Source organism: Paenibacillus agilis, assembly GCF_007786455.1.
In the GTDB taxonomy this organism is placed as follows: domain Bacteria; phylum Bacillota; class Bacilli; order Paenibacillales; family Paenibacillaceae; genus Paenibacillus_B; species Paenibacillus_B agilis.
Genome location: NZ_VNJK01000004.1, coordinates 1 through 56,659 on the forward strand (window position 1 = coordinate 1; position 56,659 = coordinate 56,659).

The following is a 56,659-nucleotide window of genomic DNA, read 5'->3' on the forward strand; positions in this document are numbered from 1 at the left end:
GATGAGATTTCCCAATTAGTAAGACCCCTTGAAGACGACGAGGTTGATAGGTTCGGGGTGGAAGCACAGTAATGTGTGGAGCTGACGAATACTAATAGGTCGAGGGCTTATCCTAATGAATATACAAGAAGCGTTTTAATCACTTTGCGATCAGTTTTCAAGGTATAACCTTGTAACATATAATATTCCCTGATAGCTCAGTTGGTAGAGCACTCGACTGTTAATCGAGTTGTCACAGGTTCGAGTCCTGTTCGGGGAGCCATTATGGAGAGATGTCCGAGTTGGTCGAAGGAGCACGATTGGAAATCGTGTAGGCGCCAAAAGCGTCTCGGGGGTTCGAATCCCCCTCTCTCCGCCAGAATGTGGCCCGTTGGTCAAGGGGTTAAGACACCTCCCTTTCACGGAGGTAACAGGGGTTCGAATCCCCTACGGGTCACCACCTTCATTATAATAAACTGGTAAAAATTGAGGGTTGAAAACGAAAGTGGATCTTGATATGATATAAGAGTCGCTGGGAAATGAACCAGTAAACAACATGGACGCTTAGCTCAGCTGGGAGAGCATCTGCCTTACAAGCAGAGGGTCGGCGGTTCGATCCCGTCAGCGTCCACCATAAATATCGCGGGGTGGAGCAGTCCGGTAGCTCGTCGGGCTCATAACCCGAAGGTCGTAGGTTCAAATCCTGCCCCCGCAACCAAATAATTTTACATTTATCGTGGAGCTGTGGTGTAGAGGCCTAACATGCCTGCCTGTCACGCAGGAGACCGCGGGTTCGAATCCCGTCAGCTCCGCCATTTTAACTAACGACGAGTGGTTGAAATGTACGATAAAAATTAGGTTCGGTAGCTCAGTCGGTAGAGCAGAGGACTGAAAATCCTCGTGTCGGCGGTTCGATTCCGTCCCGAACCACCATTAAAGTTTAATACGCCGGTGTAGCTCAGTTGGTAGAGCGGCTGACTTGTAATCAGTAGGTCGTGGGTTCGACTCCTATCGCCGGCACCATTATGGAGGCTTAGTGAAGTGGCTAAACACGGCAGACTGTAAATCTGCTCTCTACGAGTTCGGTGGTTCGAATCCATCAGCCTCCACCATTATAGGGGCATAGTTTAAAGGTAGAACAGCGGTCTCCAAAACCGTTAGTGTGGGTTCAATTCCTGCTGCCCCTGCCAGAGTATTTTTAAGAAAAATGAATATTTTAGAAATTTGGCGATCGTGGCGAAGTGGTTAACGCACCGGTTTGTGGATCCGGCATTCGGGGGTTCAATTCCCCTCGGTCGCCCCAAATTATCTAATGGGGATTAGCCAAGCGGTAAGGCAACGGACTTTGACTCCGTCATGCATAGGTTCAAATCCTATATCCCCAGCCATTAAATGCGGAAATAGCTCAGTGGTAGAGTATCGCCTTGCCAAGGCGAGGGTCGCGGGTTCGAATCCCGTTTTCCGCTCCATAAGGCGCCATAGCCAAGTGGTAAGGCAGAGCTCTGCAAAAGCTCTACCCCCAGTTCGAGTCTGGGTGGCGCCTCCATTTTTACTTGTTATGTGCTTGAGCGCCCTTAGCTCAGCTGGATAGAGCGTTTGACTACGAATCAAAAGGTCAGGAGTTCGAATCTCTTAGGGCGCGCCAATTAAATTAAATATGCCGGTGTGGCGGAATGGCAGACGCGCGCGACTCAAAATCGTGAGGGAAACCGTGGAGGTTCGAGTCCTCTCACCGGCACCATACTTAACAAGTTCAACTCTTGAGGATAACTCAAGAGTTTTTTTGTATGTCTTCCTCTTCATATTCCCTTCCATATTTTGAAACTTATCTTATGTTGGTTCGTATTGTAAGGTGTATTGTTCATATTTATATTACTACCTAATCTGTACCGCTGCCTAAGTTCAAATAACGAAGGAGTGAGGCTATGGAAGTTCTATATTGGAGTTTGTTGATTCTAGGCATTATTTATGCCGCGATTACACTATTGTTTGGAGATGTATGGGATGCTGCAATCGGCGAAATTATACATATTCCATTTTTACAACCTGCTGTTCTACTCGGTGGGCTTACCTCGTTAGGCGCAACTGGTGTTTTACTCACACGTTATTCGAATTTATTACCATGGCTCATATTTGTGCTTTCTTTATGCGCTGCAGTTGTGGTCTCCACCATTATGTACTTCTTTTACATCAAATCGATGGAAAAGAGTGAGCATTCTATTGCTTTTTCCCTGAGTGACCTTATCGGAAGTATTGCAGAAGTTCATACTCCTATTCCAGCGCAAGGTTTTGGAGAAATCATTATTTATTCCAAGACAGGTGCAACCAATCAGATAGCGGCATCGTTCGATGGCATTGAAATCCCTTCTAATACGAAAGTAGTCATTATTGACGTTCGAGATCATACGACCTATGTTTCGCCTATGGAGGAGTTGCAGCGCTTGTAGAGTCATTTATGTACATTTTTAATATGAGCGCTCAAGGTCGTTTATCAATAATTGAAAAAAGGAGAGATTGTATGAGTGATGTGTTTCTCATTCCGCTTATCGTAGTAGGGGTGCTTGTCGTTATTGCTTTAGCCTTCTGGGCTAGATACAAAACAGTAGGCCCGGATGAAGCGATGATCGTAACGGGTTCGTATCTCGGTACTAAAAATGTAAGTAAGGACGAAACCGGACGAAGTATGAAAATTGTTCGTGGCGGTGGAGCATTCATTATCCCTATTTTTCAACAGGGACAATTTCTATCATTATTGTCTCATAAGCTGGACGTAACTACACCTGAAGTATATACAGAACAAGGAGTTCCTGTTCTAACAGATGCTGTGGCAATTATTAAGGTGGGAGGTTCTGTAGAAGATATAGCGACTGCGGCAGAGCAATTTTTAGGTAAGCCAACAGAAGCACTGAAGAGCGAGGCGCAAGAAGTGTTAGAGGGACATCTTAGAGCGATACTCGGTTCTATGACGGTAGAGGAAGTGTACCGTAACCGTGATCGGTTTGCTCAAGAAGTGCAAGCTGTAGCTGCTAGGGATTTGAAGAAGATGGGTCTACAAATTGTTTCCTTCACGATAAAAGATGTAAGGGATAAGCATGGCTACTTAGAGGCATTAGGAAAGCCGCGTATTGCAGCTGTAAAGCGTGATGCTGAAGTTGCTGAGGCTGAAGCTGTGAGGGACGCACGTATTCAAAAGGCGAATGCTGATGAGCAAGGGATGAAGGCAGAACTGCTGCGTGACACAAATGTTGCCGAGGCGTCCAAAGAGAAAGAGTTAAAGATTGCTGCTTTCAAACGAGAGCAGGATACCGTTAAAGCAGAGGCGGACCAGGCGTATTATATTCAAGAGGCTCGTTCCAAGCAAACGGTTGTAGAAGAACAGATGCAGGTTGAAATTGTGCGCAGAGAACGTGAAATCGATCTCGAAGCAAAAGAAATTTTGCGTAGGGAAAAGCAGTACGATGCGGAAGTGAAAAAGAAGGCGGATGCAGAACGTTATGCTGTCGTTCAGGCGGCGGAAGCTGAGAAGGCTCGCCAAGTGCTTGAGGCGGATGCATTGCAGTACAGAATTGAAGCGGAAGCTAAGGCACAAGCGGAACAGAAGCGCTTGGATGGCTTGGCGCATGCAGATGCAGAACGCGCACGCGGTACAGCTGAAGCGGAAGTTATTCGCTTACGGGGTCTCGCTGAAGCAGAGGCGAAGCAGAAATTAGCAGAAGCATTTGAGAAGTTCGGTGAAGCTGCTGTATTAGATATTGTGATGAAAATGCTACCGGAATTGGCAGGTCGAATCGCCGAGCCTATTCGTGCGATTGATAAGCTGACGGTAGTCGACACAGGCAAAGGAGAGGGGGCGGCACGCGTTAGTAACTATGTTACTGAGCTTATGGCTACAGCTCCACAAATGCTCAAAGATGTATCTGGGCTCGATCTTGAGAAAATAGTAAAGCGTCTAACAGATGGGCCTGCTGCTGAGAATGGACTATTCAAGCAGCACATACAGCAATCTAAGCTGCCTGACACAAATATCGTTGTTACTTCTGAGGACAGTTCTAATGTCTAAGGACTAAAGAATAAGGAATAAGCAGTACATGGATAAGTGGATAGACGGGCTAGGAAGTGAAATGTAAGGTTTATAGTAGTTGTAAGCGGCCCTGAAGGTAGCCTTGCCGACAGGGCTGTAACTAGGTTTGGGAGAAGAGCCTATCGTAGGTTGGTGAGGTTCCTCGACTTGAGTCTAGGTGCAAATACCGTCCTCAGCCTGTTTTGAATCGTTGGCAAACAGCCTAAAATAAAGACATAAGCAAACGACACAGAAAGGTGGTGACGAACAGCGTGGAGAGAAAAGGAAACACGATAGCCCTGCTTCTGATAGGTATCGGAGGAATTATCTTGCTAAGTAAGCTAGGATGGTTGCTTGGCGGATTGATGGAGTACTTAATTCCTATCGCATTGATCGCTCTTGGTTATTATGGTGTGAAAGCCGGCAATCGATTCTTCGGTGGGTTGTTTATTATTATCGGTGCCTTCTCCTTAATTGGCGAATTCGCTTGGCTCATCGGTTTAATTATCGCAATCGCGATGATTGGATTTGGTGTAAAGATGCTAAAAGATCGACGCAACTACCATTATTAACTCACACCATGACAGTAACCTTACAACTAGCACAAAGGAGGTACCCAGTGCATGAGTAATATATTTCAGCGAGTACGGGATATTACATTGGCGACGTTGAATGACCATCTAGAACGTTCTGAAGACCCGATTCGCGTTATTGATAGCTTTCTCTTGAAAACTCGGCATGAGATAGAGGAAGCAGAACGGTTATACCACCAATACTTAGTTCATGCGAATCAAATGAAGCGCCAACTCAATCAAGCAGAGGAGTTGCGTGAACGCCGTGAACAACAGGCTTTGATGGCATTGAAGGCTGGCGAAGAACTTGCTGCCAAGCTCGCTTTGCAAGAGAAGATGATGCATGAAGAGAAAGTCATTCACTATACGGAACTGTATGAAAAGAGCAAGCAGGCTATTTTGGAATTAGAAGCTCAACTGCAAGCACTTAAGAATGAATTCCAATCTGCATATGATAAGCGACAAATCTACATTGCTCGTATGCAAACCATTCATTTGCAACAGCGTATGAATGAGCGTATAGGACAATACGGTCATCAACAAGTGAACGGCATGTTCCGCCGCTTGGAAGATCGCGTAAATGATATGGAATGGGAAACAAACAGTATCCGTGATGTTCGCGGAACGAATGGCGGATACAACGGGGGCTTTGAGCGCGAGTCGAAGCTGGATCAGGAACTGCAGCGCTTGAAGCAGAAGTTGAACACCTCGAAGGAGTGAGTAAGGTATGCAAAAGAAATTTTATCGCTCTGCACGCGATTCTAAATTGTGCGGACTATGTGGAGGCTTGTCCGAGTATTTCGGATTTGATGCATCCTTTATACGAATCTTGTTCGTACTAGGTGTGGTTTTCTCCGGAGGAACGTTGTTACTAGCTTATTTCCTAGTAGCACTCGTTGTTCCAAAGGAGCCTAAAAATCCTTATGGACCATATGGAAATCAAGGTCCACATGGCTATTATGAGCCTAATAACTATAACAATAACAATCGTACCTATACGCCAGGTGGAGATTTCTCTAGTGGCTATGGTGCACAGCAACCAAACGGTTACCGCAATGGCAATGAATTTGCAGGACAATCTTATAATCAGTCCAACCAAAGTGGAATGAATCGTTCTTCCGTAGATTCTATGATGGAAGACATCGAAAAGAAAGCAATGAAACGTGAAATCGAACAATTGAAAGAGCGCTTAGCTCGTTACGAGAAAGGGGACAAGTAAAATGGGAGTATTTAAACGTATTAAAGACATGACTAAAGCATCGGTACATGAAGTGTTAGATAAGGTAGAAGATCCGGTAATGATGTTGAATCAATACCTGCGTGATATGGAATTGGAGATTCATCAAGCAGAGGTAACAGTTGCAAAGCAAATGGCAAATGAACGCCGTATTAAGCACCGCTATGATGAAGCACTTCGTATTTCTGCAGACCGTGAGACACAAGCTGGTCGCGCATTGCAGGCTGGTCAAGAAGAAGTAGCTCGCAAGCTGCTTGAAGAAAAATTGTACTACGATCAAAAAGTGAATGAGTTCGGTGACTTGCATGCACAGGCACAGTCTCAAGCACAAGAACTTATGCACCAATTGCACACAATGAAAGATGAGTTCTACAAGCTTCGCAATAAGCGTAATGAGCTTGCAGCACGTGCACAAATGGCAAAAGCTCGCAAGCAAATGAACTCCATCAGCTCCTTGCATACAATTGAAGCAGGTGGCGCATCTCGCGGCTTCCACCGTATGGAAGAGAAGATTATGCAATTGGAAGCAGAAGCAGAAGTAATGCGTGTTCCTTACGGTTCTTATCAAGGTGCTGGTTCTTATCAGCCGCCAGTTGACCCAGCTAAAGACTTAGCAGTAGAAGAGCAACTAGCTGCTCTTAAACAAAAGCTTGGTAAAAAGGAATAAACGTATTCGCTTCATTTAAAATATATGATATTGTAGTAATTAGACTGAATGGCGATGCAGCATGCATCGCCATTCGTGCCGTTACAGAAAAAGCCGACTATTGATGACAGGAGGTGCGGCATGAAAACAGACAATCGAATACTAGCTTATGTGCTCATCTTCGCGGGGATTATCATTCTTATTGGCAAGTTTCTTACCTTCGGAACGTTTTTAGCTCTCGTTATGATTATATTTGGAGTGCGCAAGGTAAGAACGATGGATGTGAAGATTGGCTATACGTTAATCGCTATCGGTGGAGCCATTTTGCTTCTTGAGCATCTGGCGCTGTTTATAGGCATTGTTCTTCTGTCATTAGGCGTATTTTACTTTAGAATGCGTGCTGTGCAGCGACATGAGCAAATGATGAAGCGGCATAGTTTTGCTAGCAGCTTAAAATGGGATCGTGTACCGTTTCATTTACAAAGCCAGAGCTTGTGGCATGTGATTGGGGAAAGTGATATCGACTTATCGTTAGCGATGTTGGATGAGCCTGAAACCCCCCTGTTTTTCCAAGGGGTTATGGGGGATGTAGACATTACGATTCCAGATCACATTGGCGTTGAGATCGAGGCAACCGTTCTATTTGGCCATATCGATGTAGAACATGACAAAGAAACGGGCTTCTTCAATAAATGGACATGGCGTTCCCCACACTATGAATTAACGGAACAGAAGGTTAAGTTGAACTTGTCTTACATCGTAGGAGACATTGATATTCGTATCCATTAAAATAATAGGGTAGGATAGAAGGGAGAGAAGGTCGCTATGCACCCTAAAAAATCAGGAAACATGGTCTTCCGCACGATCGGGGAGACACTTCTCTTTTCCGTTGCTTTATTTTTTATTATTGTTTATATGCTGCAGTCAGCAGGATATGTAAGACCATTTGAAACGTGGATGGAAGGCGTAATTGCGACATTATGGACGCTGTTCGCTGTGTGCGTAGTAACGATCCTGTTTGCTTTCTATCAAGGTTATAAGACAAAACGAAGAATTGAGTTGCTGCGCGAATCAATGGTGCTCTTAGAAAAGGGAAACTTATCCCGCCCTATACCTCAGTTAGGGACAGACGAGCTTGGGCAGTTGGCTGAGCAGTTGGGAAGAGTAAGTGAACGTTGGGAAGAGCAAGTTACTTCTTTACAGCGATTATCTACGAATAATGCTCAGCTTGCCGAACAAGCACGTATAACAGCTATTATTGAAGAGCGCCAACGATTGGCGCGGGAGCTGCATGATGCCGTTAGTCAGCAGTTATTCGCGATATCTATGACAGCGACAGCTGTAAAGCGTACACTTAACCGCGACTTTGATCGCGCTGAGCGTCAAGTTGAATTGATTGAAGAGATGGCTTCCGTAGCTCAATCAGAGATGAGAGCTTTGCTGCTGCATTTACGGCCAGTGCATTTGGAAGGTAAAGGACTTATCCAGGGTGTTCAGGAACTGGTCCGTGAGCTGCAAATGAAGGTTCCGATCGAAATTCAATGTGAAGTGGATGATGATATTCGTCTCCTAAAAGGTGTAGAGAACCATCTGTTCCGTATTATCCAAGAAGCAATGTCTAATACGCTTCGTCATTCTAAGGCAGAACGTATGGAGATTCGAATACAGAATCGTGAAGACCATGTGCGTTTAATGATTCGAGACAATGGTGTAGGTTTTGATTGGCAGGATTCGAAGCAAACCAGTTACGGTTTAAGGACCATGCAAGAAAGAGTCCATGAGGTCGGTGGGTCTATACAGTTCGTTACTGCACCGAGCAAAGGAACTAGAATTGAGATTCGTGTACCCGTTGTGACGGATAATTCGATTTGGAAGGAGGACATTGAAGAAGATGGCGATGGAGACGACGGATATGGAGAGATCAGAGAACATTCGGGTTCTATTGGTGGATGATCATGAAATGGTGCGTATAGGCTTAGCTGCTGTATTAAGCACGGAAGACGGGATTGAGGTCGTCGGTGAAGCGGGTAACGGTATGGATGGTATACGCTTAGCCCAAGAGTATAAGCCAGATGTCGTACTGATGGACTTAGTTATGGATGGTATGGATGGTATTGAGACGACGCGCAAGCTGCTGCAGTTATATCCTGACTGCAAAGTAATTGTGCTTACTAGTTATCTTGATGATGAGAAGATGTATCCCGTAATTGAAGCAGGGGCATTCAGCTATTTGTTGAAGACGTCGCGTGCAAACGAGGTTGCGGATGCGATTCGAGCAGCAGCACGTGGTCAATCTGTACTTGAATCGCAAGTGGCCTCCAAGATGATGAATCGTTTCCGCCAGCCTAAGCAAGCGCAAGCTGCTCATGAGCAGTTGACGGATCGTGAGATGGAAGTAATGCGATTGCTTTCCCAAGGCAAATCGAATCAAGATATTGCTGACGAGCTCTTTATAGGCGTAAAGACCGTTAAGTTCCATGTAACGAATATTTTAGCTAAGCTGGAAGTAGAAGATCGCACGCAAGCAGCGATATACGCATATAAGAATGGATTAGCTGAATAATGACATAATGAACAGCCCGACGACATAATGCCGTCGGGCTGTTCTATTGCTGCAGCTTCTTTTGACGGCTGAATGTACATATTGCAGATTCATTATAAAAATAGAAGAAACAGGAACGCAATGGCAGCTAAGTCAAATCCAAATGCTCCTCAATATGGAGGATAGGGATAAGGTGGAGGGAATCCTCCAGGTTCTAGTCCGGGGTAATTATTAGGATATGGATCACCATACGGGTTACCGTCATAGGGATTAACAACTTGATTATCAGAATTAGGATGAAAGTCAGCTTCTAATGCAGTTTTTCCTTTTGCTCTTTTCTTTTTATGTGAAAGGCTCATATTCTTTTTATGTGTATGATCGGATTTCGCTTTCGTTTGGGGGGCCGTCAGGATAGGGATATTGCTGTGAGATTGAGCATGATATGGGTTGTCGTTTAAGATCAATTTGCCTTCTTCACAAGAGCTAAGTCGTCCCATATAACGCCTGCCGTCTTTTGTAACGACGCAAACGGGCCGTCCACAAAACTTTTTTATTTCATTTTCTTCCACCTGAATCGGTAACATGTAAAGTTCCTCCTTTCAAATACAGTACAAAGGTAGTTTATTCGGGGATAGGTAAATGTGTATAGACGATTACCTAGATCTATATTTTCTATGTAATAAGGAGGAGCGAAGCTGAATGAGTAATCGAACAAGCTGGTCATTCGGAGTAAGTGGTGGAGTAATTGTAATGCTGGTCGCTATCATGGTTCTAATCGGTATAAAAGATAGTGTGCTGCTGAGCAATGATTCAGGCCATATAGAGTTGAACGAAGCTGGGGATGCTGCACAACTTTCTATTACAGAGCGGGTCAACAAGCTGTGGGAGCTTGCGCAATATAGCGGTGGGGCAGGCTTTGAAACGAAGATGATTATGCAGGGGAATTATCTGATTACTGCTGCGGATTGGAAGCAAGAAGCAATGAAATGGAAAGAGAGTATACGTGTTAGAACACCATTCGTTGCTAGAGAGGAGCGGGGAATGGAGGTACTGCGATCGACTTTTCAAGGGCCAAATTGGGAAAGGGAAATACTTGTATTTGCTGAACAAGACGGAAGGTTGTACTTTACCATTCACTTAACCGGAGTAGAGCTGAGCGGCAAGGATCATATTGTAGCAGAAGGGGAAAATATGCATAAGGCGCTTCAAGCCAATAATTTCTCTGTGCAATGGAATAGTGAAATACGCACAAAGGTAGTGGGAACGCTAGATGGTGTATGGGATCGGATGGCACAAAAGATGCAGCTGCTTGGGCGTGTTAAGCCACTAGATCATTATGAAGACAATGGTACTCGCAGTGTATCGTATGAGACGGATTATATGGGGGAAGGTATAAAGATGAAGTCTGGTGTCGCTAATTTGCAAATGGCTGTACATGAGCTGCGTGCCGAAGGGATAACGAGACTTACGGTAGGTACTCCATTAATTGCCGGTGAATATTAAAGTGAATTATTAAAGTCGATATACTAGGAAATATGGAATAGATGAATGTTATATGCTAAAATGGCATCACATTCGAATTTAACAGAAGGTTTACATACACGAGTGTTAAGGAATGGAGAGAGATGACAGAGATGAACAATCAAGAGACCATGCTGGCTGAAGGTGCTATATTTTATATTTTCGGCGCTACAGGTGATTTGGCCCGCCGGAAGCTGTTCCCTGCCATTTACAGCTTGTACCGTGAGGACAAGCTTGGTAAGAACTTTGCTGTTGTTGGTTTAGCTCGCCGTCCTCGTACGCAAGAGCAATTCCGTGAGGATGTACGTGCAGCAATTGATGAGTTTTGTCGCTATGATGTACAGCAGGATGAAGATTGGAATGAGTTTGCCAAGCATTTCGAATATAAACCACTCGACATTAACAATGTTGATGGATTCCGTGAATTGCAGCAGCACTCCCAACAGTTGGAGCATGAATTCCATATCCCTGGCAATCGTCTGTTCTACTTAGCATTGGCACCAGAGCTGTTTGGTGCAGTGTCATACAATTTGCGTGACGGTGGCTTGTTGGATACGAAAGGTTGGTCACGACTTGTGATTGAAAAGCCTTTTGGATATGATTTGGAATCTGCTAAACAATTGAATGAAGAGCTTCGTTCTGTGTTTAATGAAGATCAAATTTATCGTATTGATCACTATCTAGGCAAAGAGATGGTTCAAAATATTGAAGTGATTCGTTTCGCTAATGCGTTCTTTGAGCCTTTGTGGAACAACAAACATATTGCTAATGTGCAAATTTCGTTATCCGAAACGGTTGGTGTTGAAGAGCGTGGAGGCTATTACGATCAAGCGGGTGCATTGCGAGATATGGCTCAGAACCATATGCTGCAAATGCTCACAATGATTGCGATGGAACCGCCAAGCCGCTTGCATCCTGAAGATATTCGGGATGAAAAGGTGAAAGTTCTTCGTTCCTTGCGGACCTACGAGTCTGATGAAGAGGTAGTTGGCAATGTTGTCCGTGGACAATATTCTGCTGGATCATTGAAAGGCAAAGACTTGCCAGGTTATCGTGAAGAAGACAAAGTAAATCCAGAGTCGACAACGGAAACTTATTTGGGTGCTCGCGTCTATGTAGATAATTTCCGCTGGGCAGGAGTGCCGTTCTATATCCGTACAGGCAAGCGTTTGCCAGTAAAGACAACGGAAGTTGTTGTAGAATTTAAGAGCATTCCATCTAGAGTGTATTTGAGCTCCAAGCATAATCTGGAGCCGAATTTGCTCGTTATCCGCGTTAATCCAATGGAAGGCATCTATGTTCGAATCAACGGGAAGAAGCCTGGCTCAGAAGGTGGAGTTCAGCCGCTTGCGATGGACTTCTGTCAGAGCAGCATTGTTGGAATCAATACGCCAGAGGCATATGAGCGTCTGATCTTTGATGCAGCGCGCGGCGATTCTACGTACTTCACTCGATGGGATGAAGTATCGGAGGCATGGGCGTTCGTAGATCGCATTGCTCAAGCTTGGAAAAATACGAGCGAGGACCTTCATTTCTATCCTGCAGGCTCATGGGGACCAGAGCGTGCTAATGAATTGTTAGCTGAAGATGGCTTCCATTGGTGGCCAGTAAATGGGCAAGAAGAAGATACGGTTGTTTGGAAATAAGCAACCAGGGGAGGTTACTAACGATGTTTAAAATTTATGATATTTCCATGACGATAGATGAGAACGTACAAGTATACAAAAACAAAGAAGAGAAAAAGCCGATTATTCGTAACGTGCAAAATTTCTCGAATGCAAAAGCTTACGAGTCTCGCATTGATATTGATGTGCATTGCGGTACGCATGTCGATGCACCGCTTCACATGATTGAGAACGGTGAAACGATTGAAACGATCGGCTTGGACAAGCTGGTTGGTAATGCGCGTGTTGTTGATTTAACACACGTAGAAGGCGGTATTGGTCGTAAGGATTTGGAGCCGTTTGGGCTTCAGCGTGGCGACTGGGTATTGTTGAAAACTCGCAACTCCTTGTCCGAAGAGTTTGATTTCGAGTTCGTTTATCTTGCTGAAGATGGCGCGCAGTACTTGATTGAGCTAGGCGTAACAGGTGTTGGTACAGACGGTCTTGGTATCGAGCGTGCACAGCCTGAATATACGACACATCGTCCGTTGTTCAACAATAACGTAATTATTGTTGAAGGTTTGCGCCTTAAAGAGGTAGAGCAAGGCACATACTTCATGGTCATTGCACCATTGAAGCTGACAGGCATTGAAGCTGCTCCAGCACGAGCGCTCTTGATCGGTAAATAAGCCCATAGTTACTTTTCACCCCCTGCGGATGTTCGCAGGGGGTGTTTTTGCATATATACGCGAAAATGAAAGTTGCAGGTGATTCATCTAGAAGAAAGAAGAGCGGGAGGGGGGACCAGACCAGTTCTACCAGTTCGCTATACGGCAGCAGTTAAGGTGGAAAAGAGTAAAGAAAGTTATAGCTATTTGGATGTAGGCAGTGGAAGAGACACAGTGTGCAGTTTACGCTTTCTATTCGTACAGGTAAACATGTGAACAATATAGCATGCTATGTAAAAATTCACAAAACTTTAATTCCTATCGAATAACTAGGAAAAAATCCTTGTCATTTTTCAAAACCTTGATATACTTATTTTTAACGAGGGCTTAGTTAATTTTAACATATAGCTGAGCTGTAATTGAATGGAATTGATGAACGTATGCGTTCATTTTTTATCTGGAGAGGGGAAACGCAATGAAGAAGAAATTGTTATCGTTAACAGCGTTATTAACATTAGTAACTGTAATCGTTACTGCATGCGGTGGAAGTGCACCTGCGAGCAACTCTCCAACTGCAACTACTACTGGTCAAGCACAAGCTGGAGGCCAATTAATCGTAGCCGTGCAGGAAGATCCACGGGTATTGAATCCTGTGTATGCAGGTGACCGTGTAACATTGACGATTAATCAGTCATTGTTCTCGCATTTATATACGTACAACAATGGTGAGAAAAAGTTCGTGTTGGCTGAAAGCCTGACACCGTCTGCCGACAACTTAACGTATACGTTAAAGCTGCGCAAAGGATTGACTTGGCATGATGGTAAGCCAATAACTGCGGACGATGTAGTATTCACAATGGAAAGTGTACTCGATGAAAAACAGCACAGCTCTGACCGTGCGAACTTTATTTTCAATGGAACGCCACTGCAAGTAAAAAAGGTAGATGAACTGACAGTAGAGTTCAAGCTTCCGCAAGCATCTGCTGCATTTGAAGGCGTGTTGGCTGGATTCATTCCGATTCCGAAGCATGTTTTTGAGGGAGAAGCAGACCTAGAGAAGAGCAAGAAAAATGAAAAGCCAATCGGTTCTGGTCCTTTCAAATTTAAAGAATATCGTGCTGGTGAGTATGTAACGCTTGAGCGTTTCGATAACTATTTTGCAGGCAAGCCTAAGCTGGATACAGTGACGTATCGTATTGCAAAAGATCCAAATGCGGCTAATATGGCTTTGCAAAATGGTGAATTGCAAATGCGCAAAATTGATGCGGTTGATCACAACAAGTTAAACAGCACGAATCGTTTTAATATGGTTACGTACCCAGAAGGCCGTCTTAACTATTTGGCATTTAACTTGAATGTTGATGTCTTGAAGAAGAAAGAAGTTCGACAAGCTATCGCTTATGCATTGGATCGTAAAGAGCTGATTACAGCAACGTATTTATCCGAAGAGTTCGCGAAACCAGCAGCTTCTATTTTCACGCCAGACACGATGTACCATACATCTGAAGTAGAAACGTATGAGCACAATGTGGACCGTGCAAAAGAATTGCTAACGCAAGCTGGAGTGAGCAACTTGAAGCTTCGTCTAGCTTACGTAAATACGAACAAAGCTCATGAGACACAAGCGTTGTATGTACAGCAGAAGTTAGGGGAGATCGGTATTACCGTAGAATTGATGGCCTTGGATTCAGGAGCGTTTGGCAACATGTCCTTGGATATGAACAATACGGCATATGATTTATCCTTTGGTGGTTACATTATGGGGCATGAGCCAGATGGTTATAAGTCCTTGTACTTGAGTGATGCAGCTTATAACTATTCACATTACAAAAATCCAGAGTTCGATGCTTTGTGGAACCAAGCAGCTGTAGAGATGGATCCAGCGAAGCGCGGAGAACTTTACAAGCAAATTCAACAAACTGTAGCGAATGAAATGACGATTTATCCAATTGCTTATGACAATGCGATTATTGCAGTTGATAAGAAATTTGGCGGATTGCAAGAAGCTGGTCCGAAGCCAGTCGTTATGTTCGAAGACTTGTCCAAAGTATTTATTCAACAGTAGTAGTAATTCAAACGAATTGAGTTAATATCATTCTCAACAATTGAACTAACACAATGATGAGCGCTGGCAATTTTGCCGGCGCTCCCTTATGGAGGGAACTCCCTGTGCACAAATATATTTTACGGCGTATTTTACAGGCGATACCGCTCTTGATCGTCATTTCGATCGTATCTTTTGCACTCATTAAACTTGCTCCTGGTGATCCAGTAAGCTCGTTCGTTACTCCTGATATGAGTCCAGAAGATGTGGAGCGTATCCGTCAGAACATGGGGCTGGATCAGCCTATTTATGTGCAATATTGGCATTGGCTTGTAAACATGTTATCAGGTGATTGGGGCTACTCCTTAGTAAACCATCGTCCTGTGTTGACACTCATTATGGAGCGTCTCCCTGCGACTATTGGTTTGATGGGATCAGCTCTCTTTTTGTCATTACTCATCTCTGTACCATTAAGTATGTATGCGGCTGCTCGTAAAAATAAGGCTGCAGACAAGGTGCTAAGCCTGATTTCATACATCGGGATTTCGATTCCGAGCTTCTGGTTCGGTATTATGCTTATTTATTTATTCGCGGTTAAGCTGCAATGGCTGCCGAGCATGGGGATGCGGACAATCGGGGTGAATTCGTTCTTGGATGTTGTGAAGCATGGTATTTTACCATGCACGGTACTCGTATTTATGAACGTTTCTGTGTATATGCGGTACATTCGTTCACAGACGATTAGTCAGCTTGAGGAAGATTACGTACAAATTCAGTATGCGTATGGATCAACTACAGGTACGGTATTGGTACGACATGTGCTTAAAAATACGCTGCTGCCTGTCATCACCATTTTCGGAATGTCATTCCCAGAATTAATAGCGGGCGCGTTCATTACAGAATCGGTATTCTCGTGGCCAGGCATGGGTGCATTAGGAATTACATCCGTATTTGCACTCGATTACCCCGTCATTATGGGGATTACGATGATATCGTCAGTGATGCTTGTGATCGGGAATTTGCTGGCGGATATTTTGTATGGGATCGTCGATCCACGAATTAAAACGATGAAGTAATGAGGTGAGCAAAAATGAATGCACTGAAGTTGCGCCAAGTGGTTGCACAGTTTAAACATCAGAAATTGGCTATCGCAGCACTCGTTGTGCTGCTTGTGTTCACCTTGGCTTCGATATTTGCCTTTTTGTCCCCGTATGATCCGAACAAGCTGGTCGTAACGGAAAGGTTGCAATCGCCAAGCGCGACACATTGGTTCGGCACTGATGATCACGGACGAGATTATTTATCTCGTGCCTTGTATGGTGGTCGTGTTTCCCTTAGTGTTGGATTCCTCTCCATGATTATTGCGGTGGGGATTGGCACAACCGTAGGAACGATTAGTGGTTATTTTGGCGGCTGGGTAGATAATGTGCTGATGCGTATGGTCGATGTGTTGATGTCGATCCCGTCCTTTTTCTTAATGCTTATTTTGAATGCGTATTTGAAGCCGGGCATTACGACGATTATCGTCATTATCGGGATGCTCAGTTGGATGAATATTGCGCGTATTGTACGGGCTGAAACGCTGTCTGTGAAGGAGCGGGAATATGTCTTGTACGCGCGTGTGTCAGGTCAAAGTACATTTAACATCATTGTGAAGCATATTGTGCCGAGCATGATGCCAACGATTATTGTGGCGGCGACGATCTCGATTGCTTCTTCCATTATGATGGAATCATCACTCAGCTTCCTTGGGCTAGGGATTCAACCGCCGAATTCATCTTGGGGAAGTATGTTGAACAGTGCGCAAGGATATATCGGAGATGCGCCTTATATGGCGTTGTTCCCAGGTTTCTTGATATTGTTGACGGTACTGTCGTTCAACTTCCTAGGGGATGTATTGCGAACAGCGTTTGAACCAAAAGCAAACCGCAAATAGGTTAGACATAGCACAAGTTTTAGGATGACTTAAGGATTCAAGAGTTTTTTTGAAAATTATCTGAGTGGTTCGCAGAAGTGTTTGCAGCAGTTATTGTGAGTTGGATGAAAAGAAATGAAGTTTTTTATTATATAAAATTTTTGATGTTAGCTTTTGATAATAGAAGATGTATTTTATGGAAGAAGACGATATAAGACTACGGGGTGAGTCCTATGACTGAACCATTGTTAGCTGTTCAACAATTACAAACATCGTTTCATACGCAAGCTGGTGAAGTCCAGTCGGTTCGTGGAGTCAGCTTCACGGTGCGTGAAGGGGATATCGTCGGCATAGTCGGTGAATCCGGAAGCGGAAAGACGATTACTGCAAAATCCATTTTGCGATTGATTCCTTCGCCTGGTGTCATTAAGGGAGGAGTTGTACAATTCCGCGGGGAAGATATGCTGAAAATGTCTGAGCGGCGCCTGCGTGAAGTGCGAGGCAATCAAATTGCGATGATCTCACAAGATCCGATGACGGCGTTGAACCCAGTTGTTAAGATTGGAACGCAGCTGGTGGAAGTGCTTCGCCGCCATCGCAAACTTAGTCGAGCAGAAGCTCGCCAGAAGGCGATTGAATTGCTGCGGCAAGTGGGCATCACTTCACCTGAGAAGCGTATCGATCAATATCCGCATGAGTTCAGCGGCGGGATGAGGCAGCGTGTCATGATCGCGATGGCTCTGTCATGTGAACCGGATTTGCTAATTGCCGATGAGCCTACGACGGCATTGGATGTAACGATCCAAGCTCAAATTTTAAGCTTGATGAAGCGTTTGAGTGATACAACGAAAACTTCAATTTTGTTGATTACACACGATTTGGGTGTCGTAGCACAAGTATGTACGAGAATCATCGTCATGTACGGTGGCCTCATTATGGAGGAAGGCACGGTCGAAGATATTTTCGAGCGTCCACAGCATCCTTACACGAAAGGGCTGCTTCGTTCGATCCCGCGTGTACAGGAAGGTGAGCGGGAACGGCTAATGGCGATTGACGGTTCGCCGCCAGACTTGCTGCATCCACCTACTGGTTGTCCATTTATGGAACGCTGTGCAGTTGCCACGGAACGCTGCCACGAGCTTCCGCTATACGTAGAAGCGGGGCCATCCCATCGTGCCTTGTGCTGGTATGCTGGTCAGGAAGAAGCATCAGTTGGAGACCGTTTGGCAAATGGAAGTGGAACAAGTATAAAAATTGCGCTGGGTGTAACCGATGAGACGGCTGTGCACGAGGAGGTCGGTGGACATGAGCACGAATAATTCCAAAGATGTGTTAATTGAAGTAAAAGGGCTTAAAAAACATTATGCTGGTAAAAAAAGCTTGTTTGGTCGTTCACAGCAAGTCGTAAGAGCGGTCGATGATGTTAGCTTCACGATTCATCGTGGAGAGACGTTCGGTTTGGTAGGTGAGTCGGGCTGCGGCAAGTCGACAACTGGGCGCAGTATTGTTCGTTTACATGATGTGACGGACGGGGAGATTTGGTTCGACGGACATAATGTAGCGAGAATGAATGAGCGACAATTGAAGCCGTTCCGCAAGCGGATGCAGACGATTTTTCAGGACCCGTATTCTTCTTTGAATCCAGGTATGAATGTGGCACAGCTGATTAGCGAACCGATGGACATTCATCGGCAAGGGACGAAGGCTGAACAGCGCGACCGTGTACTCGCTCTTCTCGACAAGGTTGGCATGAAGGCAGAACATGCGAACCGATATCCGCATGAGTTCAGTGGCGGGCAGCGGCAGCGTATAAGTATTGCACGCGCCCTCTCGGTGCAGCCAGAGTTCGTGATGTGTGATGAGCCGATATCGGCATTGGATGTATCGGTGCAGGCGCAGGTTGTAAATATGCTGGAGGATCTCCAAGCGGAACTGGGCTTAACGTATTTGTTTATTGCCCATGATTTGTCGATGGTGCGCCATATTTCGAATCGGATTGGCGTTATGTACATGGGCAAGCTGGTAGAACTTGCACCAAGTGATGAGTTGTATAAGCGACCAGCGCATCCATATACACAAGCGCTGCTAGCGGCCATTCCGCATCCTGATCCGAAGCAGGAAATGCAGCCTCCTCCGATTTTGGAGGGCGAGCTTCCAAGTCCGCTGAGCATGGCGGTTGGCTGTTCGTTTGCATCGCGGTGTCCATATGCAACGGAACGATGCCGGAAAGAAACGCCGGTGTGGCGTGAAATTGCACCACAGCATTATGCGTCCTGCCATCTTCATGAGGCATAGCTAGTTATATAGGATGTTACCACTATAACGTGAGACAGGAAGGGAGACGTGTTATGAGTATGACCATTACGGCGGCAATTTCGCAAAGTACAGCCATTCTATTGGAACGTGCACGTCAAGCAGGCTTTACGACTGAAGAACTGCTCGACATTGTTGCAGCGAATGATGAGTCAAGGTTGGAAAGAGCGGCAACGGAACATTTTACGTATGAGGATTGGATTTCCTACGCAAAAGAGCATGGCGAGCCATTGGAACAAGCGATTCGTGAAGGATATCGTCTGACATTTAATACGGTCAATGGTCTCAAATGGTGGCTGCGTTACAAATACGATATCGTGGCAGAAGAGGATTATGAGGTCGGAGATGGACGCTTCAACGGATTGAAATTGAATGCTGCGCAAATCGCAGAGTTGAAGCAAGTCATTGCCCGCAACTGGGTCGTTATTGACGAAGTTGAGGGTGGACATGATAGTTCCGTGCAAGATCGTGTGATCGATGTTGCTGTTAGAGCGAAGCTAAACGAATCGTAATGTAACATAACATAAAGTAACGGTATAATTGTAAATCATAATAAAAAGCAGAGTGAGTGAGCTTAGAAAGATGAGCTTGTTCACTCTGCTTTTTTTATGTACCTAGAATTTTGCTAAGTATGTGGTATTCATTTCGTTCTAGATCTCCAATATATCAGCGGCGAGCTTCGCTGCGTCCCTACCTGCTCCACAGATAAGAGCGGAGCTTCTTGCTTGTTGCCAAGGCATGCCGATAACAAAAAGTTTGGGGATTGGGGTATGATGGCCACGGTAATTTATTTGCCCTTGCGGATTGCATAAATTAGGAGCCTTAATCCAATCATTATCCTGCTTAAACCCAGTTGCCCATACAATTGAAACCGGGGACATGGTAGAGCCATCAGCGAACACGACAGATGAGGAAGTTGAGTCCCATTCCATAGCTGTGCTCAGCAGCTGAATTTTCTCAGCGCGCAGCGCTTCTTTTAATTCATAGCCGAAAATGGGGTCACCTTGTCTTCGCAGTATACGAGCCCGCCAACTATCGGTAGGAGCATGTAAAAAACCTAGTGCGTCCATCCATTCGAATGTACTTCTACCAAGCATTCGAAGTGGTAGATGACGGATCGAGGAACGTACGGAAAAGCTTACTTGATGTGTGCGTGACAGTTCAACAGCGATCTGTGCACCTGAGTTTCCACCACCTATAACAAGCACGTTACCTGCTGACAGCTGTTCGGGTCCTAGATAGGAGCTGGAATGGAACTGCGCAATGGAAGAATCGATGCGCTGCGCCCATTCGGGAATTGCGGGTGCAGAAAATGCACCGTGTGCCAGTACAAGCTGTTTGCAGCAAAGTGGCTTATCGAATCCATGAATCGTGAGGTGGAATCTGCCCTTGCATGAATAATTGTTCTGTATTTGTGCTATTGGTTCGTTTAACTGTTCTTGTTGCGGTTGTTGGATCAGTCTGGTAGTTGTGTGATTCTGATTGACGAGTTGTACTGCGGTTACATTACAGTTTCCAACAATCGGAAGATTGTAATGAGCTGCATAACGCTCCATATAGTTTGCCATTTCATCTCTGTTGGGGAAGCCCTCTGGGTCACCAGGCAATGAGAGGTTAGGAAGTTGGCTGTATTTTCGCGGTGTAAATAATTGCAAGGAATCATAGCGGCTGCGCCAGCTGTCGCCAACTCGTGCGTGTCGATCCAAGATGAGAGTGGACATTGCTGGTGCCCATTCTTTTATTCGTGCGCCGAGAGCTAATCCCGCCTGTCCTGCACCGATAATGATAAGATCAAGTGATTCATGGCCAGATATGCAATTATAGATAACTTCCGGATTAAATAAGTAGGTATTTGTATTGCGGGACGAGTCTTTTCCCGGTTGTGCATTATTTTTAGATACGATAGACACATTAGTACCACTTGATTGTGAAGAGTACTTTGTTTGCGGCGGTAAATGGGCTATGTTTGAGTTCAGTGCGTTTCTCATATCGTACAGCCTCCATACGAAAGTTTTTATTATTATAACATTAGTAATATTATTTGAATATTAGAAAAGTAAGAAAAAAGAATTGGCCGCCCCGTTTATGATGCTTTCTATTTTGTGTTACAATAGGAGATACGTGATTTTGTGATGAGAGGGCTAAAATAATGAGCAAATCCTTAACGGAACAATTAAAGCAAGAAGTTGAGAAGCGTCGTACCTTCGCTATCATTTCTCACCCGGATGCGGGTAAAACAACACTGACAGAAAAGCTGCTTCTATTCGGAGGAGCGATTCGTCTTGCAGGTACAGTTAAGGCGAGAAAAGCAAGCAAGCACGCAACAAGTGACTGGATGGAAATCGAGAAGCAGCGTGGTATCTCTGTAACTTCCTCTGTCATGCAGTTTGACTATAATGGACATCGCATTAACATTTTGGATACACCAGGTCACCAAGACTTCAGTGAAGATACGTATCGTACATTGACTGCTGCGGATAGCGCGGTCATGTTAATTGACGTTGCTAAAGGTGTCGAGGCACAGACAATTAAGCTGTTCCAAGTATGTGCGAAGCGTGGAATTCCGATCTTTACTTTTATCAATAAACTAGATCGTGAAGGCCGCAGTCCGTTCGAACTCTTGGAAGAGCTGGAGCAAGTACTTGGCATTCGTTCTGTGCCGATGAACTGGCCAATTGGCATGGGTCGTGGTTTGTGTGGGGTCTATGACCGTATGAATAATCAGGTTGAGCTATTCCAAGGCGACGATCATTCCAACATTCAAGTACAGAAGGTCGAAGACTACCGTGATCCGCATATCCGCGAGATGGCTGGTGAGTTCTTGCACGATCAATTGTGCGAAGAGTTGGAACTGCTTGATGTAGCAGGCGACGAGTTTGACTATGAAAAAGTGAAGCGCGGCGAATTGACGCCTGTATTTTTCGGAAGTGCGATCAATAACTTTGGTCTGCAAACGTTCTTGGAGAACTTCCTTAAACTTGCACCATCACCAGCTCCGCGTCAATCGACTAGCGGTGAAATTGATCCGACGAACGAGAAGTTCTCAGGCTATGTGTTCAAAATCCAAGCGAACATGAACCCAGCCCACCGTGATCGCATCGCATTTCTACGTATTTGCTCAGGAAAATTCCAACGCGGTATGAGCGTAAGGCATGTTCGTGCTGGTAAAGATATTAAGCTGGCACAGCCGCAGCAGTTCTTGGCGCAAGATCGTGATATCGTGGATGAGGCATTCCCAGGCGATATTATCGGTTTGTTCGATCCGGGTATTTTCCGTATCGGAGACAGCTTGAGCCAAGGTTCTGAAATTGTATTTGATGAGCTGCCAACATTCTCGCCTGAGATCTTTGCTCGAGTAACAGTGAAAAATGCATTGAAGCACAAGCAATACCAAAAAGGCGTTGATCAGTTGACAGAAGAGGGTACGATTCAAGTGTTCCACAATGCAGGTGTGTTCGATGAGACGATCCTCGGTGTTGTTGGTCAACTTCAATTCGAGGTATTTGAGCATCGTATGAAAGCGGAGTACGGGGTAGATGTGCAGTTGCAGCGTCTAGGGTTCCAATTTGCTCGTTGGGTAGTTGGTTCACAAATCGATCCAACGAAGTTCCGTATCAACTCTCAGCTTGTTAAAGATAAGAAAGATAACTTTGTTGCCCTGTTCGAAAATGAGTACGCAATGCGTACAGCTATGGAAAAAATGCCAGATGTGAAGTTCCTTGAGACTGCACCGTAAGGCGTTTAAATGATAAAGCTAGGTTAGGTTTTATTATGGGAAGAGCTCTTCACCGTTAAGGTGGGGAGCTTTTTTGTGTTCTTTTATTTAATTGAGTTTATATATAGAAAAAAATACCTGATTTACATTAACGCTGCGTCAATGTTTACAATATAGCTAACACGTGTTAACGGAACATTTTGATGGGGTGACGTCACTATGAAAATACAAGATGTGTCGCGGCAGCTAGGAATGACTACTCGTTCCATTCGCTATTATGAGGAGCGCGGACTGCTGGGGGCTATTTCGAAGGAGGAAAACGGCTATCGCGTGTTTCGCGAGGAAGATGTGGAGCGGCTAAAGTTAATTGGCTGGCTGCGCGAACTTGGGATGTCCATTGAGGATATACGAAGCTGTTTAGATGAAGCGATGGTTGGAGACATGACAGCGATACGAGTTCATATGATGCGGAGACGCAAAGCATTTGTTGAGGAGATTGTGCAGTTGAAGCTGCTTATTCAACAGATGGATCAGTTGATTCATATTCCAGGAAATACGGAAGGGAACTTATTAGCGATGAAATTAGAACAAGCAGCAGAACAAGCGAAGCGTGTTGATAAAGTGCGCAATTCTTGGGAGGATAAATGGGATTTTGACAGCTTAGCGAAACAGTATGATACAAAAGTGAAGGATGTTGAGCATAAGCAATCACTTACATGTGAGCAGCAAGGGCATGAACAAGCAAATGCTCATAATCATGGAGAAGGAAATACACATGGACATGCTCAATCGCATGGCTGTGGTCATTCTCATGGTCACAGTCACGATCATTCAGAAGGACATTCCCATGGCCATAGCCATAGTCATTCCCAAGAAAATGCACATGGGCAGGGCCATTCCAATAAACACAGTCACTCACATGGACATTCCCATGGCCCTGTAGATTATAACGGAGCTTTGCAGCGTGCAAGCGAGCTTGCGAATATTAAACCTGGAGATCGCGGACTGGACTTAGGCATCGGTACGGGCAATTTAACGACCTATTGTTTAAGTAAGGGAGCTATCATGACAGGGGTTGATCAATCGGAGCAGATGATTGAAAGATGCCGGGAAAAATGGCCTTCTGTTCGACTGCTGCTGGGTAATATGATGGCCTTGCCTGTTGTAAATGAGACGTTTGACTTTGTTGTTTCGTCTTTTGCGCTTCATCATATGACAGATGAGCAGCAGCAAATCGCACTGCAAGAAATTGATCAAGTCGTTGTGCCTGGCAGCAGAGTCGTTCTTGCTGATCTGATGTTTGAAGATGAAGACCATCGTCAATCTTATTATGCAGATGTATTGCAATCAGGACGAAAGGATCAAATAGAGAAAATGAGCAAGGTAGATTATCCGGACTGTTCCAATCTGCTGGCTTGGCTGAGATCTAATGGGTACGAGGCGGAAGTGGAGCAGTTAGATACATTGACTTCTATCGTGTACGCAATAAAACAGAGAGCATAGAATAAATGACAAGGCACGGCTTGCAGATAGCAGGTCGTGTTTTTTATTTTGCGAGAGTATTATTTAGGGTTTACATATAACGTAAATCGGAACTTGTTATGCGTTTTATTTTACATATGAAAAATATTGAAATAAATGCTTTACGTTGACGCCGCGTCAACGTTTACAATAAATGTATTACGTGATAACGACAGAGTTGATGGGGTGACGTCACTATGAAAATACAAGATGTGTCGCGAATGTTAGGAATGAGCACACGCTCGATTCGCTATTATGAGGAACGCGGATTGTTGGCGCCTATTCAAAAAGAAGATAACGGTTATCGGATGTTTAGGGCGGAAGATATAGAAAGGTTAAGACTAATTAGCTGGCTGCGCGAGCTGGGGCTTTCTATAGAAGAGGTAAGAAGTTGTTTAGACAAGGCATTGGCAGGAGATTTGGCATCGATACGAGTACATATGATGCGGCGACGCAAAGCATTTGTAGAAGAAATCGTACAGCTAAAACTGTTAGTCCAGCAGATGGATCAATTAATTCATATTCCTGAGGATACGGAAGGAGCTATTTTATTTATGAAATTAGAACAAGCGGCAGAACAAGCAAAGCGTATCGATGAAATGCGCAATTCGTGGGAAGATCGATGGAATTTTGATAGTCAGGCTGATCAATACGATGAAAAAGTAAGTAATGTTGGAGATGATGCTTATCACGTTCATGCAGATTATAATAAAGCTTTGCAGCGGGCTTGTGACGAAGCCAGAATCAAGCCCGGGGATAAAGGACTCGACTTGGGCATTGGAACTGGAAACTTATCAGCACGCTGTATGGATAATGGAGCGATAATGACTGGTATTGACCAGTCTGAACAAATGCTCAATCGTTGTCGGGAGAAATGGCCGGCGTTTAGACTTTTGCTCGGCAATATGATGGCCTTACCTGTTGTGAATGAGACGTTTGATTTTGTTGTATCGACTTATGCGCTTCATCATTTGACAGATGAGCAGAAGCTGATCGCGCTGCAAGAGATCGACCAAGTACTTGTTCTGGGAGGCAGAGTAGCTATTGCTGACCTTATGTTTGAAGATGAAGCTCACCGTGAGTCCTATTATACGACGTTAAAGGAAGCGGGACGCGAGGAAGAGATTAAGTGGATTGAAGACGAATATTATGCGGATCGTTCTAGACTGCTCGATTGGTGGAATGCGAATGGCTATGAAACAGGAGCAGAGCAGTTAGGCGAGCTGGTACATATCGTTTATGCGACAAAAACATCGATATCAAATTAATAGCGACACGGCTTGCAGTTGGCGAGCCGTGTCTTTATGTTGTAGTTAAACATAAGTAACTGATAAGCAGCTCAATTACTGAATTTTTAGGTGCTGGAACAATTAGAGATCGCTATTAAATGTATTGTTCTAAACCTATGCAGGCGAGTCTTTGAGCTTCTGCTGGATCACTTGGATGAACTGTTGTTGCTGTTCAGGGCTGCTTTGTTTCCATATGACCTCGAACAGAACACCTAGCCCAGGCAGCGCTCTTTCATCTCCATCTACAGAGCCAAGAATCATATCTTTAATATCTGCATCTGATTGATTTGCTACTTTTTGCATAATAGCTTGTCGCAAGTTAATAAGTACGTTCATGATACAACCTCCTTCTGCATCTTGATCATCTATAGCTTAACCTTGTTGCCTCTAATGCATGTATGCGAGCGGCGTATCAAGGAAACCTATACGTGAGTGCGGTTTGGGACAAGCCTTGTAGGGCTGTGCTATAATAATGGCAGCATGTAACCGAAATGAACGGGAAGGTGAACCGATGGCAGTCAAGAAACAATACGCGATAATCGGCATGGGCCGCTTTGGGTCCAGTGTTGCTAATAGCTTGAGCAAGATGGGCTTTGAAGTATTGGCGATCGATTCGAGTGAGCAGAAAATACAAGAAGTTGCGAGCATGGTTACGCATGCTGTATCAGCTGATTCTACTGATGAAGAAGCGCTGAAGGCGCTTGGTATACGCAACTTTGACGTTGTCGTCGTTGCCATTGGACAGGATATTCAAGCGAGTATTTTGACTACACTTATACTGAAAGATCTTGGCGTACCTATGCTTGTAGCGAAGGCGCAGAACGAGCTTCATGGTAAAGTGTTGAACAAGATCGGTGCGGATAAGGTCATATTCCCTGAACGGGATATGGGAACGCGCGTGGCGCATAACTTAATTTCCCCGAACATTATGGATTATATCGAATTGTCTGACAATCACAGTATTGTAGACATGCGTGCTTCGACCAACATGATTGGCCAAAACTTAATCGAATTGGATATTCGTGCACGCTTCGGCTGCAACATCATGGCAATCAAAAATAATGGGCATATTAATATTTCACCATTAGCTGATTACCGTCTTCGTGAAGGAGATGTGATGGTTATCGTCGGTCAAAATGATCATCTTAATAAATTGGAGTTGGCATTGTCGGAATTATGAGTACATCATTTATAACGATAACATCGGTAAGTAACCCGCGCGTTAAACAGTGGGCACAGCTGCAAGATCGCAAGTATCGCAATCGTGAGGGGCGTTATATTGCAGAAGGTATTCATCTTGTACAGGAAGCATTGCGTTCTGGCGCTCCTGTAGAGAGCGTTGTGTTCGATCAAGAACGCGGACTGCCTGCGGAACTGACTTCCTATGTGAAGGAAACGGAAACAAGTAGTCAACCCATTGAGTGGATTGCAGTTACGGATGCAGTAATACGAAAGTGTACGGATGCGGAAACACCTCAATCTGTGTTTGCGGTTATGCGCAAGCCTGAATTGAACTGGAGACAACTATTTGAGGCAAAGCAGGCATTGGTTGTCGTTGTGGATGGTGTGCAAGATCCAGGTAACTTAGGTACGATTATTCGTTCTGCAGACGCGGTAGGGGCGACAGGTGTGCTTATCGGCCGCGGAACGGTTGATGTGTATAACAGCAAGACGGTGCGCTCGACGATGGGTTCCATGTTCCATCTTCCTGTTGTGGAAGGTGATCTGTTGGAGCTTCTGCCAGAAGCGAAGGAGCAGGGTGTCTGCGTTGTAAGCACAAGCTTGCAAGCGGAGCATTCTTGCTATTCGTTTGACTTCCGTCAGCCGACATGGTTCGTTGTCGGCAATGAGGGCAAAGGTGTTTCGCCACAGGTGCAGTCGCTGGTGGACGAGTCCGTTATTATCCCGATGCAAGGACAAGCGGAGTCGCTGAATGTCGCTATGGCGACGACCGTGCTGTTGTATGAGGCGATGCGTCAGCGGCATTATAGGTAGCGTGGTAGCGGGTTTGGAAATGTAATTATATTTACGAATGGCGTCAAAGCTCTTGATTCATGAGGGCTTTGACGCCATTTTTATTTTCGTATTTTTGTATACGAGTAACGTTAGACTACAATGGGCTTTATGTGTTTTATAGCTAATAATAATCAAATGAAGAGCTGTTATTTTTACGATATTGAAAATAGTAATGATTATTTGCTAACGTATGTTGACAACAAGCAACTACATTTGTAGTATCAAAATATAACTATAGCTGTAGTGTTATCGGTTTATTATTTTGATGTTGGAGGTTTTATGTATGACACAACAAATTCCCCTCATTACGGATGCTGAGCTAGAGGTAATGCGTGTACTGTGGGCGAAGCCGAATTGTCCTTCTATTGAGGTTGTGAATCAAATGGCGGATCTTATGGGTTGGAGTCCAAATACGACTAGAACGCTGTTAAGCCGACTGGTACAAAAGGAAGCAGCGGGCACAAAGCCGGAAGAGGGTTCGAAACGCAGCTATTTATTTTATCCGCTTATTAGCGAGCAAGAGTATTTGCGCTCTGAAACGAAATCATTTATGAAAAAGCTGTATGGTGGTTCATTGAAACCGATGTTAGCTAATTTCCTACAAGATAAGAAGTTAAATGCAAAGGAAATTGAGGATCTGAAGGCTTTATTTGATGAAACTGGCAGCGATGATCAACAAGGAAAGAGAGAGATCTAATGAGTCCATCCTTGCATGCAGGCTTAATGGAGATTTTTGATTGGGTTATTCGTGGATCAATAATGGCTGGCATTCTGGTCGTACTTGTACTTACCCTGCAATTTCTGTTGAAAAATAAGCTTGGAGCGAGATGGACTTATTTGCTCTGGCTGCCTGTGGTGATTCGCTTACTGCTCCCATGGGCACCAGAGTCTTCTCTTAGCTTGTACAATGTGCTGCCTGCCAATGCCATAACACCTGGTTTTCAGCAAGGCATTTCCCCAACTGCTGCGAATGAAATGTGGCAGGGAGCTGAGGGGGTAAGAGAGACAGCGTATGATGGTGAACGCTCTTTCCGTTCGGAAAACAACAACCTTTTCGAGAGCGGAGCAGCTATGCCTGGTTCTCACTATCAAGATGAATTGGAAAGTGGACGTGATAATAGCTATTGGTTGAATTGGAATCTGAGCGTAGTGGATATGTTTATGCTGGTTTGGCTTACAGGCGTATTGTTCCTTATGGCCAAGACGATAGTTGATCAGCTTCGCTTGAACCAAGCGCTGCGAGCGGGTCGTGTTGTTACTTCGCCTCGTTTATTAGCTATGTTCGAGGAGACGAAGCAACTATTTGATGTGAAAAGGGACGTGCGTTTTATAGCTTCGGATCACCTGCCTGAACCAGCTGCGGTCGGTTTTTTTAAACCTACGGTTGCTATATCGCCCACACTACTTATTGTCTTGAAAAAGGAGCAGCTCCAATATATTTTAGCGCATGAGTGCGCTCATATTAGGCGCTGGGACGTCGCAGTCAATTGGGTGCTGCATATCGTCCTCATCCTTCATTGGTTTAATCCACTGCTGTGGCTAGCGTTGTACAAAGCGCGACAGGATCAGGAGATGGCTTGTGATGCTTGTGTGCTGGATCGGCTTGGAACGATGGGGAATCATGTATACGGACAAGCGATTATCCAAGTGCTAGAGCATTTTTCGGGTAACAAGCCTCAACCAGGAATTGCTGCACTATCTGCTACACATAAGCAAATGAAAAAGAGACTGCTTATGATCAAACATTTTCAAAAAAAATCTTATCAGTTGTCGATATTCGGCATTGCTACGATTGTTGCCCTCAGCAGTGTTACGCTGGTAGATGCGAAGAGCAATGTGACGTTAGTAGATAAGACGAGCAGCAATACTTTGTCGGTACCCCAAGCGATGGACGTACATGTGGAGCAGCCTCAGTCACCATCGGTTGTAGATAATAAAATAGGTATGGCTAATATCCAATTGGATGATGAAAAGTTTATCGATAACGAGATACAGCGGGTGGAAGCATTGGTTAAAGAGTCTGGTGGTGGCTACGCTATCTACTTTAAAGACAAGCAAGCGAACAACGGGCAGCGTTTTAACTTTTATGGAGATATGGTTGGAAAAGCATTTTCGACCTATGAGGATTACCTAAATAAAGCTGTTACTTTGGAGAGTTCTACTCTACAGCAGCCCGTAAATTTGCCGGAAGGATTTGAGTTTTCGAGAGGGGAGATTAGGATACCGCTAAAGTTCTTTGATGATTTGAGAGCTGAAGGTAAAAAGAGTGGGAAACCTGTATATACTAAGAGGTTTGAATGGAAAGAGACGGCAATCCAGCTTATGTATACGAATGGAAAGGACGAGCTGATCCTCAATCAATATACAGCTGGCCCAGACTATCAGAAGCTGAAAGGGTTTGAGTATGAACAACCTTATGATAAGAGGACAAGAAAAGAACCAGATCCGAACATTCCAAAGTACGTATTTTGGTATGGGACAGGTACATATTATTACAGCATTTCAACGAATTCTGATATGACGAAGGAACAGATGATCGAAATCCTTAAAGCTGCAGTGAAACAATAAATGAAGCTAGAAATAGCGCTCAAGTGAAGAAGCTCACGCGATCTGAAGATTGTATGAGTTTCTTTTTTTTTCCATTAAATAGGTTGACAATAATTAACTACAGGTGTAGTATATCGTTATTAACTACAGTTGTAGTTAAATGTACATAGATAAATAGACAGTTGAGAGGAGCAAGAAACATGAACGCAGCAGCGAAAGCATCAATCACCACATTGTGCGGTATTTTATTATTTGGATCTATTATGAGCCCTATGACAGGAGCGGCACCTTCTGAATTAGTTCGACAATCCACTGCTAAAAAAGCAGCTGAAAAGGCGCCAACGGCAGAGGAAAAAGAATTTATCAAGAGTGAGATTAAGCGAGTTCAGGCTCTTATTAATGACCCTAGTGATGTCTATATTATGGTGTTTAATAAATTCAAACAGTTAAATAACGGAGTTCCCTTTCGTCCTTTCAGCGATTATAAAGGGAATCGATTTACTACATATGAAGATTACGCAAAAAGAATTTCTCACTTCAATGGCCCCGTCTTGCAGCAGCCCTCCAATATGCCAGAGGGATATAAGCTTGTCAGCGCGCGAATTGAAATTCCATTCGAGGGAAAATTTTTCGATGATTTGCTGGAAGAGGGTAAAAAGAGTGGCAAAGCCGTGTATATCAAAAAGATGGACTGGAAAGAAGTCGGGAGAGTCCATTTAACGTATACGAATGGAAAAGATGAGATATCGATAGATCAGTATACAGCGGGTCCAGACTATCTTAAGCTGAAAGGCTTTGTTTTCGAACATCCCTATGATAAGAAAAGAAAAAAGGGACCAGACCCGAACACTCCAAAGTACGTATTTTGGTATGGTACAGGTAAATACTACTACAGCATTTCAACCAAATCGGATATGACGAAGGAACAGATGATTGAAGTCCTTAAAGCTGCGGTGAAAAAATAAAAAAATTAGGGTGGAGAGTTCTTGTATATAAGCCCGTGCAGATTACATAGAAAAGGCCCTCTGCCTCATAATGATGAGTCAGTTCCAAATAGGGCCGCACGGGCTTTGTTTATGATCATGTTCATTACGATTTTGGCTAAATCGTGTGAGCCATTTTTGGCAATCTAATTTCAAATGATGTCCCTTTCGAAAGCTCACTCGTTACAGAAATCGTCCCTTTATGTGCTTGGACAAGCTTATAGACGATGGCCATGCCTAGGCCAGTCCCCTCTGAAGCAGCATCGGTTGTGGTGCCGCGGTAATATTGTTGAAAAAGGTTGTCTACCATCTCGATGGACATGCCTACGCCGTTATCGGTAATACGAATAACTACTGCATCAACTTTACTTGAGAGTTCCGTATAAATATCTGTATGTTCAGGGTTGTGTATAATCGAGTTCATTAAAATATTTTGCAAGATACGATACATGAACTTGGGATCGAAATCAACCTGCATATCAGGTGTGTCTGTCTTGAAATGCAGCCTGTAGCTGCTAGCTTGCGGATTATTACTAATGTCGGCAACAACCCTTTTCGTGAATTCTACCATGTCTAATGCTGTCTTGTTTAACGATAACATCCCGTCTGCATGATTTAGCTGCAAAATAAGGCTGAAATCGTTTATTAATTCTTCCATATGTATGCCTTTATCGTGAATCTCCTGTAGAAATGAACAAGCCTCTTCCTGTGACCATTCATACTCATTATTTAATAAAAGCGTAGAGTAGCCTGTGATATAGGTTAAAGGTGTTTTCAAATCATGAGAAATCCCCGCGATCCATTCTTGCTTCGCTTGTTCGATTTTCCGTCTTTCCCGATCATTAGCCTGTAAAGTAGAAGCCAACGCCTCCAGTTGCTGCAATACCTCCTTATAAAGAAGATAACGCATGCGCAGCTTACTTTTTCGAGTATAAATGTTCTTCAAACCTATAGGGTTCTCGTAATTGTGCTGCGATAACTGATAAATCCAGTTCATAATAAATCCGATCGGACCGCCAAAATACCATCCAAATAACCCAACGCAAACGAGCGTGCTGCCTCCAAAAATCCATCCTACAAGCATACCCTCTGTATTTTCATTAACTATGAGCCCCAACGGAGGAAGGATACCTTCTATAATGATGATTATACTTAGGCCAGATGCCAGTATCCAAAGAACAAGTCCTAGTGCGAGATGAACGATAAATCGGGTTGTTATTCTCATCTGCCTGCCTCATTAGTAGGGATAAATTTGTAGCCGATCCCTCTTAAATTGACGATTATTTTTGGGTTTCGTGTATCATCGCCAAGCTTTTTCCGCAGCTTGGCGATATGGATCGTAACGGTTTTCTCCTCGCCAAACGCATCATTTCCCCAGACTAATTCATACAGCTGAGCAGTTGTGAAAATACGATTGGGATGTTTGCAGAAGAAATGCAGCAGCTCTAGCTCTTTGGCAGTGCATTCTACAATTGTATCGTTAACGGTTAACGTTGCAGACTCGGGATTATAGGTAAAGCAGCCATAAATAAATAAAGCACTATGTTGCTGCTGGAGCGGTTGTTGTGCATGCTCGTACATGTGCTGCCGCCGCAGAATAACTTTAATTCTTGCTATTACTTCTAAAGGATTAAAAGGTTTTGTAATATAATCGTCTCCGCCAATCCCCAGCCCTGTTAATTTATCAAAGTCTGTAGAGCGAGCACTAATAAAAATAATAGGTGTGTTCGTTAACTTTCGGATTTCCGTACATAGTTCAAAGCCACTTAAATCAGGAAGCATAATATCGAGCAGTATAATATCGTAATTATTTTCTTTAATGCGATGTAAGGCATCTTTTCCTGTAGCTGAGGTTTCGATATGCGTGAAATTTTCTTTCTTGAGCGTGATCTCTAACAGTTTTAAAATGCCTACCTCATCATCTACAGCTAATATTTTTGCAGATTCCATGATGTGTATCCCTCATTTCTCCTCCTCATTATACCAATCTCAATTTCGAATTTGTTTCTCTTATGCAAAATGTTACTAGTAATTTCCCTGCTGTTTACTTTGTTTTTACTTTCAAGAATTAAGCTTAAGGTAGCGAACAAATAGAAGATTAGGGGGAATTACACAATGGAGTCGGTTATTCGCATTAGCCAATTATGCAAAACATACAAGGGGATTGAAACGGTATCGAACGTACATATGAACATCAAGAAAGGAGAAATTTATGGCTTTTTAGGTCCAAATGGAGCGGGGAAAACAACGATTATGAAGATGGTTTTAAACTTAGTAAAACCGACTTCTGGTGAAATTACGGTGCTAAATGAACGCGTGCTTCCTAACTCGTATCTGTATTTAAAGAACATAGGCAGCATTATTGAAAACCCTGTGTTTTATGAAGCGGTAACGGCATATGACAACATAGAGCTGCATTGTGAATATGTTGGGTATTCTCGTAAAGGAGCAGTTGAAGAAGCGCTGGAGATTGTCGGCTTAAATCATGTGGGGGACAAAAAGATTGCTGAGTTTTCGTTAGGAATGAAGCAGCGATTAGGAATAGCTAGAGCGATTGTGACGAAGCCAGACATTCTTATTCTTGATGAGCCGATAAATGGGCTTGATCCGCTCGGTATCAAAGATATACGAGAACTGCTTGTCCGTTTAAAAGAACAGCTAGGGGTAACGATTCTCATCTCAAGTCATATCGTTTCAGAGATTGAATCTATCGCTGATACGATTGGTGTTATTAATCGTGGTCGATTATTAACAGAAGTGAAAATGGATGAGATCAGAAAACAACATAGCCATTTAGAAAAGTATTTTTTAGAGCTTATTATGGGAGATGACCAGCATGCTTAAATTGATGAAATTAGAATGGAAGAAACATCGCGTAAACAGTTATTTTAAAGCGCTAGTAATTTGTATCGCGGCGATTTTTGGGTCGGTTGCGCTAATGGCGTGGACTTCTATAAGTGAGAATGAACCGCTGTTTCCAGATTATGCAGCGTTTATGTCATTGACGAATATATTTATTCGCATCGTATTTATTATTTTCTCGAGTGTACTCTTGTCTCGCTTAGTTATTGATGAATACAGAAATAAGACGATTCAATTGCTATTTACGTATCCGCTGCAGCGAAAAAAAGTAATCCAAGCAAAGTTAGCGATTGTTTTTGGTTTCTGTTTTTTTAGTATTATTTTCGCGACAATTATTATCCATCTACTTATATTGCTCCTAAATCCAATGTTTCCATTGTTTGAAGCGCCTGCTCGTGTAGGTGAGATGGTAGCCTCTATTCCGACTACGTTATTGAACGCAGTTATGATTGCAGGAATTAGTTTAATTCCTTTGTACTTTGGTATGCGAAAAAAATCTGCTCCAGCAACGATAACTTCGGCGGTATTGATTGGCTTTCTGATTAATGCAAACGTTTCGAGTGAGGTCGCTTCGACGAGTCTGTTCCAGTTCATTGCGGTGCCTATTGTGTTGTGCCTGGTAGGTTTGGCGATTGGTTATCTTTCTTATTATAAATTGGACAAGATGGATGTGGCTTAACTAGAAGTCTTGTGAATGTATAGTGATGACTAGAGCAGAGGTCTGAACAGTGGATTAATAGAAATGGAGAATCGAAAAAATGATAAAGAAGAATGCATTATTAGTATTTTCAATTATGTTACTTGCGCTGGTTGGTTCAGCTTGTAGTGTGCTAGGAGTTGGAAGTAAGTCGTTTGCCACCGAACAGTCTTTTCAAGTCGGCAGCATTAAAGCCATAGAAATTAATAATGAATCTTGGGACATTGAATTCAACAGTACAGATTCCAATCAAATCACGATTACTACAGAAGGAAAACAAAAAGATGAGAAAACCGATCCAGTCGTTATAAAAGAGGACGGGAATAAAATGATAATTACTCAAGAGAGTAAAAAGGCTGGATTAATAGATAACTTTACTTTTGGCAAAGAAGGGACAATCAACATTTCCATTCCTAAACATGGAGTGGAGAAGATCGCCGTGAATAATCAATTTGGAAATATGGAGTGGAATGATATAGCGATCCCTGCTGTTGATATTTCCACGGAGACGGGTTCAACGTTGATTAAGGGCCTTACAGCAGACATCGGAAAGGTAACATCCGACAACGGGGCGTTAAGCATAAGAGACAGCTCGATAAGAGAGTTAAAGGTAGCTTCCATTACAGGAGACAACGATTTGACTAATGTGACCAGTTCTAGCATGAAAGTAACGAGCGCAAATGGATCGGTTTCCATTAAAGAAGCGAAAGAAAGTCAATCCGTCGTTGTGCATACGAAAATAGGAGATATTGCTGTGGCTTATAAGGATGCTCCGGCTTCATTAGCTGTCGGTGCTAGCAGTCATTTAGCTGATATAACGGTTCAATTGAAAGGCTTTAAGGAAAGCGTAAATGCGGAACAATCGAAAACAGGCGTAATTGGTAAGGGATTGAATAAACTGGAGCTTGTAAGTGAAGCGGGGACAATTGATGTGCGTTAGAGAGTAGGGAGCATTTCATTAAAATAAAAAATGAAATTCACAAGATTTTGCTTCAAAATTTAAGGATTACGAGAGCTTTTTCGTGGAATTTTATATTGTTTGGTGAAAATTCGGGGTTGATAATATTTTTTGACCTGATATAATTAATTATGAAATTGATAATCATTATCATTAATTTTATCAATTCAGTAATTGTGGTTTGTTTATAGAGTTTACATATAAGGGGAGAGGTAAAGAAATGAAGAAGTTTAAATTCACTGTCTTTATGGCAATTTTGGTTGTAATGTTGGCAGCTTGCTCAAATCCAAGTAATGAAGCTAAAACGGAAACTACTGGGAAAGCAAACGATGCTGCTAAACCTGCAACCGTTCAAATCACTGATGCTCATGGAACGATTGATGTTCCTGTAAACCCTAAAACTGTAGTTGCTTTGGATAATAGAACATTTGAAACTTTAGCTGATTGGAATATTGAGTTGGCGGCTGTTCCAAAGCCTGTAATGCCTGCGGATTCACCTTATGTGACTAACGAAAAAGTTAAAGATGTTGGAAATCACCGTGAACCAAATCTTGAAGTTATTGCAGCTGCAAACCCTGATCTTGTCATTGTTGGTCAAAGATTTGCTGGCCATTATGAAGATATTAAAAAATTAGTACCAGATGCAGCTGTTATTGATCTGAATGTAGATATTTCTAAGGACGCTGAGAAACCAGGAGAAAACTTGGTAAATGGACTTAAAAATTCTACAATTACGTTGGGGAAAATTTTTGATAAAAATGAAGAAGCTAAACAATTGACAGCTGATTTTGATAAAGCTATCGCAGACGCTAAGGCTGCCTATAATGGAAAAGATAAAGTGATGAGTGTTATCGTTTCTGGTGGAGATATTGGTTATTCAGCTCCTCGTTCTGGACGTGTTTGGGGACCAATGTATGAGATTTTTGGATGGACTCCAGCATTAGAAGTTAAAGCTAGTTCTACCGATCACCAAGGTGATGAAATTTCTGTGGAAGCAATTGCACAAAGTAATCCTGATTGGATTTTCGTACTAGATCGTGATGCTGCAGTTTCTGGCGAAACGAATAAAGTTCCTGCTCAGGATGTAATTGATAAATCACCGGCACTTCAAAAAACAACGGCTGTTTCTAAAGGAAATATTGTTTATGCACCAGCTGACACTTATGTAAATGAATCCATCCAAACTTACTTGGAATTGTTCAAAAACATTGCAAACACATTAGCTAAGTAGTGTAAAGGAGCATAACATAGTGCCGAACAATATTAGAACTGGGGTTGAGATTAATTCTCAACCCCAGTTTTATAACCACAATAAAATATGGACAAAACCTTTTATACTAGCAATTATCGTTGTTATTATTTTAGGGGTTATATCACTGTTTACGGGAGTTTATGATATACGTGGACAAGCAGATGGATGGGATATGTTTTTCATAACTCGTGTTCCCAGAACAGCTGCATTAATGCTTACTGGTGCTGCTATGGCAATGGCAGGACTCGTCATGCAACTTATTACACAGAATCGTTTAGTTGAACCTACCACAACGGGAACTATTGAATGGGCGGGTTTAGGACTCCTTACGGTTTATTTATTATTTCCAGCCCCAAGTTTAGTTCTAAGAATGACTGGTGCAATCCTTTTTTCTTTCATAGGAACTATGATTTTCTTTTTATTTTTAAGAAGAGTTAAGCTTCGCTCGTCTTTAATTGTCCCGATCATTGGGCTGATGCTTGGAGCAGTCATTTCTGCAGTTTCCACTTTTCTGGGACTTCTGTTTCAAAAGACGCAAAGTATTGAAAGTTGGTTTGTAGGCTCTTTTGCGTCTGTTCAAATTGGAAGATATGAATATTTGTGGCTAATCGTTATCGTTACGATTCTCATCTTTATTTTTGCTAATAGATTGACTTTGGCTGGACTAGGAGAAGATGTAGCAACAAGTCTTGGCGTAAATTATAGTAGGCTTATTCTTTTTGCTACGGGTCTTATTTCTTTTGCAGTTGGTATTGTTGCAGCTGTTATTGGTAACTTACCTTTCTTAGGTTTAATTGTTCCTAATATTGTTTCCATGTTTAGGGGAGATGATCTTAGAAGTAACTTGCCTTGGGTATGTGTGATAGGCATGGGGACGATAACTTTCTGTGACATCATTTCTCGAACCATTATAATGCCTTTTGAACTACCTGTCTCTTTAATACTTGGAACATTAGGCTCAGTCGTATTTATTGCTATTTTATTGAGACAAAGAAAACTAGGGGGCTAAGATGAACGCATTGGAATATAGAAAAAAAGAAAATGTTGAAATCTATTCTAGCCTTCATAATGAAAATAGATTAGCTGGAGCTTTTCGTTCTAAGAAAGAGGAAAGACGTTATTGGATTTTGCTAACTACATTAATTGTTTTGGGCATTCTTTCTTCATACGGACTTTTAGTTTATAACAATCCGGTTCCAATAGATTCACCTTCTTTTATTCCAGTTGTTATGAGAAGGATAGAAGCTCTTATTGCAATGGTTATTGCTGCAATTTGTCAGAGCTTGGCGACAGTGGCTTTCCAATCGATTACGAATAATCGAATTATAACTCCCTCACTTTTAGGGTTTGAATCACTGTACTCAACCATTCATACAAGTACAATATTTTTCTTTGGCGCCGGTGCATTGATCAATTTTACTGGCATTGGATCATTTCTATTTCAAGTCGTTCTTATGGTTTTGATGAGCTTGATTCTTTACGGATGGTTGCTTTCTGGAAAGTATGGTAACTTACAACTCATGCTTTTGATTGGCATTATTATTGGCACTGGATTGAACTCTGTATCAACGTTTATGAGAAGACTTCTTGCACCGTCGGAGTTTGATCTTTTACAGGCAAGATTATTTGGTTCTGTCAATAATGCAGATGCTGATTATTTTCCTATTGTAATTCCAATTGTAATCGTTGTGGCATTGTTGCTCTTTGCTTATTCTAAGAAATTAAATGTATTGTCACTTGGCAAAGATGCCGCTACTACTTTTGGAGTTAAACATCAATCTAGTATCATTTATGCGCTTATATTAGTTTCTGTGTTGATGTCAATTTCAACGGCTTTAATTGGACCACTTACTTTCTATGGATTTTTAGTAGCAACATTGAGTTATCAAGCGGCGCCAACGTATGACCATAGATATGTGTTTCCAATGGCTCTTGCGATAGGATTTTTGATATTAACGAGTGCATATTTCCTTATGTATCATGTATTTAATGCTCAAGGTGTAGTTTCAGTTATTATCGAGCTGTTCGGTGGAATTTTATTCTTATCTGTAATTTTAAGGAAGAGGGCTCTATGATAAAAATTAATAATGTTAGAAAGTCTTATACGGATACGGTTAAAATAGGGCCTTTGGATATTGAAATACCAAAAGCTGGATTCACTTCTTTGATTGGACCCAACGGTGCTGGAAAGTCTACGACACTTTTGATGATTGGCAGACTTTTGGAAATGGATGAAGGTCAAATTATGGTGGCCAACATGGATGTTACCAAATCTAAATCCAATGACTTAGCCAAAATCGTCACTATTTTGCGACAAGAAAATCATTTTGTAACGAGGCTTACTGTCAGACAACTAGCTGGATTTGGACGTTTTCCTCATTCAAAGGGAAGGTTGACGAAAGAGGATGAGGCTATTATTTCGAAATATATCGATTTTTTAGACTTGACTGATCTAGAAAATAGATATTTAGATGAGCTTTCAGGTGGTCAAAGGCAAAGGGCATATGTTGCAATGGTTTTGTGCCAAGAGACGGAATATGTACTTTTGGACGAGCCGCTGAACAATCTTGATATTGCTCGTTCGGTTCAAATGATGGAGCATTTGAGACATGCTGCTAATGAGTTTGGAAGAACTATTTTGACAGTTATGCATGATATCAATTTTGCAGCCAAATATTCGGATCGAATTTGTGCGATGAAGGATGGACAAATTGCAGCCTTTGGAACAGTGGAAGAGATTATGAAGCCAGAAATATTGACAGATATTTTTGAAACGAAAATAGAAATTCTCGATGGTCCTTATGGTCCAATAGCGATTTATTAGCTTCATAAATAGAAGATAAGTTTCTTGCTAAAGAGCCCCTAAGGCGTTTGAAGGATTTTTTGCTCAAACGTCTTAGGGGCTCTTTACATATTACACACACGTAAATGGAGCTACTATTTTACAACTTACATAAAGTTACTTTATGTATAAACTCCTCACACAGTTCAGCGGCATCACGCTTAATCGGTTCATCTGCTAAATGATTATGCCCTGCACAAACAGCCGACTTATACTGCGAGTCTAACTGATATTGTTTCACATACCAAGGAGTAGGATCAGTGTCGGAATGAAAAGTGAATTGCCCGTCGGCACGCTTAAATGAAAATGAATTTAGAGGAATGGATAGTCCTTTTCCGACTGCTTTAATATAGCTCTCCTTTAATGTCCATAAGTCAAAGAAATAGGACTGACGTTCATGTTCAGGCAAAGCAAACAAATTGTGCACTTCCTCTTTTGAAAAAAAACGTTCTGCTATAGCAAGGTCAATGGGCTGAATATGTTCCACATCAACACCAACTTCTGTTTCATCTATTGCGCAAACAACCCAATCTCCTGAATGAGAAACATTGTATGAAAATGATGAAGTGTCTCGTAAAAATGGCTTGCCGTATGTATTGGTATCAAAATGCAATTGCTCATGGGATCGTCCGGTTCTGGACATCGCATAAAGACGAACCGTTACTTCGCCAATAAGAGCTCTAAGCTGATCAGGTTTGCGCATGTAGCGTGATATTTTTTGCTGCTTATCTGCCGGTAGAAGTTGTAGTGACTGCTCGAACCATTTGTCGTCCATATTAGAAAAAGAGGTTACTGCGATAATTTCTTGCATTGATTTGATCCCCCAGTAACATGTGGTTGTATAACGTATTTATTCATTATATATCATGACATGGTGCAGGGAGGTAGAAAAAAAGAATATTGGATGTGCATAAAAAAAGACATGTGAGGCACGATATAAAGGATGCCATTTCCAATCTATGATTGAAAAGGAGAGTGCCCTATGACACATACCAATACGTATCAAATCGAACAGCTCGCGCAGCAATTAATTCAGCAAACAAATGCAGCAACGCAAAAATATCAACAATTGCTGCAGCAGGAGCAGCAGAACGCTGCACGCTTGCAGGAGCTTGCAAAAATTGAACAGCATGCGGCTAATGTGATTCAAACTGCGCTTCAAGGTCATCAAACCGCGATACAGCAGCTGCAGCAAATTATTCATCTTGCGCATCAAGCACATGCGGCGTCGAGTAGTTACCCTTCAACAGGGTTGGTTGCACATGTACAACCTCAAGTAAACTATATACATCATGTACCGAATGTAAATTCCAATGACCATACATCTGGTTATAGAGGATATTAATTCGGACATGATGTGAAACCATATCTCGTATTGGCAGGGACAGCACGCCTGATTAGAGTCTGTATCGTTAGTGATCCAGATGAAGTCAGTGAGGGCTGTCTTCTTTTTTGCTTAATTTGCGCATACATTGGAACATTACAAGTGCCCAAGCTTGCGCGAAAAGGGGGAACGAAATGGGCTGGGGAAGACGATCGTGGTTACAGCGTATACTTGAGAGTTTGTCGATGAAACGGCATCGTCGTTGGGGACGAAATACATTGTTTACAAAGCCTGGTGTACATAGCCAATGGAATGAGAAGCGATGGAAAGGGACGAAACGCTGGTCATCAAGATCTTCGTCGTCAAGTAATGAGTTAAGCCGTGAAGCAGCCGTCTCTGATTATTCTCCTTCTTCTGCGAGGTCAATGCGCTTTCCAGGAGCTGGTTGGAAAAGTGGGCCTCCCAAACCAAAACGCAGAAGAAGAGCTTGGTTTATCGCATTTATTATTTTTGTGCTGCTAAGTGTTCAATTGTTTCTTTATGTGGATAAGCATGTTCGCGGGCCTGTTATGCATTTGGCCAAAATCCGTATTAAACAAATGGCAACGCAAGCGATCAATAAAGCGATAAGTGATCAAGTAGCGCAAGGAAGGAAATTGGATAAACTCATTGAGTGGAAGACGGATAATCGCGGTAAAGTAACGAGTTTTATTTTAAATTATAATGAGCATATGCGGATTACTTCGGAGACGGCTAATATTGTTCAAAATGCACTTCGTTCCACAGAAGAGTTCCATGACCATATTCCACTCGGTCAAGCATTAGGCAGTGCATTGATCGCATCTTTTGGTCCGCGCATCCCTGTAAAGATGGAGCCGCAAGGCGCTGTGAAGGTTGAATTGGATACAAGGCCGATGGAAGTCGGCATTAATATGGTGCTTGTTGAAGTGTATATTAAAGTGGTGGAAGAGGTAGCGATTGTTATTCCATTTGATATGGAGCCTGAGGTTGTAGAAACGGAAATACCTATTTCCTATATGCTCGTTGTAGGCGATGTGCCGATGTATTACTATGACGGCAAAGGAAAGCCGGTCGGTACAAACTCAGACCAAGCTCCAGCGCTGTCATTGCCTGCTCAGCCACCTGTTACTCCTGAACAAAGCAGAGGGATCACCGTATCACCAGATGCGACATTGCCATCTAGTGGTTCCATTCGGGGGAACGGAAACGATTCATCTTCAGGAACAAGTGAAGGAGTTTCAACAGGCGAAGGTTAATAATGTGATAGCTTTACGTGAGGATTGTACAAATGAACGAACGGGCATAGGCTGCCAAGTCAAAAGGTCGAGTTGTAGGATTCAAATAAGAATCTTAACTCGACCTTTTTGTGACTGACATGCACAGGAGCAATTTCTAAATGATCTTCTATTTCCTTCTTCCTTGAATTATGAAGATTTTTTCTCCTTACGAAGCTTACGCTTGTCCATAGACTCCCATTGCTTTAGTGATGGATACGGATCAAAGGCGTACTCAATCAGACCGCGATCACGATAGATGCCAAAATGAAGATGGGGAGGAAACTTGCCCTGTGTCCCGGGTTTGCCGTAACCTGAGCTGCCTACCCAGCCAATGACTTGGCCAGGCGAGACGATGTCCCCTTCTTTCAAGTCTTTCTGAAACCCGGACAGATGAGCGTAGTAGTGATACAGGTTATCCGTATCTCTAATGCCAATGCGCCATCCGCCGTAGCGGTTCCAGCCTTTAATTTCTACAACTCCATAACATGTACTTCGGACGGGCACACCATGTCTGGCAAAAATATCGGTTCCTTCGTGGACACGAAATCCGCCATAATGGCGCCCCATTCCCCATGTGCTTCGATAGGAATATATCGATTGCACTGGCAGCGGGAAAGCGCGATCTTTTAAATTCAGCTGATCAAATCGCTCATAAATTTTAGCAAACTGCCTGATGCGTTGGACGGCTCTTGAATTTTGATAGTAATTCCACAAGCCATTAGCGAAGTCTTCTTCCTGTACGCCATAAGATCCTATAAAGTTGGCGACGCTGTAGAGCAAATCAAAATCATTATTCCGTTCGGCCCGATTATCCCCGGAACCGTCTCGTCCAATACCTTTGAATAAAAGTATCGACTTCGGGTTGTTGTCACTCATATCGGGATTGAGCATGCCTGCCCATTGGGGAGGCTCGACTACAATGCTAACGACGGGAGCGGAACGTTCTCGCTTCTTCGGATTCGCGATTGTTATCGTCCGTTCATACTGATCGATAGCTGCTAAACGATACCAAGGAATACCTGTAACAGCGCTCATTTTATCGTATAGGATGCGTCGTTCAGCATCATCATTTTCAGTTTTTTTACCTTCAGTTGCTGAGGGAGCGGGCTTACTATAGGCCGCCGTTGAACGAATGAATGACCCGCAACCTATAGCGGCAATCAGTACGAATACCAATAGGACAAAGGGACGTGGCAATGGGGATACCTCCTAACCATAGCTGCATGTAACCAGAATGTTCACTATATGTAGCATGTGCCACAATCGATTTCTTATGCTGTCAAATTGACTTAAATCTTAATGAATTCCGTGCAGGCAAAGGTATGGATTTTTAACCATTCATGTTATAATACTGAATTAGGTCAAGGACAAGCGAACCGAGAAAGAAGGTAGTAGAACTTCATGAAGAAAAAAGCGCAAGCTAAACCCGATTGGATACGCATCAAGCTGACCACAGGTGAAAATTATTCCGAAATTAAGGATATGATGCGCAGTAAGACGCTGCATACGGTCTGTGAAGAAGCGCGCTGTCCCAACATATATGAGTGCTGGGCTAATCGTACTGCAACTTTCATGATTCTCGGCGATATTTGTACACGTGCATGTCGTTTCTGTGCGGTTAATACAGGGATGCCGACTGAACTGGATCTTCAAGAGCCAGAGCGTGTTGCAGAAGCAGCTGAGCAAATGCAATTGCGTCATTGTGTAATTACATCTGTTGCTCGTGATGATCTCCAAGATGGGGGCGCATCTATATTTGCAGGCTCCATTAAGGCGGTACGCGGTCGGTTGCCTTTGTGCTCCGTTGAGACTCTAATTCCTGATTTTATGGGTAACTGGGATGCATTGAAAGTCGTAATGGACGCCAAACCAGATATTTTGAACCATAATGTGGAAACAGTAGAACGTCTGTCGGATCGTGTGCGTGCGAAGGCGAAATACGAGCGTTCCTTAGAACTACTTCGTCGTGCTAAAGAAATGCAGCCTGATATTCCGACTAAATCCAGTATTATGCTCGGGGTCGGAGAGGAATGGCACGAAATTCTTCAAACGATGGATGATTTGCGTGCAGTTAACTGTGATATCTTGACGATCGGTCAATATTTGCAGCCAACTCCTAAGCATTTGTTTGTAGAGAAATACTACACACCAGAACAATTTGCAGAGCTTAAAGTAGAGGGATTAAAGCGCGGCTTCAGTCATGTTGAGTCGGGACCGCTTGTACGCAGCTCCTATCATGCGCATGAGCAAGTTAAGTCAGCGCAGGAGAACGTAGCGGCCAAGGCGTAACATAGAACAATACAGCTATAGATGGTAGGACGCGCTTCGCCGTTATGCTGCGGGCGGGATCGCACTGCAGCTCGGAGAAGGAGGAATAGAACGTGATTCATATCGGCGGGAGAACGTATGAGCTTGTTCATGAATATAGAAATGCGTGGAACCCAGATTTTTTCCGCGAACGATACAGCGAAGTTCTAGAGCGATATGACTATATACTTGGTGATTGGGGCTACAATCAACTTCGGCTAAAGGGATTTTTTAAAGAAGGTCATCCGAAGGCGACGAAAGAGTCTGCAATTGCCAGTATGATGGATTATGTAAATGAGTACTGTAATTTTGGTTGTGCTTATTTTGTCCTCGAACGAGTGGCTAATAAGGATGGACGTACAAATCCAGATTGGGCAGAACTCCCTACAGAAGCAGAGCAGGAAGGCGCTGCAGCTTTGGAGGAAGTAAGGCTTGATGGTGATGGAGAAGCCAAGCCTGAAGGCATAAGCTTTCCAGCTCGCCCTTCCGTGAAGGAAGGGGAGGCGAATGAAGCAGCAGCTGCTGGAATGATGCCTAATCGTTCTAAGCGGCATGCTCGTCCTGAACGTCATGAGCGTAGTCGTAATCGTTATAATCGCTCAGCTCGTGAAGATAAGCCTCAACAAGGCCAAGCTCGACAGGATCAGAAGGAACGTGCGGAGAAAACGGATCATCTTGAGCGGAATGAGCGATCTGATCGCCCTGAACGCAATAAGCCGAATCGCAATCGTACTAAAGCTCGTTCGAAAGCTCAAGGCAATCCAAGCTCAGCAGACTCGAATAAGCCTAATAAGCCGAATAAAGATGGAGGCTCACGCCGTAATGGCAATGCTCATCGAGCTGCCCCTGATTCGCGCCCATCAAGTCCACCAACAACGTAATGCAGTTATCACATAGAAAGGGCTGTCCCTTGAGTAGTTATTACTACTTGAGGGACAGCCCTTTCGTGATTATAAGTGATATTCACATCATGGAATGAATTACTCGTAGCCAAGAAATGCTTCACGTACACGATTCCAGAATGGGAATGGCCGGTAGCGAACAAAGGTTACCGTTTGATCGGACACCTGGCATCGGATGGAAGATAAATTATCCACTGTCGAGTTCAGATGATCAATTGTTAAGAGCAAACGCTGCTCCTTGCGAGAGAAAATATCAAAATGATGATGCTTAGGCAACACGAGCGAAGAGCCTAACGTTCGGAATACTCTATTGTTTATAGAGGCAATTTCTGCTAATTGAATAGAAGCGATGGATGGATGAACCATCGCGCCGCCTAAACTTTTATTGTATGCAGTACTTCCTGAAGGAGTAGATACGCAAATACCGTCGCCTCGGAACATTTCGAACAATTGGTCATTGATGTCGATCTGGGCTACAAGTGTTCCGTCTATTCCTTTTAAAGTAAATTCATTAAGTGCTGTATACCTGGTTGTTTCTTGATGATGTGTAGTCACAATAAGATCAATTAACGGATATTTGACGATCCTAGGCTGTAAGGTTTCTGCTTGATTGTGATTGCCCATTAGTTGAACGAGCAGTTCAATTTCGTCAGCTTTCCAATCCGCATAGAAGCCGAGATGCCCTGTATGAATACCGACGAAGGCAGTGCTGTTAAGCTGGTCAATATAGCGGTGGAAAGCTTGCAGCATCGTGCCGTCCCCGCCTATGGAAACAACGATGTCAGGCGACTCGTCATGATGAATTAATTGCTGTTCGGCTGCCAAATAATGAAATCGTTCTGTTAACTCGAGTGATAACTCATCTCCGCGATTCAAGATTGCGTATTTCAAAGCGTTGGCTCCTTTGTGTGATGTACATGTTTTTGAACGATTGTGTCCTCTTCGAAAATGAAGTTTCCAGTCATTTAGTCATCTTCATCTTAATATGTCTTTCATAGGAAAACAATCGCCAACTTTTATCGCAATAAGCGAATAATGCGAACGATGCAGGACGCCAAGAGGAGTAGTGAGCCAATCCCTAGTATTAGGTATCCTCCCCATTGAAGGGAATGGACAACCCATGCCCAGGTAGTATGTGGTTCTAATTGAGTTGTTGGCAGTAAAAATGCTGACCATGCTGCTGAATAAGGGGCAAGCCAAGGAAATAGCAAATAAGCAAACAATCCAGCAAGAATACCATGGATAAATCTTGCAATAAGAAATGGCGTATAGCGCAAATCCGATTCATTTAGCAAACTGGCCACTTGAGCATGTACAGATAATCCTGCCCACGATACGATCCAAGCTGCTGCTGTAACTTGCATGCGCAAGTCAGCTCCTTCTGCGCTTCCAGCTGCTTTTGCCCCGAGCGTCACTTCAAATATACCGCCAGATAGTGCAGGGGCAAGCGATTCAGGCAAGTGCATCCATGATAATACAGTACGAAGCATATAATCCCATGCTTTCATGATGCCAGCAGAGCTGAGCAGTTCCATCATGACGGAGAAGAAAACGACAAGACCTCCCACCACCATCATTAATTTTAAGGAAGATTGGATGGCTTGTGTTAATAACGTTCCTAATGGCCGTCCATCCTGCAAGCGGGCTATATGCATCGCTCGAAAAGCTGTAATCCATATGGATGATGAACGTGATACCAAATGGTCAGCTGTACGAGTGGATAAATGAGAAGTTGCTGAGGTCGGTGGTGTACGATAAGCATGGAACCGCATCATGATGCCAAGAAGCAGGCCAGCGCCATAATGAGCAATGGCAAGTGGTAAAGCAAGAGCAGGGCTTCCAAAGAACCCCACGGCAACAGCTCCTATTAAAAAGATCGGGTCCGATGTGGTTGTGAATGAGACAAGTCGTTCTCCTTCCTCGCGCGTAAGCAGTCCCTCAGATCGGAGTCGGGTCGTCAGCTTTGCACCTACAGGATAACCAGAAGCGTATCCCATCGCTACGACGAATCCACCTACCCCTGGTACACGAAACAGCGGTCGCATAATCGGATCCAACAGCGCGCCTATTCCATGGACAATGCCGAAACCGAGCAATGCTTCCGATATAATGAAAAATGGAAGTAAAGAAGGGAAGAGCACGTCCCACCATATACCTACTCCACGTAAGGCCGCTTGCAGAATAGATGCCGGATATTGCAACATAAGGGCGAATATTGCGCTTAATAGTATAAAGCGGACAATAATCCCTATCTTATTGTACCAAGGCATAAATGCTCTCCCTCCGCGCACCGTAAGGATGTCTGGGACAAGAGGTCCCAAAGGATCATATGAGCGGGATTGGACAAACATGACAATGGAAATAGGGCTTTGTAATCAAAATGTAAAGAAACCGCTTGCATCTTTTAATATAAAAACGGCTATCCTTATGATACAATTTCATTAATTAATTGATGAAACGTTAAAGTAACCAAACTACATGTGGTTAAATAGGGGGGATTCGAATGAGTATTATAGCTGGTATCTTTGTCTGCGCTTTCGTCTACGTCATTCGAGAGTCATTAATTAGTCCTGCTGAAGAAGAATGGAAATACTACTGATAACCATGACGCCGAACACACCGTTCGGCGTTTTTTTGTGTTATAATGAGCCGAAACTTATGGTCACTTTATAGAAAGATAGGTGAGAAAGTGGAGCGTTATCAAGGTACGATATATGAAGCATTAGGAGGAGAATCGGTACTTCGCCAAGTGGTGGAGGCATTCTATCCTAAAGTACAAGCACATCCATTAATTGGGCCATTGTTCCCTGAAAATATTGATCCTGTTGTAGAGAAACAAATATTATTTTTGACTCAATTTTTTGGCGGTCCTGCCGTTTATTCGGAACTATATGGACATCCAATGATGCGAGCTCGGCATCTTCCATTTCCAATTACTCCGAAGCATGCAGATGCGTGGTTAAGTTGTATGGAAGCTGCTATGCAAGAAGTGAATATTGATCCGGAGCTTTCGCAAGTTATTATTCAACGTTTGCGAGGTCCAGCATATCACTTTGTTAATCAACCTTAGTCAGTCAACAAATAAGAGGGGGCATATTGTAAATGAATTCCTCGGTTGAAGTTGAGCCCTTATATCAAATTGATGTTCGATGTCCTCAATGCGACATACCTTATCGAACATCAAGAGTTCGCTCCCGATTTAAGCATGCGAAGCAAGTGGATAGTGACTTCTGTCAACACTATACAAATGAGCGCTATAATCCTGACTATTATGTGGTTTATGTATGTTCTCATTGTGGTTGTGCGACGACGGAGAATAGTAAGAAGCAATGGACGGACAAGCAGAAATTGCAGTTTCAAGAACGGATCGGGAAGCAGTGGACTGCACGTGATTATGGGGGAGAGCGGAGCTGGGAGACGGCTTTGCAAACTTACCAGCTGGCGGTACTTACCGCACAAACGATTCAGGAAAGCGACAGAGTGTTAGCAGGGTTGCTTCATCATACAGCATGGTTGTATCGGTATCGGAATAATACAGAACAAGAACTGCGTTATTTGAAGTTTGCCCTGCAGGCTTACGTATCTGTATTTGAAAAAGAAGCTGCTGAACTAAATGATGCTAAACTTATTTATATGATGGGTGAGCTGTATCGTCGTCTCGGTCAATATCAAGACGCTGCTAAATGCTTTGCAAGGCTCATTCATGACAAAAAAATTATGGATGCTGCAATGATTCGCGCAGCACGTGAGCAATGGGCAGTTATGCGTGAAGAGATGCAAGCGCAGAAATTAGAAACACCAGATGAAATGTTCCAAGAAAAGCGGATTGTATTGTAAGGCTCAGTCTTGAATGAATTGATCATAAGGAATTAATAAGAAGTTAAATATAAGTAGTTTAATGATAGGACAAGCCATCCGATGTGCGCCGCAGCGTACTCAGGATGGCTTGTGTGTTTTATTAAACTTCTTTTTTGGCTTGGATAAGTGCGGATTGACCACGAAAACTAACAATTTGCTCCCTACTCGTTTGTATACGGAAATAATGTTTCGTCTCATACGGAGCTTCCAACATCAGTTGAGTGAGTTCTTGCCGAACTTGCTCAGATTGGCCCATGCGCTTAAACCATTCGTCAAATGCAAATGTTTTAGGGAACGTATACATGCTTTCGATCGTAAAGCCGATGGACTCCAAAGAATGCATCCACTCCCCTTTCTTAAAGGCGCGGTTATGGCTAGGGTCTCTCTTCTTCTCAACAGTATTATAAAATTGATCAAGCAGGTCTGATTCTGGTGCTACATTGTCGATGATTAACAGTCGACCGTTACGCTTAAGTACACGGTATGATTCTTGAATAAAGGAATGGACGTTAGGAAAATGGTGAGCGGCAATCCGACAGGTAACGATATCAAAGCTTTGATCTGCAAATGGCAGCTGCTCCGCATCGCCTTCTACAAACCGGACATGTTGATGTCCATTCCCTGTAATAAAAGATTCTGCACTCGCAAGTATTTCGGGTGTCATATCATAAGCGATAATCTGCTTGGCGTAAGGTGCCAACGCATTGGCAACATGTCCGCCTCCCGTGGCAATGTCGAGCACAGAAGAATGATTTTCGCTTAATGCCAGCATGACGAGCAGATCTAAGTCTTTTCCTTTTGCGTGAGTTTGGCTTGAAACATATTTCGATGCATGTTGACCGAATTGCTGCATAACTTGCTTTTTGATATCCATGGATACGCCCCCTCATTCGCGATGTTCCATTCTATGAAACTAAGTTTCATTATTACAGTTGAATTATATCTAAAATGTTCCAATCATGTAAAGGGGAATTTTATTTTGCATAGCCATATTTTGTGCATGTTTCATTTGAAAGAATGAGCACCGCACAAATGAGGGGCGAACGCACAAAACCCCGGCGCTCTTGAGTAGAGTCAATCCGGGGCAAAATGCTTTATGAATTCACATAATTAGATGTGATTGCTGATTCATCCGTAATAGGATGGAATACTTAGTGCACAGTGACTAAGGGATTCTAGGCAGCTTTTTATTAGCAAGCAAATAATCGCTATCCGCATCCACTATCGTTATACTGCTGTTACAGCAAGGGAATACGAGCAATCGCTTTTTGCCATCATGGATATCGGGCAGCTCGTCAGGACGGATCGACAATAGTACGTGCTTTTGATGACAATAAGGGCATTGTTGCGCGTAGAGATCTCCCATTTGCTCGTCATAGGGAAGTGTATTTTCAAATGGAATCATACTTAAGCCTCCTTGCCGTCGACTTTCTTTTCGGAGGAATGCTCCGACGATTGGGCAGCGATTTCCGCAAGTTTTTGCATCAAGATGTGCTGCGGCATATGCATCAATTGTTCGAGCGGGACACCAAGTGCTTCAGACAGCTTAACAGCGGTGTCAGCTGATATTTGTAATGGTCTCATATTTAGATCTCCTTCAAATAATATCTTTGTTGAACCTAGCAGGACTGCGGGTGTAATATGGATTATAGTCTAGTTATACACGTTCAGCACCGAATTGACAAATCGGGAATTGCGCAATTCCGAATACAAATGAGTACAGCTAAGAATGGACAACATGAATCAATCGTTTCGTGCTGCTACAGTTATACCAATTCAGAAAGGTGTGTACATCGTGAAATTACCTCTACAGCAAACCTGGGACTTGGAAGTTATTTTCTCTGGAGGCTCTGAATCAGAAGAGCTTCAGCAATCTATGGCTCAATTGGAGAAAGACATGCAAGCGTTACATGAGACATTGAAGCAGTTTCCTGTCATTGAGACAACGGAGGACGTACATAAGCTTGCAGCAAACACGTTGGACATGCAGGGTATCTCAGCGCGAGCACATGAAGTGGGAAGCTTCATCGGCTGCTTGACTTCGCAAGATGTGAAAGACAAGAAGGCGATTCAATTAACGGGACGTGTACAAAGCTTGCGTGCACAGCTAGTTACATTGAACACGTTGTTTGATGAGAAGTGGAGTGCGATGAACGATGATCTCTGGCAGCAGTACATTGCATTGCCGGACATGCAGGGGATTCAATTTCCGTTGAATGAACGTCGAGATTGGGCACGTGAGAAGCTTTCTCCAGAGCAAGAAGCGCTAATCGGTGATCTATCTGTCGATGGTTACCATGCTTGGGGAGAGTTGTATAACCGCATCGTGTCACAAATTCGCATCGAGGTAGAGGATAACGGAGCTCAATTGCAATTGTCCGCAGGGCAAGCGCATAACCGACTTTCTCATCCTGTACGTGAAGTTCGTGAAGAGACATTCAAGTTGTGGGAAAAAGCTTGGTCTGATGAAGCTGACTTCTGTGCAGAATCGTTGAACCGTATTGGCGGCTTCCGTTTGAAGCTGTATGAACATCGTGGTTGGGACAATGTGCTGAAAGAACCTTTGGCTATTAACCGTATGTCTACGGACACATTGAACGCGATGTGGGATACGATTGTGAAGAACAAGCCTGCCTTTGTGAAGTATTTAGAGCGTAAGGCTAAGTTGCTAGGTGTAGAGCGTTTGTCTTGGTGCGATGTAGATGCTCCAATCGGCAGCACGCAGTCTAAGATTGGTTACGATGAAGGCGCACAAATGATTGTTGAGCAGTTCAATAAGTTCAGTGAGAAAATGGCGCAATTTTCTGAGCATGCCTTTGAAAATGGATGGATCGAGGTAGAAGATCGCGCTGGCAAACGTCCAGGCGGTTTCTGCACAGGACTTCCAGTGAGCAAGCAAACTCGTATCTTTATGACCTATGCAGGTACGCCATCTAATGTTTCAACGTTGGCACATGAGCTGGGTCATGGATACCATCAATTTGTGATGGATGATTTGCCAGAAATGGCGCAGAATTATGCGATGAATGTGGCAGAGACGGCTTCTACCTTTGCTGAGATGATCGTTGCTGATTCAGCAGTGAAGCAAGCGAAGAATGAGGAAGAGAAGCTTTCTTTGATTGAAGACAAAATTCAGCGTTCTGTTGCATTCTTTATGAACATTCATGCACGCTTCTTGTTCGAAACACGCTTCTATGAAGAGCGCCGCAAAGGCTTGCTCTCTGTTGAGCAATTGAATGCACTTATGGAAGAAGCGCAGAAGGAAGCATATTGTGACTCGTTGTCATCGTATCATCCGCATTTCTGGGCGTCTAAATTGCACTTCTATTTGACCGGTGTTCCATTCTACAACTTCCCGTATACGTTTGGCTACTTGTTCAGCACGGGCTTGTATGCACGCGCACAGGAAGAAGGAACAACGTTCGCGGCGAAGTATGATGACTTGCTGCGTGATACGGGCAGTATGACGGTAGAAGCTTTGGCTCAGAAGCATCTAGGTGTTGATTTAACACAAGCAGACTTCTGGCAAAGTGCAATTGACGTAACGGTGCAAGATATTGAGCAGTTTTTAGCGATGACAGATAATAAGGATGCAATAAAATAGTGAACTCTATCCAGCTTAAAATGGTACACACGTTGTTCCATTCAACAAACTCTGTATTTATTCCTTACTTACCGCTGCTGCTTCTGCAAAGAGGATTCAGTACTACCGAGACGAGTACGTTGCTTATGCTCGGACCTTTTATTGCTATGTTTGCTCAGCCAGTGGCAGGAATGATAAGCGATAGAATAGGAGCGGTTCGTCCGCTCCTTTTGTCGCTGTGGGTGTTAATGGGGATTTGCGGAACAACATTGTTTTTAACGACTGATTCTTACATAACCATTGCAAGTTTATTAATCATGTATATCTTTTTCATGCCGACGGTTTCGTTGCTGGATGCCCTTACCGTGAAAATGGCACCATTGCTCGGCACCTCCTACAGCTCAATTCGATTGTGGGGATCTGTTGGCTTCTGTCTCATGCTTGTAGGAATGGGCATGTTTTTCGATCAAATTGGTGGGGTTAGCGCTCTCTTATGGGTATTTCTCAGCATTTGGTCTGGAGTCATGATTATGTTTTTGATTATGCGTGAACCAGAAGCGACAACTTCTGAGAGAGACAAGGTGGAAGAAGCAAGCAAACCTCGCACCTTGAATTGGAAGTCTGCTCGACAAGTATTTGCGAATCCGACCTTGTTGGTATTCTTCGGTATGCTTATGCTAATTGCAATTCCTCATCGCATGAATGATGGTCTGCTTAGTATTCACCTTCAAGCTGAAGGCGGGACGGGCAATCATATTTCGTGGGCTTGGGCAGTGGCTGGGGCAAGTGAAATAATTGGATTTTTCTTTATGGGCAATATCGTGAAAAGATTTTCGATGCAGCGTATGCTCTTGATCGTATCTATTTTATATACAATCCGGTGGGGGCTGTGTGTATGGTTTACGGACCCATGGGCGATTGTAGCGATTCAAGCTATGCATGCCATTACTTTTGTAGCGGTCTGGGTGACATCTATTGAGTTCGTTGCACGCATATTACCAAGGGAGATGAATGCAACGGGGCAAGCCCTTTTGAACATGCTGTTCATTGGCGTCGCTGGTATTGCAGGAGGCTCAATTGGTGGAGCACTGCATGAATCGTACGGCGGAGCAGGGATGTACAGCTTCGGTATCGTGAGTGCCGCATTAGCTGCGATTGGATTTATGATCTGGTCCAATCAATCCAAAGCTCGCAAGCAGAAGTACAATAAGGTAAGCCACAAGCAGGTCTCATCTTCTTTGTAAAATAGAAGGTTAAATCGAAGACGTATGACTTCGGCGAACTGGTAGTCTGATTGCATAACAAAAGAAGAAGCTCTAGTAGAGCTTCTTCGGCATTAGGAGTTAAGTATATAGGTGGAGAAGCGTCACATTGATACAATTAGTTAGCGCGTATTGCGGCTGCCAGCTAATTGCTGCTCACCAATTTGGACAAGGCGTTTTGTGATGTAACCACCAATAGTACCTGTGTCACGAGTGGTGTAATTGCCATAGTAGCCGTCTTGCGGAATCGGAATTCCTAGCTCTTGTGCAATTTCGTATTTCAATTGCTGTAAAGCTGCAGTTGCCTGTGGAACAACGAGGTTGTTCGTACGGCTTTGGTTGTTAGTTTGGTTTCCTGCCATGTTGTTCACCTCCTATGAAGTTAGTATGGAAAAGTAATGTGTAAATATGCATACGGTTAATAGGATGGTAAATGTAAATAATGCCAAGCATCGGATAGATGCTTGGCATTATTATTTTTTGTCGTTCATGATTGATCCATATTTGTATCGGATTAACGAGTGATGGACTACGGATGGATTATATCCAATTCAAGGACGAGCTCTACAGGAGTGTTAGGCAGCAATTCAATCAGGCCTGTTGTCTCTTGGTCGAAAGGAAGGTTTGGTGCATCAGGCAGCCACGTATATGGTTCTACGCAAATAATTTCATTTGCTTCGCCGCGAGTGTACAATACCCAATGTTTAAAATAAGGCTCGTTGCCTGCATATCGAATGCGATAGCCATCTTCACGCGTTAACCAAGCTTCAGGGTGTTGTCCACCTGTACTGAAAACAGTATCATAGTTGGTTCCTTGTAGATTTTGTCCCGTATTCAAGCCCTTATGTTCGCCTAGAGGTAGTGTTCTGCCTGTCATAATGAGCTCTTCATCGAGTTCATAAATGCCAGCGACAGGGACTTGAAGACTCCATTTCTCGGGTTCGCTATCAAGCTGGAACCATGTATGTGTGCCATAGCCAAATGGCGCAGGCTGCTTACCTATGTTCGTCATTTCCAGCTTCTGTGTTAAGCGGTGTCCCTTTAAAATATGTGTCAATTTTAACTCAAGCGGAGTCGGATACTGCCTCATCCAATTTGCATCTTCTTCCGTACGGAATACAGTAGTAACGATACATTGATCATTCTCTACAACAGCAGATTGTACGGTCCAAGCTTGAGTGCGGTGCAATCCGTGGATATGATTGTCATTCGCTGTATTTTGGTCGAATTGATAATCCACCCCTGCATAGGAGAAGCGGCCACGACGAATGCGTCCAGGCGGCATTAGCATTGGAATACCAAAGTGGTATGGTTTAGTCATGTAGTAATCCAAGTCGCTCTCGGCTGGTGTTCTCAATACATCGCGTTCAGCTTGCTTGTCCCACAATCGAATAATGTTGTTTCCGAGGCTCGGCAGCAATGTGGCTTCGAGTGTCTCACTGTGCATAATGATCGTTTCGTGTCCATTCCAATTTCCCTTAGTAATTTGATGCATGGAATCGTCTCCTTTATGTAAGCAATCAATACGTTAATGATAGCAAATGGCAGAGGCAATGTCATACTGCTTGTTCGCTCACACGATTTGCAATGATAGCGGTAAAACCAGGCATTGAGCACAACATGCTGTAAGCTCAGCATGTAATTGATTGACAAATAACGATACGGCTGATAATCTAACAAATAACTATTTGCTTGCTTATACGGAACAGAAATCGTTGAAGAGGATAAGTAGATCGTGATGAGTCGCTGCAGAGAGCCGATGGTAGGTGAGAATCGGTGCGGGCGTCGTGATTGAATGGACCTCTGAGTGTCTTGAGGAACGTATGCTTATGAAGCACACTAGTATGCTATGACCGCAGCTCTGCGTTATGGAGAAGAGGCTTCCTGTTATGTTTGTTATGTGTATCAGATGCAATATGCTGATATGACATCATGACATCGAAGTGAATTAGGGTGGCAACACGGTCTTTCGTCCCTTGTGGAGACGAAAGGCCTTTTTTGCGTTCATCGGATGCTAAATGTACAGCGTTAAGGCTCCAATCCGATTCACGATAACTCTGTTAAGGTGCAATGAGCAAAATGAAACAGTAATAATATCCGAGTAAGGAGCGATGATGAATGAAACGCGTATTATCAGGTATTCAACCAAGCGGTCAGCTGACGATGGGCAATTATATTGGCGCGATGCAGAACTTTGTAAAATTGCAGCATGATCATGAGTGCTTCTTTATGATCGTGGACTTGCACGCCATTACGGTGCCCCAAGATCCAGCTGCACTTCGTGAGCAGTCTGAGCAAGTAGCGGCATTGTACTTGGCTGCAGGAATCGACCCAAGCAAAGC

Annotated in this window: 56 protein-coding genes, 16 tRNA genes, 1 rRNA gene and 1 other annotated feature (1 of these 74 cut by a window edge); of the genes, 59 read left to right on the top strand and 14 right to left on the bottom strand. The window is 43.4% G+C overall.

The window, feature by feature from the left end:
• The 26 genes from FPZ44_RS21210 to FPZ44_RS21335 form a co-directional block, all read left to right on the top strand.
• Positions 1–115: ribosomal RNA gene (locus FPZ44_RS21210) — 23S ribosomal RNA — on the top strand; the annotation flags it as partial.
• 71 nt (positions 116–186) lie between these two features.
• Positions 187–262, top strand: a tRNA-Asn gene (locus FPZ44_RS21215).
• Positions 263–266: 4 nt separating this feature from the next.
• Positions 267–358: transfer RNA gene (locus tag FPZ44_RS21220), tRNA-Ser, on the top strand.
• A 6-nt stretch (positions 359–364) separates the two neighbouring features.
• Positions 365–439 (top strand) — tRNA-Glu (locus tag FPZ44_RS21225).
• 98 nt (positions 440–537) lie between these two features.
• Positions 538–613, top strand: a tRNA-Val gene (locus tag FPZ44_RS21230).
• Positions 614–620: 7 nt separating this feature from the next.
• Positions 621–697: transfer RNA gene (locus tag FPZ44_RS21235), tRNA-Met, on the top strand.
• Between the two features lie 20 nt (positions 698–717).
• A tRNA-Asp gene (locus FPZ44_RS21240) sits at positions 718–794 on the top strand.
• Between the two features lie 42 nt (positions 795–836).
• Positions 837–912: transfer RNA gene (locus tag FPZ44_RS21245), tRNA-Phe, on the top strand.
• Between the two features lie 14 nt (positions 913–926).
• A tRNA-Thr gene (locus FPZ44_RS21250) sits at positions 927–1,002 on the top strand.
• A 4-nt stretch (positions 1,003–1,006) separates the two neighbouring features.
• A tRNA-Tyr gene (locus FPZ44_RS21255) sits at positions 1,007–1,091 on the top strand.
• A 4-nt stretch (positions 1,092–1,095) separates the two neighbouring features.
• Positions 1,096–1,169, top strand: a tRNA-Trp gene (locus tag FPZ44_RS21260).
• Between the two features lie 37 nt (positions 1,170–1,206).
• Positions 1,207–1,282 (top strand) — tRNA-His (locus tag FPZ44_RS21265).
• 10 nt (positions 1,283–1,292) lie between these two features.
• Positions 1,293–1,367: transfer RNA gene (locus FPZ44_RS21270), tRNA-Gln, on the top strand.
• Positions 1,368–1,373: 6 nt separating this feature from the next.
• Positions 1,374–1,448, top strand: a tRNA-Gly gene (locus tag FPZ44_RS21275).
• Between the two features lie 3 nt (positions 1,449–1,451).
• Positions 1,452–1,525, top strand: a tRNA-Cys gene (locus FPZ44_RS21280).
• Positions 1,526–1,547: 22 nt separating this feature from the next.
• Positions 1,548–1,624: transfer RNA gene (locus FPZ44_RS21285), tRNA-Arg, on the top strand.
• Between the two features lie 14 nt (positions 1,625–1,638).
• Positions 1,639–1,720 (top strand) — tRNA-Leu (locus FPZ44_RS21290).
• Between the two features lie 184 nt (positions 1,721–1,904).
• The gene (locus tag FPZ44_RS21295; protein WP_144993743.1) at positions 1,905–2,426 is read left to right on the top strand and encodes an NfeD family membrane protein; all 522 of its coding nucleotides are present in this window, start codon (positions 1,905–1,907) and stop codon (positions 2,424–2,426) included.
• Between the two features lie 71 nt (positions 2,427–2,497).
• Positions 2,498–4,039, top strand: coding sequence for a flotillin family protein (locus tag FPZ44_RS21300; protein WP_144993745.1), 1,542 nt, complete (start codon positions 2,498–2,500; stop codon positions 4,037–4,039).
• A gap of 272 nt (positions 4,040–4,311) precedes the next feature.
• Positions 4,312–4,611 (top strand): LiaF transmembrane domain-containing protein, encoded by a 300-nt coding sequence (locus FPZ44_RS21305; RefSeq protein WP_144993747.1) that lies wholly within the window; start codon positions 4,312–4,314, stop codon positions 4,609–4,611.
• 51 nt (positions 4,612–4,662) lie between these two features.
• Positions 4,663–5,331: a PspA/IM30 family protein gene (locus FPZ44_RS21310; protein ID WP_144993749.1), complete on the top strand. Its 669-nt coding sequence runs from the start codon at positions 4,663–4,665 to the stop codon at positions 5,329–5,331.
• 7 nt (positions 5,332–5,338) lie between these two features.
• Positions 5,339–5,830 (top strand): PspC domain-containing protein, encoded by a 492-nt coding sequence (locus tag FPZ44_RS21315; RefSeq protein ID WP_144993751.1) that lies wholly within the window; start codon positions 5,339–5,341, stop codon positions 5,828–5,830.
• A 1-nt stretch (position 5,831) separates the two neighbouring features.
• The gene (locus tag FPZ44_RS21320) at positions 5,832–6,515 is read left to right on the top strand and encodes a PspA/IM30 family protein (protein WP_144993753.1); all 684 of its coding nucleotides are present in this window, start codon (positions 5,832–5,834) and stop codon (positions 6,513–6,515) included.
• Positions 6,516–6,635: 120 nt separating this feature from the next.
• Positions 6,636–7,283: a cell wall-active antibiotics response protein LiaF gene (gene liaF / locus FPZ44_RS21325; RefSeq protein ID WP_144993755.1), complete on the top strand. Its 648-nt coding sequence runs from the start codon at positions 6,636–6,638 to the stop codon at positions 7,281–7,283.
• A gap of 36 nt (positions 7,284–7,319) precedes the next feature.
• Positions 7,320–8,447, top strand: coding sequence for a sensor histidine kinase (locus tag FPZ44_RS21330; protein ID WP_144993757.1), 1,128 nt, complete (start codon positions 7,320–7,322; stop codon positions 8,445–8,447).
• Positions 8,407–9,057, top strand: a complete 651-nt coding sequence (locus FPZ44_RS21335; RefSeq protein WP_144994194.1) for a response regulator — start codon at positions 8,407–8,409, stop codon at positions 9,055–9,057. The genes FPZ44_RS21330 and FPZ44_RS21335 overlap by 41 nt, the downstream gene beginning before the upstream one ends.
• A gap of 149 nt (positions 9,058–9,206) precedes the next feature.
• On the opposite strand, the gene FPZ44_RS21340 is transcribed toward FPZ44_RS21335, so the two are convergent.
• A complete protein-coding gene (locus FPZ44_RS21340) occupies positions 9,207–9,620 on the bottom strand; it encodes a hypothetical protein (RefSeq protein WP_144993759.1) in 414 nt (137 codons plus the stop codon).
• Between the two features lie 115 nt (positions 9,621–9,735).
• Between FPZ44_RS21340 and FPZ44_RS21345 the strand changes: the two genes are divergently transcribed.
• The 9 genes from FPZ44_RS21345 (at position 9,736) to FPZ44_RS21385 (ending at position 19,613) form a co-directional block, all read left to right on the top strand.
• On the top strand, positions 9,736–10,539 hold the full coding sequence (locus tag FPZ44_RS21345; protein WP_144993761.1) for a YwmB family TATA-box binding protein: 804 nt from the start codon (positions 9,736–9,738) through the stop codon (positions 10,537–10,539).
• Between the two features lie 122 nt (positions 10,540–10,661).
• On the top strand, positions 10,662–12,203 hold the full coding sequence (gene zwf, locus FPZ44_RS21350; protein ID WP_144993763.1) for a glucose-6-phosphate dehydrogenase: 1,542 nt from the start codon (positions 10,662–10,664) through the stop codon (positions 12,201–12,203).
• A 23-nt stretch (positions 12,204–12,226) separates the two neighbouring features.
• Positions 12,227–12,850, top strand: a complete 624-nt coding sequence (locus tag FPZ44_RS21355) for a cyclase family protein (RefSeq protein WP_144993765.1) — start codon at positions 12,227–12,229, stop codon at positions 12,848–12,850.
• A 454-nt stretch (positions 12,851–13,304) separates the two neighbouring features.
• A complete protein-coding gene (locus tag FPZ44_RS21360; RefSeq protein ID WP_144993767.1) occupies positions 13,305–14,894 on the top strand; it encodes an ABC transporter substrate-binding protein in 1,590 nt (529 codons plus the stop codon).
• A gap of 104 nt (positions 14,895–14,998) precedes the next feature.
• Entirely contained in the window at positions 14,999–15,949 is a 951-nt protein-coding gene (locus FPZ44_RS21365) for an ABC transporter permease (protein WP_144993769.1), read from the top strand.
• Between the two features lie 14 nt (positions 15,950–15,963).
• Complete coding sequence (locus FPZ44_RS21370) at positions 15,964–16,809, top strand: ABC transporter permease (RefSeq protein ID WP_144993771.1); 846 nt, start codon at positions 15,964–15,966, stop codon at positions 16,807–16,809.
• 212 nt (positions 16,810–17,021) lie between these two features.
• A complete protein-coding gene (locus FPZ44_RS21375) occupies positions 17,022–18,107 on the top strand; it encodes an ABC transporter ATP-binding protein (RefSeq protein WP_144993773.1) in 1,086 nt (361 codons plus the stop codon).
• Entirely contained in the window at positions 18,094–19,083 is a 990-nt protein-coding gene (locus FPZ44_RS21380) for an ABC transporter ATP-binding protein (protein ID WP_144993775.1), read from the top strand. Before FPZ44_RS21375 ends, FPZ44_RS21380 begins: the two co-directional genes overlap by 14 nt.
• Positions 19,084–19,136: 53 nt before the next feature.
• Positions 19,137–19,613, top strand: a complete 477-nt coding sequence (locus FPZ44_RS21385; protein WP_261378462.1) for a hypothetical protein — start codon at positions 19,137–19,139, stop codon at positions 19,611–19,613.
• Between the two features lie 138 nt (positions 19,614–19,751).
• Here FPZ44_RS21385 and FPZ44_RS21390 read toward each other — a convergent pair whose 3' ends face one another.
• Positions 19,752–21,089, bottom strand: coding sequence for a flavin-containing monooxygenase (locus FPZ44_RS21390; protein WP_144993777.1), 1,338 nt, complete (start codon positions 21,087–21,089; stop codon positions 19,752–19,754).
• Positions 21,090–21,250: 161 nt separating this feature from the next.
• On the opposite strand from FPZ44_RS21390, the gene FPZ44_RS21395 reads away from it, so the two are divergent.
• From FPZ44_RS21395 to FPZ44_RS21405, 3 genes are all read left to right on the top strand, one after another.
• The gene (locus tag FPZ44_RS21395; protein WP_144993779.1) at positions 21,251–22,837 is read left to right on the top strand and encodes a peptide chain release factor 3; all 1,587 of its coding nucleotides are present in this window, start codon (positions 21,251–21,253) and stop codon (positions 22,835–22,837) included.
• 198 nt (positions 22,838–23,035) lie between these two features.
• Positions 23,036–24,319, top strand: coding sequence for a MerR family transcriptional regulator (locus FPZ44_RS21400; RefSeq protein ID WP_144993781.1), 1,284 nt, complete (start codon positions 23,036–23,038; stop codon positions 24,317–24,319).
• Positions 24,320–24,534: 215 nt separating this feature from the next.
• Complete coding sequence (locus tag FPZ44_RS21405) at positions 24,535–25,605, top strand: MerR family transcriptional regulator (protein WP_144993783.1); 1,071 nt, start codon at positions 24,535–24,537, stop codon at positions 25,603–25,605.
• A gap of 135 nt (positions 25,606–25,740) precedes the next feature.
• Here FPZ44_RS21405 and sspI read toward each other — a convergent pair whose 3' ends face one another.
• A complete protein-coding gene (gene sspI, locus FPZ44_RS21410; protein ID WP_144993785.1) occupies positions 25,741–25,962 on the bottom strand; it encodes a small acid-soluble spore protein SspI in 222 nt (73 codons plus the stop codon).
• 175 nt (positions 25,963–26,137) lie between these two features.
• Between sspI and FPZ44_RS21415 the strand changes: the two genes are divergently transcribed.
• From FPZ44_RS21415 to FPZ44_RS21435, 5 genes are all read left to right on the top strand, one after another.
• The gene (locus FPZ44_RS21415) at positions 26,138–26,806 is read left to right on the top strand and encodes a potassium channel family protein (RefSeq protein WP_144993787.1); all 669 of its coding nucleotides are present in this window, start codon (positions 26,138–26,140) and stop codon (positions 26,804–26,806) included.
• On the top strand, positions 26,803–27,621 hold the full coding sequence (locus tag FPZ44_RS21420) for a TrmH family RNA methyltransferase (protein WP_261378463.1): 819 nt from the start codon (positions 26,803–26,805) through the stop codon (positions 27,619–27,621). The genes FPZ44_RS21415 and FPZ44_RS21420 overlap by 4 nt, the downstream gene beginning before the upstream one ends.
• 304 nt (positions 27,622–27,925) lie before the next feature.
• On the top strand, positions 27,926–28,339 hold the full coding sequence (locus FPZ44_RS21425; protein WP_144993789.1) for a BlaI/MecI/CopY family transcriptional regulator: 414 nt from the start codon (positions 27,926–27,928) through the stop codon (positions 28,337–28,339).
• Complete coding sequence (locus FPZ44_RS21430) at positions 28,339–30,210, top strand: M56 family metallopeptidase (RefSeq protein WP_144993791.1); 1,872 nt, start codon at positions 28,339–28,341, stop codon at positions 30,208–30,210. Before FPZ44_RS21425 ends, FPZ44_RS21430 begins: the two co-directional genes overlap by 1 nt.
• A 179-nt stretch (positions 30,211–30,389) precedes the next feature.
• Complete coding sequence (locus FPZ44_RS21435; protein WP_144993793.1) at positions 30,390–31,154, top strand: hypothetical protein; 765 nt, start codon at positions 30,390–30,392, stop codon at positions 31,152–31,154.
• A 136-nt stretch (positions 31,155–31,290) separates the two neighbouring features.
• Here FPZ44_RS21435 and FPZ44_RS21440 read toward each other — a convergent pair whose 3' ends face one another.
• Both FPZ44_RS21440 and FPZ44_RS21445 read right to left on the bottom strand, forming a co-directional pair.
• Positions 31,291–32,397 carry a sensor histidine kinase gene (locus tag FPZ44_RS21440; protein WP_144993795.1) on the bottom strand — a complete coding sequence of 369 codons (1,107 nt, stop codon included), beginning with the start codon at positions 32,395–32,397 and terminating at the stop codon, positions 31,291–31,293.
• Positions 32,394–33,122, bottom strand: a complete 729-nt coding sequence (locus tag FPZ44_RS21445) for a response regulator transcription factor (protein ID WP_144993797.1) — start codon at positions 33,120–33,122, stop codon at positions 32,394–32,396. Before FPZ44_RS21445 ends, FPZ44_RS21440 begins: the two co-directional genes overlap by 4 nt.
• Positions 33,123–33,287: 165 nt before the next feature.
• Between FPZ44_RS21445 and FPZ44_RS21450 the strand changes: the two genes are divergently transcribed.
• The 7 genes from FPZ44_RS21450 (at position 33,288) to FPZ44_RS21480 (ending at position 39,765) form a co-directional block, all read left to right on the top strand.
• Positions 33,288–34,016 carry an ABC transporter ATP-binding protein gene (locus FPZ44_RS21450; RefSeq protein WP_144993799.1) on the top strand — a complete coding sequence of 243 codons (729 nt, stop codon included), beginning with the start codon at positions 33,288–33,290 and terminating at the stop codon, positions 34,014–34,016.
• Positions 34,009–34,713: an ABC transporter permease gene (locus tag FPZ44_RS21455; protein WP_144993801.1), complete on the top strand. Its 705-nt coding sequence runs from the start codon at positions 34,009–34,011 to the stop codon at positions 34,711–34,713. The genes FPZ44_RS21450 and FPZ44_RS21455 overlap by 8 nt, the downstream gene beginning before the upstream one ends.
• Before the next feature lie 79 nt (positions 34,714–34,792).
• A complete protein-coding gene (locus FPZ44_RS21460) occupies positions 34,793–35,671 on the top strand; it encodes a DUF4097 domain-containing protein (protein WP_261378464.1) in 879 nt (292 codons plus the stop codon).
• Positions 35,672–35,909: 238 nt separating this feature from the next.
• Positions 35,910–36,920 carry a siderophore ABC transporter substrate-binding protein gene (locus FPZ44_RS21465; protein ID WP_144993803.1) on the top strand — a complete coding sequence of 337 codons (1,011 nt, stop codon included), beginning with the start codon at positions 35,910–35,912 and terminating at the stop codon, positions 36,918–36,920.
• Between the two features lie 19 nt (positions 36,921–36,939).
• Positions 36,940–37,950, top strand: a complete 1,011-nt coding sequence (locus FPZ44_RS21470) for an ABC transporter permease (protein WP_144993805.1) — start codon at positions 36,940–36,942, stop codon at positions 37,948–37,950.
• A gap of 1 nt (position 37,951) precedes the next feature.
• A complete protein-coding gene (locus FPZ44_RS21475; RefSeq protein WP_144993807.1) occupies positions 37,952–39,016 on the top strand; it encodes an iron chelate uptake ABC transporter family permease subunit in 1,065 nt (354 codons plus the stop codon).
• Entirely contained in the window at positions 39,013–39,765 is a 753-nt protein-coding gene (locus FPZ44_RS21480; protein WP_144993809.1) for an iron ABC transporter ATP-binding protein, read from the top strand. The genes FPZ44_RS21475 and FPZ44_RS21480 overlap by 4 nt, the downstream gene beginning before the upstream one ends.
• Before the next feature lie 118 nt (positions 39,766–39,883).
• Here the strand turns inward: FPZ44_RS21480 and FPZ44_RS21485 are convergent, their stop codons facing one another.
• Positions 39,884–40,594 carry a 4'-phosphopantetheinyl transferase family protein gene (locus FPZ44_RS21485; RefSeq protein ID WP_144993811.1) on the bottom strand — a complete coding sequence of 237 codons (711 nt, stop codon included), beginning with the start codon at positions 40,592–40,594 and terminating at the stop codon, positions 39,884–39,886.
• Between the two features lie 171 nt (positions 40,595–40,765).
• On the opposite strand from FPZ44_RS21485, the gene FPZ44_RS26565 reads away from it, so the two are divergent.
• Positions 40,766–41,128, top strand: a complete 363-nt coding sequence (locus FPZ44_RS26565) for a hypothetical protein (RefSeq protein ID WP_186786180.1) — start codon at positions 40,766–40,768, stop codon at positions 41,126–41,128.
• A 173-nt stretch (positions 41,129–41,301) separates the two neighbouring features.
• Complete coding sequence (gene yunB, locus FPZ44_RS21495) at positions 41,302–42,384, top strand: sporulation protein YunB (protein WP_418789199.1); 1,083 nt, start codon at positions 41,302–41,304, stop codon at positions 42,382–42,384.
• 168 nt (positions 42,385–42,552) lie between these two features.
• Here yunB and FPZ44_RS21500 read toward each other — a convergent pair whose 3' ends face one another.
• Positions 42,553–43,602, bottom strand: a complete 1,050-nt coding sequence (locus FPZ44_RS21500) for a M23 family metallopeptidase (RefSeq protein WP_272482996.1) — start codon at positions 43,600–43,602, stop codon at positions 42,553–42,555.
• A gap of 204 nt (positions 43,603–43,806) precedes the next feature.
• On the opposite strand from FPZ44_RS21500, the gene lipA reads away from it, so the two are divergent.
• Together lipA and FPZ44_RS21510 are read left to right on the top strand one after the other, a co-directional pair.
• The gene (lipA, locus tag FPZ44_RS21505; RefSeq protein ID WP_144993813.1) at positions 43,807–44,694 is read left to right on the top strand and encodes a lipoyl synthase; all 888 of its coding nucleotides are present in this window, start codon (positions 43,807–43,809) and stop codon (positions 44,692–44,694) included.
• A 92-nt stretch (positions 44,695–44,786) separates the two neighbouring features.
• Complete coding sequence (locus tag FPZ44_RS21510) at positions 44,787–45,593, top strand: YutD-like domain-containing protein (protein WP_144993816.1); 807 nt, start codon at positions 44,787–44,789, stop codon at positions 45,591–45,593.
• 99 nt (positions 45,594–45,692) lie between these two features.
• Here FPZ44_RS21510 and FPZ44_RS21515 read toward each other — a convergent pair whose 3' ends face one another.
• A complete protein-coding gene (locus tag FPZ44_RS21515; protein ID WP_144993818.1) occupies positions 45,693–46,505 on the bottom strand; it encodes an NAD kinase in 813 nt (270 codons plus the stop codon).
• A gap of 125 nt (positions 46,506–46,630) precedes the next feature.
• A complete protein-coding gene (gene ylbJ, locus FPZ44_RS21520; protein ID WP_144993820.1) occupies positions 46,631–47,884 on the bottom strand; it encodes a sporulation integral membrane protein YlbJ in 1,254 nt (417 codons plus the stop codon).
• Between the two features lie 419 nt (positions 47,885–48,303).
• On the opposite strand from ylbJ, the gene FPZ44_RS21525 reads away from it, so the two are divergent.
• Together FPZ44_RS21525 and FPZ44_RS21530 are read left to right on the top strand one after the other, a co-directional pair.
• A complete protein-coding gene (locus FPZ44_RS21525; RefSeq protein ID WP_144993822.1) occupies positions 48,304–48,684 on the top strand; it encodes a globin domain-containing protein in 381 nt (126 codons plus the stop codon).
• Between the two features lie 32 nt (positions 48,685–48,716).
• On the top strand, positions 48,717–49,451 hold the full coding sequence (locus FPZ44_RS21530) for a DUF2225 domain-containing protein (RefSeq protein WP_144993824.1): 735 nt from the start codon (positions 48,717–48,719) through the stop codon (positions 49,449–49,451).
• Positions 49,452–49,572: 121 nt separating this feature from the next.
• Here the strand turns inward: FPZ44_RS21530 and FPZ44_RS21535 are convergent, their stop codons facing one another.
• The 3 genes from FPZ44_RS21535 to FPZ44_RS21545 form a co-directional block, all read right to left on the bottom strand.
• Complete coding sequence (locus FPZ44_RS21535) at positions 49,573–50,346, bottom strand: class I SAM-dependent methyltransferase (protein ID WP_144993826.1); 774 nt, start codon at positions 50,344–50,346, stop codon at positions 49,573–49,575.
• 291 nt (positions 50,347–50,637) lie between these two features.
• Positions 50,638–50,877 carry a hypothetical protein gene (locus tag FPZ44_RS21540; RefSeq protein WP_144993828.1) on the bottom strand — a complete coding sequence of 80 codons (240 nt, stop codon included), beginning with the start codon at positions 50,875–50,877 and terminating at the stop codon, positions 50,638–50,640.
• Positions 50,878–50,879: 2 nt separating this feature from the next.
• Positions 50,880–51,056, bottom strand: coding sequence for a YycC family protein (locus FPZ44_RS21545; RefSeq protein WP_144993830.1), 177 nt, complete (start codon positions 51,054–51,056; stop codon positions 50,880–50,882).
• Positions 51,057–51,210: 154 nt separating this feature from the next.
• On the opposite strand from FPZ44_RS21545, the gene FPZ44_RS21550 reads away from it, so the two are divergent.
• Both FPZ44_RS21550 and FPZ44_RS21555 read left to right on the top strand, forming a co-directional pair.
• Entirely contained in the window at positions 51,211–53,076 is a 1,866-nt protein-coding gene (locus tag FPZ44_RS21550; RefSeq protein ID WP_144993832.1) for a M3 family oligoendopeptidase, read from the top strand.
• A complete protein-coding gene (locus FPZ44_RS21555) occupies positions 53,076–54,299 on the top strand; it encodes an MFS transporter (RefSeq protein WP_261378465.1) in 1,224 nt (407 codons plus the stop codon). The genes FPZ44_RS21550 and FPZ44_RS21555 overlap by 1 nt, the downstream gene beginning before the upstream one ends.
• Before the next feature lie 140 nt (positions 54,300–54,439).
• On the opposite strand, the gene FPZ44_RS21560 is transcribed toward FPZ44_RS21555, so the two are convergent.
• Both FPZ44_RS21560 and FPZ44_RS21565 read right to left on the bottom strand, forming a co-directional pair.
• Positions 54,440–54,679, bottom strand: coding sequence for an alpha/beta-type small acid-soluble spore protein (locus FPZ44_RS21560; RefSeq protein ID WP_144993836.1), 240 nt, complete (start codon positions 54,677–54,679; stop codon positions 54,440–54,442).
• A gap of 167 nt (positions 54,680–54,846) precedes the next feature.
• Positions 54,847–55,812 (bottom strand): aldose 1-epimerase, encoded by a 966-nt coding sequence (locus FPZ44_RS21565; RefSeq protein ID WP_144993837.1) that lies wholly within the window; start codon positions 55,810–55,812, stop codon positions 54,847–54,849.
• Between the two features lie 211 nt (positions 55,813–56,023).
• Positions 56,024–56,297: a binding site (T-box leader), on the top strand.
• Positions 56,298–56,435: 138 nt separating this feature from the next.
• Here FPZ44_RS21565 and trpS point away from each other — a divergent pair.
• Positions 56,436–56,659, top strand: partial view of a tryptophan--tRNA ligase gene (trpS, locus tag FPZ44_RS21570; protein WP_144993839.1) — the 5' end (the start) only. It continues 763 nt past the right edge of the window; the window shows 224 of its 987 coding nt (coding positions 1–224); the start codon lies at positions 56,436–56,438; its stop codon lies off the right edge, out of view.

Excerpts from the sequence above, each read along its gene's own strand:
- FPZ44_RS21295 (WP_144993743.1), top strand. The coding sequence starts at position 1,905 with ATGGAAGTTCTATATTGGAGTTTGTTGATTCTAGGCATTATTTATGCC.
- FPZ44_RS21300 (WP_144993745.1), top strand. The coding sequence starts at position 2,498 with ATGAGTGATGTGTTTCTCATTCCGCTTATCGTAGTAGGGGTGCTTGTC.
- FPZ44_RS21310 (WP_144993749.1), top strand. The coding sequence starts at position 4,663 with ATGAGTAATATATTTCAGCGAGTACGGGATATTACATTGGCGACGTTG.
- FPZ44_RS21315 (WP_144993751.1), top strand. The coding sequence starts at position 5,339 with ATGCAAAAGAAATTTTATCGCTCTGCACGCGATTCTAAATTGTGCGGA.
- FPZ44_RS21320 (WP_144993753.1), top strand. The coding sequence starts at position 5,832 with ATGGGAGTATTTAAACGTATTAAAGACATGACTAAAGCATCGGTACAT.
- liaF (WP_144993755.1), top strand. The coding sequence starts at position 6,636 with ATGAAAACAGACAATCGAATACTAGCTTATGTGCTCATCTTCGCGGGG.
- FPZ44_RS21330 (WP_144993757.1), top strand. The coding sequence starts at position 7,320 with ATGCACCCTAAAAAATCAGGAAACATGGTCTTCCGCACGATCGGGGAG.
- FPZ44_RS21335 (WP_144994194.1), top strand. The coding sequence starts at position 8,407 with ATGGAGAGATCAGAGAACATTCGGGTTCTATTGGTGGATGATCATGAA.
- FPZ44_RS21340 (WP_144993759.1), bottom strand. The coding sequence starts at position 9,620 with ATGTTACCGATTCAGGTGGAAGAAAATGAAATAAAAAAGTTTTGTGGA.
- FPZ44_RS21345 (WP_144993761.1), top strand. The coding sequence starts at position 9,736 with ATGAGTAATCGAACAAGCTGGTCATTCGGAGTAAGTGGTGGAGTAATT.
- zwf (WP_144993763.1), top strand. The coding sequence starts at position 10,662 with ATGACAGAGATGAACAATCAAGAGACCATGCTGGCTGAAGGTGCTATA.
- FPZ44_RS21355 (WP_144993765.1), top strand. The coding sequence starts at position 12,227 with ATGTTTAAAATTTATGATATTTCCATGACGATAGATGAGAACGTACAA.
- FPZ44_RS21360 (WP_144993767.1), top strand. The coding sequence starts at position 13,305 with ATGAAGAAGAAATTGTTATCGTTAACAGCGTTATTAACATTAGTAACT.
- FPZ44_RS21370 (WP_144993771.1), top strand. The coding sequence starts at position 15,964 with ATGAATGCACTGAAGTTGCGCCAAGTGGTTGCACAGTTTAAACATCAG.
- FPZ44_RS21375 (WP_144993773.1), top strand. The coding sequence starts at position 17,022 with ATGACTGAACCATTGTTAGCTGTTCAACAATTACAAACATCGTTTCAT.
- FPZ44_RS21380 (WP_144993775.1), top strand. The coding sequence starts at position 18,094 with ATGAGCACGAATAATTCCAAAGATGTGTTAATTGAAGTAAAAGGGCTT.
- FPZ44_RS21385 (WP_261378462.1), top strand. The coding sequence starts at position 19,137 with ATGAGTATGACCATTACGGCGGCAATTTCGCAAAGTACAGCCATTCTA.
- FPZ44_RS21390 (WP_144993777.1), bottom strand. The coding sequence starts at position 21,089 with ATGAGAAACGCACTGAACTCAAACATAGCCCATTTACCGCCGCAAACA.
- FPZ44_RS21395 (WP_144993779.1), top strand. The coding sequence starts at position 21,251 with ATGAGCAAATCCTTAACGGAACAATTAAAGCAAGAAGTTGAGAAGCGT.
- FPZ44_RS21400 (WP_144993781.1), top strand. The coding sequence starts at position 23,036 with ATGAAAATACAAGATGTGTCGCGGCAGCTAGGAATGACTACTCGTTCC.
- FPZ44_RS21405 (WP_144993783.1), top strand. The coding sequence starts at position 24,535 with ATGAAAATACAAGATGTGTCGCGAATGTTAGGAATGAGCACACGCTCG.
- sspI (WP_144993785.1), bottom strand. The coding sequence starts at position 25,962 with ATGAACGTACTTATTAACTTGCGACAAGCTATTATGCAAAAAGTAGCA.
- FPZ44_RS21415 (WP_144993787.1), top strand. The coding sequence starts at position 26,138 with ATGGCAGTCAAGAAACAATACGCGATAATCGGCATGGGCCGCTTTGGG.
- FPZ44_RS21420 (WP_261378463.1), top strand. The coding sequence starts at position 26,803 with ATGAGTACATCATTTATAACGATAACATCGGTAAGTAACCCGCGCGTT.
- FPZ44_RS21425 (WP_144993789.1), top strand. The coding sequence starts at position 27,926 with ATGACACAACAAATTCCCCTCATTACGGATGCTGAGCTAGAGGTAATG.
- FPZ44_RS21430 (WP_144993791.1), top strand. The coding sequence starts at position 28,339 with ATGAGTCCATCCTTGCATGCAGGCTTAATGGAGATTTTTGATTGGGTT.
- FPZ44_RS21435 (WP_144993793.1), top strand. The coding sequence starts at position 30,390 with ATGAACGCAGCAGCGAAAGCATCAATCACCACATTGTGCGGTATTTTA.
- FPZ44_RS21440 (WP_144993795.1), bottom strand. The coding sequence starts at position 32,397 with ATGAGAATAACAACCCGATTTATCGTTCATCTCGCACTAGGACTTGTT.
- FPZ44_RS21445 (WP_144993797.1), bottom strand. The coding sequence starts at position 33,122 with ATGGAATCTGCAAAAATATTAGCTGTAGATGATGAGGTAGGCATTTTA.
- FPZ44_RS21450 (WP_144993799.1), top strand. The coding sequence starts at position 33,288 with ATGGAGTCGGTTATTCGCATTAGCCAATTATGCAAAACATACAAGGGG.
- FPZ44_RS21455 (WP_144993801.1), top strand. The coding sequence starts at position 34,009 with ATGCTTAAATTGATGAAATTAGAATGGAAGAAACATCGCGTAAACAGT.
- FPZ44_RS21460 (WP_261378464.1), top strand. The coding sequence starts at position 34,793 with ATGATAAAGAAGAATGCATTATTAGTATTTTCAATTATGTTACTTGCG.
- FPZ44_RS21465 (WP_144993803.1), top strand. The coding sequence starts at position 35,910 with ATGAAGAAGTTTAAATTCACTGTCTTTATGGCAATTTTGGTTGTAATG.
- FPZ44_RS21475 (WP_144993807.1), top strand. The coding sequence starts at position 37,952 with ATGAACGCATTGGAATATAGAAAAAAAGAAAATGTTGAAATCTATTCT.
- FPZ44_RS21480 (WP_144993809.1), top strand. The coding sequence starts at position 39,013 with ATGATAAAAATTAATAATGTTAGAAAGTCTTATACGGATACGGTTAAA.
- FPZ44_RS21485 (WP_144993811.1), bottom strand. The coding sequence starts at position 40,594 with ATGCAAGAAATTATCGCAGTAACCTCTTTTTCTAATATGGACGACAAA.
- FPZ44_RS26565 (WP_186786180.1), top strand. The coding sequence starts at position 40,766 with ATGACACATACCAATACGTATCAAATCGAACAGCTCGCGCAGCAATTA.
- yunB (WP_418789199.1), top strand. The coding sequence starts at position 41,302 with ATGGGCTGGGGAAGACGATCGTGGTTACAGCGTATACTTGAGAGTTTG.
- lipA (WP_144993813.1), top strand. The coding sequence starts at position 43,807 with ATGAAGAAAAAAGCGCAAGCTAAACCCGATTGGATACGCATCAAGCTG.
- ylbJ (WP_144993820.1), bottom strand. The coding sequence starts at position 47,884 with ATGCCTTGGTACAATAAGATAGGGATTATTGTCCGCTTTATACTATTA.
- FPZ44_RS21530 (WP_144993824.1), top strand. The coding sequence starts at position 48,717 with ATGAATTCCTCGGTTGAAGTTGAGCCCTTATATCAAATTGATGTTCGA.
- FPZ44_RS21535 (WP_144993826.1), bottom strand. The coding sequence starts at position 50,346 with ATGGATATCAAAAAGCAAGTTATGCAGCAATTCGGTCAACATGCATCG.
- FPZ44_RS21540 (WP_144993828.1), bottom strand. The coding sequence starts at position 50,877 with ATGATTCCATTTGAAAATACACTTCCCTATGACGAGCAAATGGGAGAT.
- FPZ44_RS21545 (WP_144993830.1), bottom strand. The coding sequence starts at position 51,056 with ATGAGACCATTACAAATATCAGCTGACACCGCTGTTAAGCTGTCTGAA.
- FPZ44_RS21550 (WP_144993832.1), top strand. The coding sequence starts at position 51,211 with ATGAATCAATCGTTTCGTGCTGCTACAGTTATACCAATTCAGAAAGGT.
- FPZ44_RS21560 (WP_144993836.1), bottom strand. The coding sequence starts at position 54,679 with ATGGCAGGAAACCAAACTAACAACCAAAGCCGTACGAACAACCTCGTT.
- FPZ44_RS21565 (WP_144993837.1), bottom strand. The coding sequence starts at position 55,812 with ATGCATCAAATTACTAAGGGAAATTGGAATGGACACGAAACGATCATT.